We start from the raw sequence: 41,875 nt of genomic DNA, 5'->3' as shown, positions 1-41,875 counted from the left end.
GCCGCCCTATCTACAGGGCGGGTTCGACATATTCGCCGAGGAGGTGGTGCCTATCTTGCGCAGGCGCGGACTTTTCCGGCACGATTATGACGGGGCAACGCTACGGGACCATTTCGGTCTGCCGCGTCCGCAAAACACATTCAGCGGACTGCAAAGGGCGACCGCTTGATGCATCATGAAGATCGAAGACCTGCTGTTCCCTTTTTTCAGGATTCGCTGAGAAGTCTTCAGCTTAAACCCGATTATTGTGGTCCATCTGTCATATTTTCCAAGGCCACTGCACGGTAGAGTAACAGCAACGCAGGTAAGACGGCTCAGACCGTTACGCTCTTTACAAGAGGCAAATCTCCCGAGGGATCGTCAACATGATCCGGCGGTCGGAAGGATCCGCCGGCTGAAAGAGGTCGGTGCCAAATGAAGCGGTCAGGAGATGGATTGGATGATCCACGCCAGGCATCTGCACGGATTACCTCCCCAAAATGGCGAGCCGGTCACGGAATTGAGCCACCGTCGCGAGCTTTTCGAGGCAGTGGAGGCTTCGCTGTCTGCGCTCCTCAAGGCGAAGCGCGCAGCAGATGAGAACCTGCGGCGAGTGCACGGAGCGCCGAATAGCGCGTATCGAGCAGCTCGGCTCGCTCCTCATCGTCGACGATGCCATCTCGCATCTCGCAGGATTTCGTTTGTGCGCTCGTAGAGAGCCCGAATGATTGGCTGGTCGCTGATGTCGGCGTTGGTGGCAAGCCAGCTCTGCAGGAACTCAACCTCGGCTTGATTGATCAAACCGTCAGCCGCGAGGCCGCGAGCAATCCCGATCAACTCGTCGATCTGGCACGCCGCGATACGTTCGCCGCCGAGAAGATCAAAGTCTTTCCCCATGTCGCCCCCCCACAGTGTCAAGTTCTGCTCTTGGAACTTGGAACTTACGTGCACCATTCACTGCCTGTGCGGCGCCTACGGAGACGCTGCAACGGGAACAAGCAGCTTGTCGCCATTGTGGTCAACTTCTACCAGTACCGGCTTTTGGTCCATGCGCTCCGTGATCCCGCGATGAAAGATGATGGCATTCATATAGGCGAAGGTCATCACGAGCGCGGCGGTGCGCAACGGGTAGTCGACCAGAGAATGCACAAGCAAGAACGCTACAGAAAGAAACGCTGCTTTCTGAAAGGAGTCCCGGCGAATTCTGGCAAACGCAAACAGAAGAAGGAATAGGTACAAAGCGATCAAGAGGGCAGCGATGACGCCGCCCTCGAAGGCAATTTCAAGATACTCGTTATGGGCATGGTTCACATACGATCTGAATATCATCCCTTCCTTTTCGTATATCTGGTAGGCCTTCTGAAAATTCCCAAAACCGACTCCGGCAACCCAATTCTCTTCTATTCCATCGATGGTCGTGCGGGCAAACTCCGCGCGTCCGAAGGCAGAATCAAGCTCCTTTGCATCGATCGTCGTCCATGCTCCTATCGTGTAGACGGAAAGCCCAACGAAGAGGGCAAATACGCTAAAGCCCCTTATACTCGAGCGAGCCGAGAGAAAGATGACGGACACCAGGGTGATGGCCAACCCGATAAGAACGCCGGCACGAGACCCTGCCGCCAAAAGGAGCAGCAGAAGTGCGATCAGACCAATCGCCCCGGAGAGGAGATGTCCACGGAACAGGCCGTAGTAGATAACGAAGGGAATGGAGACGAAAAGCAAAGCCGAAAAATGGTTTCGGTTGGCGAAAAGTCCTGCATTGATCGTGAATGGCAACAACCCCTCGATCGCGATGTTATCTGAGAGCGAATATTGAATCGCTCCTGCCAATCCGTTGCAGATTGCACCCATGAAAAAGAAGGGGAGCAGACCGTAGACTTGGTCGGAGCGCAAACGCATGACACCCAGGAAAAAAGCTGCCGATGCTACCACGTACAGCAGACACTCGATCGTTCGCCCCACCCCGACACTGATGAACCGAGTTTCATCAGTCAGCCAGGGACCACCGAGCAGCAGTCCCGGCCGCAGACCAACAAAAAGGCTTGCCGGCAGCGGAACGATTTGAAGTATAAGCAACGCCGCCGTCAGGAAAAGCAGCCAGAGAACTGACCCGGGCGTTGTTTGGGTTGACGTTCGAGACAAGGCAACCGCCGCAGAGATAAATGCCATGATCTCGATCAGCGTATCGGTATACAGGCCGCTGGCCGTACCGCCACCTATCAGCAAGGACGTGAACAGGACCGAGCCGAGGAGATATTTGTCCCATTCCGACGGTCGCGCGCTCAAGGTGAGATTCTCTCAATGTTCAATTTGTGCATGACCAAGGTACCGATATAGCGAAACCGCCAACTGTCAGCTATTGCCGCGGTTTCCAACCGCAACAACTGCATGGGGCATACGTCCGGTCCAACAGAAAATTCCTGGCTCAGACTCTGACGATTGAACGTGCCCTCAGGAATGTTAAACCGCGCTATTTCGCCCGCCGAACCCACACATCTAATGGTCCAGAACAGTTCTTTGGGGAGCTTCAGGTCTCGTCCGGATGCGACCAAGGAAATTCTGTAGGAACCGGGCGGCAGCTCGATATATTGTTGGAGAGCAGTGTTCTTCACCGGCGTGTCCAAAAACCGAACCGTCGCCCCTCCCTCCCCTTCAACAGCATTTTGGGATGTCACGAACGTCACTTCGAGGCCTGACTGGTCGCGAACCTGCCAATCGAAAGGCTTCCCCCCGAACCCGGGTTCAAAGGTGCTGTTAAAAACATATCCACCCAGCTTTCGTTGGTCATCGGTCAGACTGAAGAGAAACAGCCGATAAGCCTGTTCATATTCCTTCTGCGCGATATACCCGGTGATTACGGAGGACAGTTCCCCCGATTTCGGTGGCGCACCGGATCCGGCCAAGTCAAGGAGCAGCTGATTTGCAAAATCGAGCCCCGGGCGTGATTTTCCAAGAGCGGAAAACAAGTTGGCCCGCCACGGTGCTCCCGCTGCAATTGATGCCAGCACGGCGTGATATCCGTCAGGGTTAGAAAGCATTGCCGGAAGGCCCTCGGCGACGGCCGGAAACTGATCCGGCCAGCGCCGCAGAAGTGTATCGAGCTCGTTTACAGCCTTCGACAGATCACCCATCTCGATCGAATGGCCTATGGATCTCTGGAGCGCATGGATCTCCGTTTTCGACAGCCTTCGTGCCTGATCGAAGAGCGCATACGCGTCATCCTTCTTGCCCTGCCGGTATTCTATCTCGCCGATTAAGCTATAGAGGCGTGCATCTCCGACATTAAAGCGAAGTGCGCCTTTTGCCCTGGCGGCAAGCGCGTCAAGATCAGGGGGATTGGCGGTATCGTTCAGGTCATCGGAAATTTCCCCTATCAACGCGTCGACATTCACCGGATCCAGCGCCATTGAAATGGCTGGCATATCTGTCTCAAGGAGTCGACTTAGCCCTATCGACGAAGCCACTAATACTAGAACGGATGCGACGAACCAAATGCCTGAACGTCGAAGATCTTGGGCGAGTGGGCTGGTCTGCGCCGTCATCAACTTTACCCTCAAGTTTCGGGGTACTCGTGCCATAGTTATAATATTGATAGTTCATGTACTTATAGGCATAATTGTAGTCAAACTTGTTCACCGCAAACTTCGACATTGCTGCTCCAACCACGTTGGCGCCGGCAGCACGCAGACGCTTCAGGGCTGTCTTCGCCGACTTGCGGGTGACCTGCTTCGTCGAAACGACCATCAACGTACCCTCGGCTAGCCGGCTGAGAATAGGGGCATCCGACAGGCCGACGATCGGTGGAGCGTCTATTATCACCAGGTCGTACCGTTTACTAAGATTGGTCACGATCAACGCCATTTTCGGCGAAGACAGAAGATCCGCAGGATTGGGTGGAATGGTACCAGATGTCAGAACCGTCACATTGGGATATTTAGTTGACCGGAAGAGGCCAGCTAGATCTTCCTTGCGGACAGTGTTAGTCAGCAGGTTGCTCAACCCGATCGTATTGTCGAGACCAAACAGTCGGTGAAGGTTCGGCTTTCGAAGATCGCCGTCGACAAGCAGCACTCTTGCTCCAAGTGCCGCAAAATCTTGACCAAGCTTGAACGCCGTCGTCGACTTGCCCTCCGCCGGCTCAGAACTCGTGACCAGAAGCGAACGCGGCGCGCCTTCAGCGCCGGAGAACTGTAAAGATGTTCGAAGCGACCGATAGGCTTCGGACAGGCCTGACTTATGGTCCGCAATGCTGGCAATGAGCTCGCGATCATCGACGTGGGGCAAGATACCGAGCATCGCCAGTCCAAGTTCCTTTTCGATCTGCTCGGGATTGGTAAACGTGTTGTTCAGCAGCTCGATCACATAAATAATCGAGCTGCTGATCGCCATGAAGAGGGCCAATGCAATTGTGAGATTGATGCTCAGGCGCGGAGAATAAGGCGCCGTCGGCTGCGTCGCGAAATCCACGATCGCGGCACTCTGTGTCTTGAGCTCGGAACTGACTCCGACTTCATTTAACTTGGCAATAAGACTGTCATACTGAGACCGGTTTGAGTCGACTTCACGCTTCAGGATCGTATATTTGATATTCTTGTCATTGAAATCGACCTGCTGCCTTTCCATATCGACAAGTTTGGTTCTAAGGTCAGCTTCCTTGTTTTGAGATTCCTGGTACTTGAGCCGCAGAGAATCAGTAATCGCCAGAACACCGTTGTTATAAACGCGCTGCAGTTCTCTGATCTGGGCCTGCAATTGCTGCATTTCCGGAAAACCGGGCTTCAATATGCCGAGCTTCTGCTGATACTGGCTGTTGAGATCAGCCAACTTATCACTAAGTACCTGCAGGCCCTTGCTTTCGAGCACCGGGCCAAGGCTCGCACCGCGTCCCTTGTCGATCTGATCCACAACCGATCCGGCATCGGACCGCTCCTGGGTTGCCGTCTGGAGCGCCACATTGAGGGCCTCGATGTTCGATCCGATAAGCGACTTGTCGCTACCGGTGATCGTAATGCCCGCATCCCTCGCGTAAGCGACGAGATCCTCCTCGGATTTCTGGAGCTTCTGCTTGACCTGTAAGACCTGCTCTTGGATGAATTGCCGCGCTAAATCAGACGTCGCGCTGGTTTGATCCAACCGCTGATCGATATAACTCTGTGCGACTTGGTTGGCCACGTCACTAGCATATTTCGGCTTCTGGTCCAAAAAGGTGATCGACAACAGACTTGTGTTGGTTACCAGATTAACCGTGAGATCGCTCAAAACGCGCTTGATCGCAATGGCTTCACGTTGTTCCGGAGTTTTCTCTTCGATTGAGGGAGCTTTTGAGATTCTGAATGCACGATAGAAAATGTTGCTTATCGAAAAATCCGGTGTCGGAAACAGGAAGTCCGGCTTTTCGCTAAGGCCCAGTTGGAAGACAACGCGTTGCGCCAATGCTCGGCTCTTCAACTTTTCACGGGCGGTCTGAAAGGCTCGGATATCGCTGCTTTCGGAAACCACCTCGATGTCCTGGAAGACCTTCGCCGAAGGGACTAAGACCTCTAGCTGCGTCGTTGCCTGATATTTGGGTGTCTGCATCATCGTCACGACGACGCCGGCAACAAGCCCGGCAGCCATCATCATGGCGATCAGCCATCGATAGTGGACAGCGTAGAAGAGCAGCTTGAGCGGATTAAAGCCCTGCTCCTGTTCAGTATCTCGACCATAGGGGCTATAGTTTTGGCCGCCGTCATAGTAAAGATCCGAAGACATGGCTTGGCCATGTCCCGGACCTGCTATCTGGTGTTGCCTGCTACGATCGAGCATAGTGCTGGCGGTCCTGGTTCATAAGGAGTTGACATGCCGCCCGCGTCACGGCGCGAGTACGCCAATTCTCACTGCAGTTGACGCAACTCCGAGGGCGTCCTTCAGGTTGTTCAAGGCGATTTTCGATTTTGAAGGAAACACGACCACCTTGTCGCCACCGTAGATGCGTGGATTGGGGCTTTTACCAGCGCGAATGTTCTCGACATTATAGTTCGTCACGAGCGTATTTTGACCAATATTGCGATAAACAAATACTTTTCCTGCGTCGCCAATAGTATTGAACCCACCGGCAAGAGCAATCGCGTCGATCAATGAAGCGTTGCTCGATACGGGGTAGATGCCGGCCTTGGTGACTTCGCCATCAACGGTTATGCGCTGTCCAATCGATTCCTTGACGAAAATTGTCACGTCCGGGGATTGCAGATATTGCGCGCCGTAAGCCGCTTCGATTTCCTTCTCCAACTGACGGACGGTTTTTCCTGCTGCCATCATTGTTCCGATCAGTGGAAGCGAAATTTGCCCGCTGGCGTCGACCTGAACCGTCCTGTTCAGATTGTCGACTTGGAACACATCGACCTCGAGCACGTCATTCGGCGACAACGGCTGCTCGCTGCCGTTCTGGCTATTTTGAGGAGCAGGAAGATCCTTCACAACCCGCAGAGCGCCACCGCCCGATAAGGGAGCCGATGCCGATGATGTGAGTTCCAGCGCGTCGATCGACGTCGGTGCCGTCGGCGAGGTGCTGGTGCAAGCCGACATGGTGAGGGAACCGAGCATCACGGCTATAGCGGTCATGGCGCAGTTCATCAAATCGCGCATCATGAGGATACGCCCTTTAGCAAACGACCTATCCCCCCGAAGCGGCCGACCTTGTCGGGGCTTGGCGTCTTTGCAAACGTAGTTTTTCCAACAGGCTCAAGCGGCCGGTTCGCCAATATGGCGCTCGGCCGCCTCACTACCATATTGTAAGCCTCATCTTCCCCACACCGCTTCGCGGCGACATCAAACGCTTGCGAAAGGCCAGGCCGACGGCGCTTGGCACCATGAGTATCGGATGCGATAATATCGACCCGGCCTTCGCCTATCAGCTTTTCCGAGTAGTAGTGGGCGGTACGCCCGAAAGCGCCAACAACCGAGTCTGCAGTAAGCTGTATAAGGCACCCGAGCCTATTCAGCCGTTCGACCACGTCATAATTCGCCTTGATCCAGGTTAAACGCTCCGGGTGAGTGAGGATGGGGACGAACCCGGCCTCTATGAGGCGCATAGCAAGTTCTTCCAACCGCGGCGGTAACACGTGGTGAGGCGGCTCGAATAGAAAATAGCGCGACCTGTTTAAAGTCGGCACCTTGCCGAGGGTCAGCTGATTAGGAAGATCTGGAGTTATGTGGACGTCGGCACCCACATAGAGAGCGAGCGGTATGTCAGCGCGCCGCAACGCTTGCTCCAACGAATGGACCGCTCGAACGATATTCTCTGTCCCGTTTTCGTACATGCCGGGTACGACATGGGGCGTGCACGCCATATGGGTCGTCCCGTCGGCCACCGCCAACCTCGCCATTTCCAGCGATTCAGCAATATTGGGCGAGCCGTCGTCGAGACCAGGCAAGATATGAGAATGCAGGTCGATCATAAGCGTTTCTGGCCACGTGAGGGCAAAACAGCGACTTCGCTAAGAAAGAACACAAACGTATCCGCCGCTTTGTGGCAATTGACACGGTTGATGACTGCAGAGTGGCGGCCGCGAAATTCCAGCTACCTGCTGACAGAATTTTCGTCACCTTGAAGGCTTAGGAAGGGTGCTGCTGCACCACCCACAGCTGCATCGCCCAGCAGAACGGGCACGAGCCGAGGGCTGGTACTAGCAGGAGTGACTGTCGCCCCTGGAGCATTGGGCGACACGCACATACCGGCCTGCATTTGATTGACGTTCACTGACGCAAGACAATGAACTCACTGCTCACAATCGCCCTAGCGGCTCACGCCATTATCATCGTCCTGAGTTGCCGTGAGAACTCCAGCAGTGAGAAGCGCGCCTGCAAACAACTGCTCAGGCAAGCCAAATGCAAACTTGCGGGACGGGTCAATGGCACCCGTGTGCTCGGGGCTTACAGTGGCTGCGGTGTGTTCGGGATTCACCACCTTGAGACAGATTTTGTTTTCGATACGCGAAATGTCGAGACTTGCATTCGCCGGCACGCTCAGCCTGCAATCACCAACCTGAACGGACGCCGAGCCCTTGGCGCCAACCACCAAGCGACTGCCGAAGTCCAAAGCGCTTCCGGCTTTGGCAGGCACATAACCGGCCGTCTGCGAAACCATCACGTTGCCAGTTACATTTCGGATCGATCCGATCGGATTTGCTGGACCCTGATAAGCCGTCGCACAACTGCACGCTGCATCCTGAGCGAAAACTGGGACTGAGCCAAAACCGACCAATGTGACCAAACCGGCCAACGCACGTTTCGAGATAACATTCATCTGCTTCGATCCTTTGTTTGCGCCGTTCGAACGCGACCAAGTCAATGCTTGCGATAAGCGCCTAACAGCTTTTGGTTCTGATTCCAACCTGTTTCGCACGTGCGAGATAAGCTTTTGATTCGACACGTGCCTGTTTGAACACAGTATTTTAGCGACTGCGTATTAACATACTCAATGTACATATATAGCGTATGAACAGTCATTATGTGATTTACGCATGAACGTTACCTATTTTCCGATCGTTTTCTCACGGTTATAGAAATAACGTCGATATCTTTATGCCCCTTATGTGCAGTAACCACCAGATAACGTTATGATATTGTGGGGCGTATGGCAAGTCTGTTTCTTATGTGGCACTATCTATGCCTTTTCGTAGAGTGTATTATTTTAAAGTTGCAAGTTTTCACTTATACATAGGCAGATCTGTCGATTTTGACAAGTATATGATGTGTCTATTACGATGTCAAAGCGTGTGTCGGGCACGGAAATTTGTTTAAACGCTCTGAACGTCGGGACCATCGAATATTTCAGGCGGAAAATCTTCGCGAGCCCGACTACAAGACAATGCCAGAACGCCTCGATGACGATTAGTCGCTGGGATTTGCATCGCGCGTCTGATCGAGACGGCCATCAACACGCGGTTCGCTTGCCTTGCTTCTTCGCGCGCTGCTGCGCTGAGACAGACTGCCCTACAGGGTCATCGTTTCGGCGCAGAGCGCCATAAGGTGAGGCGAAAATCTGGATGGATCATTGCGATTATGGGGATGAACGTTCCGTCACCGAAATCCGCTACTGAAACGTAGTCTTTCGAGGTGGCTGAAATACCATTCGAAGCGGCGCACAGCTTCCGCATGCTAGCCATATCCAGACCATCAACCCCATGCCGCCAGGGGAGAACAAAGTTGCTTCCCCGGCGTTGGTAGCGAGAGCAGCAAAGGTGATCGCGACAGCCTGCTCCGATCTCCAACTAAGAGGTCGGTAAACGACGGCGCCCACAACAAGGACGAACCCGATAAAACCCACAGCGCCGAGTTCTTCCAACACAGAAAGCACGATCACGCCCTTCTCGACTGGATTTCCCACGGGGATGCCCATAACGCGCGTTACGTCCAAGTCCCACGGTGAAGACGGAAGGCCAAATCCGATGCCAAAGATGGGATTGGCGTAAAAATTCGGCAGCGATTTGTCTATCACGACGCCGCGCGATTCCATGAGCGCGCCAGAAAAGGTATCGGCATTGTTGAGCTTGAAGGCGAGGTTCTGGACCATCGGCATGACAGCATCGTGGGCATAGCCCATCACGAAAACGCCGCCACAGAACAAAAGCAAGACAGCTATGATGGATCTGAATGCCTGACCTTCACCCGATATACGCCCAACTACAGCCGCGAAGGGCAGCGCTATCAGAACCGCTAACATGCCGGTGCGTGCTTCCGTGGCAACCAGAGAAACGAGGCAAAGAGTTGTGACAATCCACCAAAACAGACCGCGCGACCCGCCCGTGTACACCCGAACGATCATCCATGCCGTGAATGGCCCCAGGAAAACGCCGTACGCTTGCGGCTGGTTCAATAGGCCCTGGAAGCCATGATTATTTGCAATAAATCCGGAAGCGGTGAACAGCAAAGGAAAACTAACAAACACGAAGACTGAGCAAAAGGTAAGCATCCATCGGATTAGCCGCTCTTGGTCCTCTTCTTTGGCGAGCTGCACGTTCAAAATTACCGCCGTGATGCCGATGAAGAATACTATCAACTTGGATAACGACACATCCTTGGCGTAGCTCGAGATCAGGGTTTCCATTGCGACCACCGCGACGAAGGCGGCTCCAACCTTTAGAACGGGGGGCCAAAGCCAAGGTTGCGGCCGCTTTGAGAACAACGCGGTTCCAAATGCTACAAAAAGCACAAGCCAGCGTAGCAGCGCCACGGCATCCGGTGCGGGAAATAGGGCTGGGTTTGCCATACCTACGACCACCGAGAGGCAAAGCGCTTCTACCGCTCTCATAGGCCCACCCAGTGCCCAGACTGCCATCAAAACGTAAGCGCCAATGTAGCCGGCATTTCCGATGGCAGGGAGCGCTATAATAAAGAGTGCGCGCAACGCGGCCACAGAATCGAATTGTCCAACATCTTTCATAAGCTTGATCACAAAATCTTGGGTCCCATCTTCTGCGGGAGACAACTATTGAGGGATTTGGTAGTTACCTAATGCCACTGAGAGGGAGAGGCACATGGATCGACGGCAATTTCTAGGTGCAGCTCCTCTTATTGCAGCAGCTCCGGCCGTACCGAAGGCCTCCCGGCACGATGTTCTCTCATTCGATGCAGCTGGCGATGGCGTAAAAGATGATACCGCGTCCATCCAGCGCACGGTTGACGAGGTGAAGCTAGTTGGCGGAGGCGTCGTCAGAATCCCCGAAGGCACCTATAAAATAAGTGCTCCCATCCGGGTCCATGGTAACTTTCACATTCGCAGCATCAAGATATTGGGGGACAATGCAGAGATCGTCTCGACCCATGCAGGCCCGGCGTTCGAATTTGATCCGTCAAACCCGACGCCCGCACCGCAGGCCAAGCAACGAAGCGAAATGGACGGGTTATCCTTCTCGGGACCGGGCCGAGATATTTCCGGCTCCATCGGGATTTCCATTATCAATGGAGCAACTGTACGAGTTCGCAATTGCAAGGTCAGGGGCTACGAGAAAGGCATATCCGGTGTTGGCGCCCTGATCCTGCGCTTCCTTGAAGTGGAGCTTTACAGCAACGCTTACGGCTATCACTTCACCAGCACCAAAACGTTCGGTGCCAATGACATCCATTTCAACTCATGCTTTATTTTTGAAAACACTAAAGCCGGGTTTGCGGAAAACTTCCCGAATAGCGTGATGACTTTCAACCAATGTGAGATCGAAGGCAACAACTTCGATGGAAGTGCTGACGATGGCGTTGTCACTATGGAGTTCTCCAATGCGGGCAAGGTAACCATGGTCGGATGTCATGTGGAAGAGAATCACGGAAGGGCGAATATAGTTTTTGCGGGAGGCAACCAATCATCGTCATTAAATATCATTGGCAGCGAAATTCTGTCTGGCAGAAAAATATCTACGGTAGTTGAGATGGCGACGAACCTTGGTCCATTCGGACATCTGCAGGTTGTAGGATCTCGCATCACAAGCGGACGCGGAAATCAGATTGATCTTGGTCTTGGGATTTCAGCTTGCATAATTGGTGAGACCGAAGGGGGTATATCTGGCGACCTAAGCAAGGTGGTCGTGATCAAGGATGGCAAGGTCGGCACTGGCGGCATAGAGCCATAAATGGACGGTGAGCCCCTGGCGCACTCCGTATCAACGAGATCAACAAGCTCTATAAGTCGCCCCAATCTGGCTAGGCTGGCCACAGAGTAAGCCCCTTTGAGTGAGAATAGCCGCCAAGTCACCCCCGTCCTGCGTAAGGCACTGGACGACCACTGCATCCCCCAACCTGGTTCCGGTCTTCCCATCGCAGGGAGTGCCTGAGCCGACCGGCTTGCAATTCAAAACCATTCCCTGAAAATCTCGCCGCGCTGCGTCCGTAACCATTCCACGTAAGGCCATCGGTTTTGTCGACGCGGCACCGCACAGGACAATCTTGCGGCCCCCAACCCGAAGATCGTCTATCGAAGGAATGTTGAGCTGCCCGGTGAATGGCGAAAGCGTGGCGCGTGGCAGCGGACGTGGTCTGGCTCTCTGCGAAACAATGACAGCCATGAAGCCAACGGCAAACACCAGCCCGACAACAGGAATAGCGATCAATTTATTCATCGATCTTCCTACAGGCCTCGATTCTGATAGTGCCAACACCGTGGTGCTGTCGGTGTCGTGATAGCGTCGCCGGCCAGGCAGAGTCTGGGCGTCCGACGTCGGGCGAAGAAGAGTTGAGGACAGCCGCAGTACAGCGTGATCACGGATATCGGCCGTACCGGCGCTCCAGCGCGTCGGCGATGCGTTCGCAAAGCAATTCTGACGTCACGACTGTAAGGTGGAGACGGAGGCGGACTCCGTGCGGATCAACCAAGGTAGCGACAATACCACGATCAGAGTACTCGTCGAGGTCGTGAACATCGTGGATAATGAAGTCTTGTATTTCTCGAAGTCTCTTAGGGCGCTCATCCACCGTGTTCTCCCTCCAAATTGGTGGCTTTCCGGGCAGGCCGAGTCTCATTCGCTGGAGTTCGGCGTAGCTCTGGGCAAGGTCTTGAGCGTTGAATAAATGCAGAGTTACTTTGCCGTTTTCGACGACCTGAACAATCCATTGACCGTCGACATTTTTCAGTCGCACGTCATTCGGTTCTCCGTCAACCATACTGGCGATCCGTCTCAGCAATCAAAAAAGAGAAATGACAGAGGAAGCCCCAAGGTCGTTGTGAAGACGGCACCGACAAAACCTCGGCATGTCGTTGAGCGCAGGGCTCCTGGTCACGCACCGCCGAAACCCGCCGCAGAAAATCGTCGCCCGAAATCATAGTTCGCCGCAGGCCTGGCCTATAGCCGAATGGTCGTGGTCAGCTATTGCGGGAGACAGGGAGCAGTCCGACCGCGAAGGGGAAGCCAGCGCCCTCCCCTTGAGACCAAGATCGCGCGCAATAATTATGGCTTGGAAAGGGCTTCTGCGATTTGAGACACCGCCTGCTCGGCGGAAAACTGGCGATCGAACAATTGCCTGCAACGTCCGGGCAGGTCGGCATCCGTTTCAACTTGTACCAGTAGCCTTTCCGCCTTCGCCACCAGTTCATCCAGTTGATCGCTCTGGCACTCTTCGCCAACCCGCTCGTTTCGGATCAGCTCGGCCAAGTCGTTGCCTGGGTTCAAGCGCACGAGTGCAGGGAGGCCGTTTTGCATATATGTCAGGAACTTGCCCGGTATGTTGTGCGATCTATGGCGAAGATCCAACGAAACGATCCCAATCCGGCACTGTGCGTAGAGATCCGGAATTTCGTCGGGGTGGATCTCGTCGAAAAAGACCACGTTGGTGAGGCCGAGAGCTTGCGCCTTTTCCCTAAGTCTTCGGGCCTCACTGCCCCGACCGACCAGCAGGAAACCTACGTCGATCCGGGAGGCCATTCTCTGCGCCAAGTCCAGTACAATGCCGACGCTTTGAGCCACCCCCATGTTGCCCGCGTACACGAAGAGCTTACGCCCGGCCAACGGTGTCTCGCTAACGCGGATTGAACAACGCACGTTTGAAGGCTTGTCCAGCCAGTTTTGCAGCACCTCGAGGACGCGCCCCGACTTCCGCCGCCACCGGTCGAAGTAAACAAGGTTGCCCGGCGTCTGGACGCCGATTACGTCAGCAACCGAGTATTGGTAGCGCGCGATGGAATCAAAGAAACGGTAGGGAAGACCGCGGCCCATCAGGCCCATATCAACCGCCCATTCGGGAAAGATGTCGCGAATGATCAGATATCCCTTGCAGCCGCTTTCGCGCTTAAGTGCGCTCGCCATAGGCCCATGGAAGATAGAGGGAGCATACCAAACGATCCCGTCCCATCGCTGCCCCGCCAGCGGGCTTTTGCGCAGATTGCGCAACATGGCAAAAGGCATGACGAACTCATTCCAGGTACGCCTCACATAGCCAATTTCCTTGGTAGGCGGCGCTCGCAGGCGCAGCACCGTTACACCATCAAGCTCCTCAATTGCCCAGGGGCGGCCCAGATCGGCCGCCGGCAGCATGACCGTCAGCCGATGCCCTTGCCGCGCAAATTCGCGCGAAAGATCCCTCAGTTGTACCGCGCCCGACGTTCGCAGCGGCGGAAAAGTATCCGCAATCAAAGCGATCCGCATCTGGCGCCGCTCAGTACTTCTTCCACACAACTCGATTCACATAGTCAGTATAGCTGTGGATTATGCGAACCACCTTTTCGCTGACATTGGGGATGTTATAGTCGGCAACCAGGCGAAGCCCACGCTCCGCGCCACGCGGTTGGTTTTCCAAGATTGCAAGGCCCTGACATACCCGGTCGACGTCCAAGCCCACCATCATTACCGTACCTTCCTCCATCCCCTCGGGACGCTCATGCGCCTCGCGCAAGTTGAGCGCCGGAAAATTCAGGATGGAGGACTCTTCCGTGATCGTACCACTGTCGGACAGGACCGCTTTTGCATTCATCTGCAGATGAACATAGTCCAAGAAGCCGAAGGGCTTCATAAAGTGGATCCTCGAGTCCATTTGGAGGTTCAACGAGTTCAGCCGCGACCGGGTGCGCGGGTGCGTCGAACAAATCAGCGGAACGTCGTGTTCCTGCGCTATGTGATTGGCGATGTCAGCAATCCGGGTCATTTTATCCGGTAAGTCGATGTTCTCTTCGCGATGAGCACTCATGACGAAGTACTTCCCTCGTTCAAGAGAGAGCTGACCCAAGACATCCGATTTGTTGATTTCATCCATATAGTAATTTAGGACTTCAAGCATCGGGCTACCCGTCTTTATAATTTGATCGGGGGCAATCCCTTCTCGTAGCAGATAGTTTCGCGCGATGTCACTGTACGTGAGATGAATGTCGGCTACATGATCAACTATTCGGCGGTTTATCTCCTCCGGAACCCGTGAATCGAAACAACGATTGCCGGCTTCCATATGAAAAACAGGAATCCTCAATCGTTTGGCCGCAATTGCCGCGAGACAGCTATTTGTGTCCCCAAGCAACAAAACCGCCTCTGGCCGGCGCTCTCGGAGCACTTTGTCGGTCGCCTCGATTACGCGACCAATCGTTTCGGCGGCAGTGTTTCCTGATGCTTCAAGAAACACATCGGGGCGGCGAATCTTAAGCTGCTCGAAAAAAATTCCATTCAACTCATAGTCATAGTTCTGGCCCGTATGCACGAGACATTGGTCGCACGATTGATCCAGCCGGTCGATGACACGCGACAATCGGATGATTTCGGGGCGCGTCCCGACGATCGTCATAACCTTCAGCTTGTTCACCAATCCACTCCCCACTTGAACTCTCCGGGCCCAGCGATGTTTTAGACCACCAGCCGAGGAAGCGAGCTACGTCGCAAATCCCCAAAGAGAAACCGCTGTAATTCGCTTCCTAGGAGCGATCCTGACCTGTCAAAGCGTCAAGCTCTTTACTGCCGACGACCTGCTGGTTGTACTTGAGATAGCTCTTATGCATGGTCGACACGAGGTCCGACCACGGATCGGGTAGAAAGCCCGTCGTCCTCCTAAATAGGTCAGAATTCAGGGAGCGATCGACCGTGACGGATGTGTCGGCAATAATATCTATTTCCTTGCTGTAGACCCTCGAGACCAACGACAGAAGATCGAATTTGTTGATGGGATCGGCTGAAACATGAAAAAGACCCCTCAATTCGGCATTTGAAACGACAAACTCTTTGATCACGCGCGCTATCTCTACCGCGGGCAAGCCAGAAAAAACAGCATTCTTGTAGCCCTTCACCTGGCCTTTCTGACTCAAAAACCAGTCGACCAGACTTTTTGAGCTCTCCAGTTCGTGACCGATGATTGACGTGCGGAGTGTCACCGCATTCGGGTAATCGACCTCACCCAGAAACTTCGTTCTCCCGTACAAATCGTTGGCATCGGCAAAATCGGATTCCAGATAATTACCCTTGCTACCTGAGAAAACACAATCCGTGCTCACATGTACCAAACGGGCCCCGGCCACGCGGGAAAGCTGCGCCAAGCGATGAGGGAGAGAAGCGTTGATTGACAGCGACGTGAGATGGTTTCGCGAAGCCTCAAGCTGCTTGATGACTCCGACGCAGTTTACCACGACATCCGGTTGGATTTCGGCGAACACGGCTGTCAGATCTCCGTCGTTCCGAACATCGAGATTGGATATGAGGCTACCATGCTCGTGAGGCAGAAAATGGCGTTTTTTGGTCGATGATCGGAGGGTTCCAACGGTTGCGTATCGATGATCGGCCGAGAAGAACCGGAAGACCGCGTTTCCCAGCATACCTCCAGCGCCCAAGACAAGGATTCTGTTCGTTTTCACGTTACGCATCGCCTTTCTGGTGCGAACCTAAAACCATACCGATAAGAGATCTTTGTCTTAGACGCAGGCGGTTTGGTCCTCGCGAGCAAACAGCCAGCTTTCAACGACCATTTCAAACGGGACCAAGGGCATGTCATCTGGCTCACTCTTCGGGTTCGACATGCTCGCCACGGACAATAGCTTGCACAAACCGAAGTTTCATCAATAAGGCCTGCATCTCCGCGACGTCCAATCTTGTGGTGTTGTGCGAGTTGTAATCTGTCGATTGCGAAATCTCGATCTCGCCTTGCTCGAAGAATTTTCCATAGTTCAGATCGCGCAAATCTGGTGGAACACGGAAGTAGTTGCCCAAGTCCTGCGCTGCCACTCTTTCCTCTCGGCTGAGCAGAGCCTCGAACAATTTCTCGCCGTGTCGCGTACCTATAATCCTGATCGGATGCTCAGGGGCCCCCAGCAGGCCGGTCAGGGCCCTGGCCAAGGTCTCAATCGTAGCTGCCGGGGCCTTCTGCACGAAGATCTCACCGGGATTGCCATGCTCGAAAGCGTAAAGCACCAGGTCGACCGCGTCGTCCAATGTCATCATGAAACGGGTCATGGCCGCGTCAGTGATTGTGATGGGCTGGCCGGCGCGAATTTGGTTTGTGAACAATGGAATTACCGAGCCGCGCGAAGCCATCACATTGCCGTAGCGGGTAGCGCATATGGCGGTTTTGTTGCTCGATCGCGACTTCGCGACGATGACCTTCTCCATCATCGCCTTGCTGATACCCATGGCATTGATTGGATACACCGCCTTATCCGTGCTCAGGCAGATCACACGCTCCACACCGCAGTTTATGGCGGCTTCCAGGGTGTTCTCCGTACCCAGCACGTTGGTCTTGACGGCCTCAAGCGGGTAGAATTCGCAGGACGGCACCTGCTTGAGTGCGGCGGCGTGATAAATGAAATTCACCCCTCGAACGGCGTTGAGGACGGACTGATAGTCGCGCACGTCCCCAATATAGAATTTGACCTTGGGGTTGTTGTATTTCTTGCGCATGTCGTCCTGCTTCTTCTCATCCCGGCTGAAGATGCGGATTTCAGCTAAATCGGAATCGAGAAATCGGCGCAAAACGGCATTTCCGAATGAACCAGTGCCGCCGGTTATGAGGAGGGTCTTGCCGGTAAACATCGAGCATCCTTTTCTACTTCAACTGGCTGCTACAGAACGGAACATTGCCAGAGTGTCAGATCGCGCCGCGTCTGATGCGGCGTAGCGTTTGGCGAATTCAATCGCGGCCATTTGGAGCAATCGTTGCTCTTGGGAATCTCTGTCCGCCGCGACCGACAGTTGCTGTCGCCATATGTCGATAGAACCGAGCGGGACTACTGTGATTGCGCCAGATGAAACGGCCCGCCAAGGGGTCCGATCACTAACCAAAACGGGCGTACCGGCGCGCAGAGCCTCAAAGATCACATGCCCGAAATTCTCCCCCAGCGTGGGAAAGGCGAACAGATCAAATGCCGCAAACGTTGCGGAAACCTCATCGGGCTCCAGCATTCCCCGATATTCGACCGCTATGTGGGACGGGAGGCGTTCAATCATGGCCTGGCAATTCTGCCAGTAGGCAGCGTCCTCTATAGGGCCAAAAATGGTGAGTTTGATTTTGCGGTCGACTCGGGAAAGGATCTCGAGCAGGCCAGCCAGATTCTTCATTGGTGATATGCGCGATATGAAGGCGATCGCCAGTTGGCCCGCTGTTTTTCGCGAATGTTCAGGGGGCATGGAGTATTTACCTGCGGCGGACACCGGATCGGCGGCAAGATGGATTTTCCCCCTTGAATAAGGAAACTGACGCTGAATATCTTCAGCCTCCAATGGGGTGGAAGCGTGCCAATGCACACTACGATACAGTCCCACCAGCTTGGCGCAGCTTAGATACATCCGTTTTTTGAGGCGCTTGATCGAGAGGGCACCGCCAGAAAATTCGCCTCGTGGCGCAATGCAGACATTCGGGCCATTTCCCTGGACCAAACGTTGTTTGAGATAAATCGAAATAGACGATCGGTATCCAAAGAAGCTGTTCAGATACAGAACATCGAAGCTATGCAACTCCGTTGCCTTGACCATATGGCTGGCGTTAAATTTTCTTGGGTCGGCATAATAAATAAAACCATTTGGTGAGCGCAGCCACTTATTGGCACGGACCCCCGGATATGGCTCATCGGAGCCCAAATCACGATCCCGTGTAAAAATGAAAAACTCAACGTTACTGCACAGAGCTTCACACATATTGGCAAGCGTGCGAATCGGCCCGCCGCCCCTGAAACCCGGAAGATAAAAGTCGACGACACAAAGAACTTTGATCTTTTTCATTTCCGCACACGCAACAATATGCCTGCCTCCGCACCTTAAGGCGGGAGCCGTAGCTACTTAGGCGCGCCCTTTAAGCTGCGCTCTTTACCGGTGGGTATCCGTGCAATCGCCCAGACTTTAGCAACTCACGATAGATGTGCTCGGCAGCTTGAGCGGCTGGCTCACGATCGAGCATAAGATTAAGTGCTCCTGGCAAGGTTGACAGCCAATAGGCGCAGACGAAGTCATGATTATACTGGTCGTCCCAGCTCGTCGTAGAGGCCAAGCTGTCTGATATAGTGCGACGGAGATTGGCAGGATTTACTACCGGGACGACGCCCTTGTGAAATCCGTAAAATACACGCCCATAGAGAAACACCTGCTTTTTAAGCAGAAGCGCCTCGTAACCGACAGTGCTTGTGAGAGTAATGACTCCGACAGACGATTTGATCAGTTGCTTTGTCGGTTCGTCCGGCCCCAGCAACCTTACATTGGGAAGAGACCGAATACGTTGGTAAAATTTGAGCGAGGGGTATCCCCAAGCGCTCATATGATCCTTGACATACAAGCGGACGCCCTCGGGCAGACTGAAGGCAATGTTGCGGATTACTTCATATTCGTCGAGGTAGGCCCCAGCGAGGATGGATGTCGAGGCTTCAGGGTGGAAGTGGATCGGGTATAAAAGAAATCGTTCACCAGCGACCGCTTTTTGATACATGCCGCGAACCCTGCCGACTTTGAGACGACGACGCACATTGCGCAGAAAGAGGCTTACATGTGTGCGCAGGGGATTGCCGATCTGGAACGAATTGGTACGGCTGTCGGACGCGTGGCGTATGAGTGCCTTGATCCTACTGAGGCGGCCACGCCGAAAGTACCGCTTAATCAAGGCGATACGTTCCAGCCCATTGATTTTCATGTAATCGGGAACGATCGTTTCTATGTTGGTGATGTAGTTCTCTACCCACTGGTGAACATCCGGCGCCACTGTCTTTTGACCATTTCGAATTCCAGCAAAAGCTTTCTCGACAGAGTCATCCGCCAAAGGATCTGCAGAAACGGAAAAGCGACCGGGTAGGCGAGAGCCGCCTAAACCAAAATAAACGGCGTGCCGTTCCTGGGCTACGAAAAGCGCGAAATGCGCAAACGTGTTGGAGACATTTTCATACAAGACGAGCTCTGTGCCATGCTTGTCGAATATCTCCTCGAAATACGTTAGCAGGGCGCTTTTTAGGTGATCGAAGAAATCGAGGTCGGCACCCTCTCCCCAGATCCCGTAGACCTGCGCACGCTCGAAGTCGGATAGTAGGGCAGAGTTCAAATCATATCCGGCATAGCGGGCTAGAATATCGAAATCGACATGATGGTTCGCAAAGAAGGACGAGAAGTCATAGATCGCAGCAAAGCCCGCGGAATCCAAGCCGTTCTCTTCGCGAGAAAACGCGCTGTCTACCGCAACAGCTACGGTGGCGCCATCGTTGCTGAACCGCGCCGCGAGTGCGTTGAAGAAATGAAAGTAGTTCGGCGCGCTATTTGACAGAAGGAGAACGTTCATCGTGGCGGCCAGCTATCGATCAGTTCAGGGAGTACGGCCGTCGACGAACGAATGTCCCGGGTCACTGTACGGCCCAACACTGCTTCGAGATTCTTAGGCGCAAGCCCAAACCCGGGTCGGACGCTGCGTACGCTGTCTCGCGTAATGACATCCCCTGCCTTTAGGTCCCGTACAAAATACAGCGACCGGCGGAACTTGACGTTCCCCTGCTCGCTCGATTTGCGCCCGTAGTCCACCTTGCCGAGCGCCTGCCAGGCCGTTTTCACGCCGGCGCACAAGGCCGCCATTTCGGTAGGTTCCAGCGAGAAGCTATCGTCTGGCCCACCGCCGGCGCGGTCGAGAGTGAAGTGCTTTTCGATGATCGAGGCACCCAAGGCCACACTGGTAATGGCGGTAGTATTGTCCAGCGTATGATCAGAAAGGCCCGTGACCAGTCCGAACCGCTCAATCATGTCGCGCATCGTGTGCAGATTGTAGTCATCGGCCGGAGCCGGATAACCGCTGACGCAGTGCAGAATGGCCAATTCCCTGCAGCCGCCTTCCCGCGCAGCGTCGATGGCTTCCCGAATCTCCTCCGCATCCGCCATGCCGGTCGAGATGATCATCGGCTTGCCTGTGCTGGCGGCGTATTTGATCAACGGCAGATCGACAGCTTCGAACGAGGCGATCTTGTAAGCTGGCGCATTCAGGTCTTCCAGGAGATCAATCGCCGTACTGTCGAAGGGCGAACTGAAGATGGTAATGGCCACCTTGCGGGCATGATCGAAGAGGAGCTTGTGCCAATCCCAGGGCAAATGCGCTTCCTGATAGAGATCATAGAGCGTGCGCCCATCCCACAAACCGCCCTTGATGCGGAACTCCTCGCCGTCGCTATCGAGCGTGATCGTGTCGGGTTTGTAGGTCTGCAGCTTGACGGCATCTGCTCCGGCCCTCTTGGCCTCCTCGACGATGCGTAACGCCGTTTCGATTCTGCCGTTGTGGTTGGCTGACAGTTCGGCAATGACATAGGGGGGCTGATCCGAGCCGATCCGGCGCCCGGCGATCTGGATATAGCTCAACTGGGTTCTCCAAGAGGTATCATTCGAATATTCCAGTCGCTTTTCAGCAACCCAAAGCAAACGATGGCGCGATACAACCCCTGGATCCGTTGTTGCTCCCGCAACAGGCCCTCCTGAGCAAAACCTAAACGTTCGTGCAGCGCGATAGAGGCCGTGTTGAAATCAACGGCTTGGCCGCAAACCTTATGCAGGTTCAATTCGCCAAAGGCATAATTCAGCGCCGTGAAGCCGAGTATTTTCCCGGTTCCTTTTGCTGCCTTGGGATCGGCATAAAAACCCCAATTCGACACCCCGCCGTCAGCGACATTATCGAACTGGACGTAGCCGATAGGGACTTCTCCAATCACAACTATCAGCAACCGGCGGGTTTGATCATTGCACAGCCGGGAGAACCAATTCCGGTGCTCGTCCACGCCAATTTCGTGCTGGGTAAACATGAAACGACGTACGTCCCAATGATTTCGCCATGCCAAGACCAAAGGCAGATCGTCAACAATCATCGCCCGAACTCGATACAGCTCAGCCATATTCACAGACCATCCGATCGGCGACCCGGGTAACACCTTCTCCGTCAGTGACCCTTGCGGCGGCGTTGCTTAGGTCAAGGAGAAGCTGACCAACCGTCCCTGACACCAGGCGCTCCTCCAAGTGCGTTACAACTTGTGAGGGCTTCTGCAGGGCTACGACGGCGCCCGACAATTGTAGCGCCGAGGCCACGGTATATTGGTTGTCTGCTAGCACCAACACAAAGCTGGGCAGGCCCATGCAGCAGCGCTCCCAGGAAGTGCTTCCGGCCGCGCCGATAGAAAGGTCGCTTTCGGCCATCAAGCGGGCCATGTCGCTCACACCGACCAGGACCCGAGTCGGGTAGCGCATCGCGGCCGCGCGGATACGCACCTGATCTATCCAGGGCGCGTGGGGCCCCATGACAACCGTGATCCGAAAATTCGGGGGCAAGGTGCCCTCATCGAGCGCGTCCAACACAGAGCCCGTGACGTTCTCCCTGTCTACACCGCCCATGGTTACGAGCACGTGCTCGAGTTTCGGTTGAACCCGACGAGCAAGACTTTCTGCGCGCAGCTCTGCGAACTCGGGCCGCAGTAGCGCATAGTCCGGTCCGAGCAATGTTATGGCGTGGGCGCTCAGCAGGCCATTGTAGTCCTGTTCGGTGCGACCGAGGCTCTGGTCGAGCAACAGATCGCAATTGTGCGGGCGGTCAGCCAAGTCGTCAATGATCATCAGGAGCCGACAGGCAGAACGAAGCTCTTCCTCCCAGCGGCGGTCTAGCCCGTAATGATCTACGATCAGACAATCCACAGCCGCGATGGCCTGGCACGTCTCTTGCGCATCTCGAGCCCAGTCCGTCCCCAGCCAGTAGGCATGGGGTGGAACCGCACACGCCTTAAAGGCCTCCTTAGGCGGCTTGGGCAGCGCGACGGCCATGTATCCGCGCTCTGCTATGAGATCCATAAGGTGGCCATTGTGTAGACGGCAAATGAACTGGCATTCCGCCCCGCGCTCGCGAAGCGCGTCAGCCAGCGTAAGACAGCGCATGACATGACCAGTGCCAATCTCGATCGAGGCATCAGTTCGAAAGGCGATCTGCAAGCGTTTCAATCGCCGCGGGGACATTTTTGGATCATTCCGGTCCCGTGTCCTGGTTTAGGATCTGGAACATAAGTTCCGCCCGCTTCCAATCCTCGGGTGTGTCGATGTCTTGCACACGATGGCGTGGCAAGAACACAGGGACGCTGCCCTGCCCCAACACAGGCTTGTTCTCGAGCCAAGCCTCGGCGCGACCCCAGTAGAATTGACCCGCATCGTGCCAGGCCTCCTCAAGGTCTTGCGAGCGGCTCCCAAGATGCTCCGGCTGGAACATCGCCACGCGTTGACCTGACGTGACACGCAACGCCCTGTGAATGGGAAAGGCGTAACTCGTCACCGAGAAGGCGAAGTCGGCCTCGGTCGCCCAAAGGATCTCTAGACCCTGTCGCAGGTCGCTCGCCTGCACAAATGGCGCAGTGGCATAGATGCAACAAACCTGTCTGGCAGGAGCACCCTCCGTCGCATGCCATTGGATGGCATGTGCCACAACGGGAACAGTTCCAGTGTGGTCGTCAGACAGTTCGCTCGGGCGCAAAAAAGGCACTTCTGCGCCGTATTCTTTTGCGACCTCGGCGATCTCAATATCGTCCGTGCTGACAATGATACGATCGAAACAGGCGCTCTGTACGGCTGCGCGAATTGACCACGCAACTATCGGCAGCCCGCAAAAGGTGCGGATGTTCTTGCGTGGGATGCGCTTCGAACCGCCCCGCGCAGGAATCACGGCGAGCCTCATAGCCCCATAGCCTCGCGTAGCACCTTAACCACGAACTCCTGGTCCGCGTCGGTCAATGCCGGATGCATTGGGATACTGATAGCCTCCCGGTAATAGCGCTCAGCCTCCGGGTAGTCGCCGTTCCGGAAACCCATCATCTGATAATAAGGTTGGGTATGCACCGGGATGTAATGCAGGTTGACCATGATGTCCCTGGCGCGCATTGCCTCGAAAACCTCTAGATGCGACACGCCTATCTCCTCCAGCTGCAGCCGGATCACATACAAATGATAGGCAGAGTAGCTATCTGGATGTTGCCACGGCAGCGTCAGCGGCAGGTTGGCCAAGAGCTTGTTGTAACGGTCCGCGATCTCGTGTCGCCGCTTTACGTACTGGGTCAGGCGAGCAACTTGGCTCACGCCTAGGGCAGCCTGCATGTCCGTCATACGGTAATTGTAGCCGAGAGCCACCTGTTGATAGTACCAAGGGCCATCCATTTCCTGCGTCATGAGCGCTGGCTCTCGCGTGATGCCATGACTTCGCAGTAGGCTCAAGCGCGTTGCCAGCTCATCATTGTTCGTTAAGGCCATCCCGCCTTCAGCGGTCGTGATGATCTTTACTGGATGAAAACTAAACACGGTGATGTCGCTGTATCGGCCACTTCCGACCGGCTCTCCCTTGTAGCGGGCGCCGATGGCGTGCGAGGCATCTTCGAGGATCTTGAACCCGTACTTTTCACCAAGGGCGTGAATGGCCTCCATGTCGCAGGGCTGGCCGGTGTGGTGAACAGGGGCCACAATTTTCGGCAGGCGGCCGACCTTTTCAGCTTCAACGAGCTTTTCCTCCAAGGCCCGAGGACAGAGGTTATAAGTACGCGGGTCGACATCCACGAAGCTCACTTGAGCGCCGCAATAGAGCGCGCAATTCGCCGTGGCCACAAAAGTGTTCGGCGAGGTCCAGAGGAAGTCTCCAGGCCCGAGGTCCAGCGCAAGACAGGCGATGTGAAGTGCCGAGGTTGCGCTGTTGACGGCCACCCCATGCCTGGCACCAGTACGCACTATTACACTCCGCTCAAACTTCGGGATGTTGGGGCCTTGAGTAAGGTTGGCGGACGTCAGAACGCCCACAACGGCATCGATGTCAGCCTGCGTAATATCTTGCTGTCCGTAGCGGATCATAGGTTCGCCTGTATTTAGCAAAAGTTTGAATTATGCCGACGACTTTGGCGGTAAGTGATTTGTGTCGAGGCGGTGGTAGGCGACAGCTTTCCAAATCATGATCAGAGTGAACGAGATCGTCATGCTGATGGGAACAGCCAGTTCGGCGTGGCTTTTGCTGAGGCACCAGGTGGATATGACAAATACCGGCAATGCGGCGATATGACTGTAGATGATAGGTTTGTCGAACCCACGCGCATAGAGAGCATAGTGAGGAACCATACCGACAGCATTGGTGATCGCGGCAAGTAGCACCCATGGGTATAGGCCGACGGCATCTTGATAGACAGCCTTTCCTACCCAATGTAGCAGGTAAGGCAGCAACGCCCAGCTTACGAAGCCAAACGCGACCGACATGGCCACGGTCTGAAAAAACATCTGCTGAACCGTCTTACGGGCAAGATTGTATTCCTGCTTGTGGCTGTGACTGATCAGTGCAGGGTAACTGAACGAGAACACACCCGCATCCAGAAATACCATAAGCGTTCCTGCAACTCCGAGGAACAACACATAAGCGCCGACTGCTTCAATGCCGCCCAGGCTCTCCATCCAATATCGATCGGCTGTCTGGATACCGCGCAAAGCGAGGGTCGAAACCAAAAAGGCCGCGCTGACCGAGATCCCTTTTCCGACCCAGCGCCAATCGATCGGTTTCGACCAACCACCAATCGGGAGTTGCTTTAGTCTCCAAATACCCAGCGCTCCTGCAGCAAGCCCCGCACATGCCCAGAGCGCCATAATGACGTTGAGGTTCCGGCTTTCTGGAAATCCGATCATCAGGGTTACAACGGCGATCGCCCAGCTGCCCTGGCGCACAAATAACGTTATGCTCGCCGCAACCTGGTCCGACAACACGACGAGCAGACGGGACACTTCCTGGTTGAAATGCTCCAGTGCCAGAATTGGAACGAACCAGCATAGAAGGGACGTTGACCAGCCCTCGAGCATTAAGATCAGGACAAAGGCTGGCAGTACAATCACGTAAAGAAGGCCGCATAACGTCAATTGGCCCTTCAGCATGGCCCCTCGCTGGTCGTCAGAGACTTGCAGTATCTCCCGCGACAGGAAGACATAAAAATCCAAGCCGACCATATATAGACCGTAACTGACGGTGGCTGTGAAAAGCCCGTAGTATCCGACCGACGTCGGATCGATGTACCTGGCCAGGAAGAATACGAACAGAAACCGGGTCAACAGAGTGCCGAAACGCAAAACAATATTCAGCAGACGGGCTGCTCCGGCAACCAAGCGCTCATTTCCCTGCGGCAGGGACGCCGTTACGATGTTCAACGCCCAGCCTCGACTTGACCTTGCACTCCCAGCCATTCAACGAGCGCCAAAGCCGGTGAGGACTGTTCTAATTGTCCGGAACACAATTAGCAGGTCCAGCCACGGCGAGAAGTTCTTGATATAGTAGAAATCGTAGTGAAGTTTCTCTAAGACCTCTCCAACGGCCGCAACATGGCCCTGATTAACTTGCGCCCACCCTGTAATTCCCGGCCGAACGATATGCCGATACCTATAAAAAGGTAATTCCGCCTCGTACCATATCGAAAGAACGAGGGCCTCGGGTCGAGGTCCTATCCAGCTCATTTCTCCGCGCAGGATATTGATAACTTGTGGCAGTTCGTCGATCCTCGACTTTCTCAACAACCGCCCTAATCGAGTAATGCGCGCGTCACCGTCTTTGGTAATTGCCTGTTCCTTCTCATCAGTACCGCGAGCGCCAACTCTCATCGTCCTAAATTTGTAGACCCTATACACGTTGCCTCTGTAGCCCATCCGCTCCTGTTTAAACAACGCAGATCCATTTGACTCAAGTCTGACCAACACGGCGACCAATAAAAGGGCCGGAGAAAGAAGAATCAGAGCAGCCAATGCAGTAACCCAATCGATCACCTGCTTTATCTTCAAATAGGCCTGATTCGGATTTAGAGAGCCCAGAGTGTTTTCCGAAAGGTGTTCGATCTCGACACGACCTGTCAGGGACTCGCTGATCTGCTTGATATGATAGACCGGCGTGCCGGAAAGCGCTCGATCGGCAATATAGCGCTCCCACTCGTCTGAGAGATCAGCCCGAAGGTCTGCGACCACTCCGCTTGCATGTTTTACAATTTCGTCAGACGAACGTATCCAATGCCAGGCCACGCCGGGTATATTTCCGAGCCGATCGACGTTTCCCCCAGGGACTACAGCCAATCGGTACGGATCGAGCCGCCGCGTCACCACGCTTATCGCAAAGTACCAAAATGTTGACTGAAAGAAGCTGGCGGCCGCCTGGAACCGGCTGTAGTCAATTCGCAAAAAGAAAATCGTCAAAAACACGAGGCCGTAGGCTAACGCAAAGGTAGGCAGAATGTATCCAGTTGCTGCTACCCCGGGAAAATTCGCGATCCGGCGGTATAACGTGTAGCCAATGATATGTGCGATAACCGCAGCGACGATCGTGATCTGCATGTTAGATGAATAAATAACGCCGTACCCTATCGAAAGACGGATCAGAGCAGGCACAACGATGGCAAACATCAAACCGCCCACCAATTGAAAGCGCATCCGCAACAGAAGATGTCTTTGGTTGGGCAAATTGACGGCGCGAACATTCATGTTCATAGGCTATCTGTCCGGTTATTTGGTAGGGAGATATTTGTCGTCATGGCGGCATGAAATGGCACAAGCCGTGATCCGCTCGCCGACTTCTTCCCAGCGAAGAAGTGTCACTAGGGTGTTTTGCCACGAGCGTGGGAACGATTGACGTCTTTTGTCACCCTGATCTGTCTCGGTTTGCAAGTCGACCAGATACGACGTTCCATCTACTGCCTTAGACGACCAGCACAACATGCTCCGCCTGAAGGCTCATCCATGATGCACCATTCGGCCATCTTGAAATGAAATCCAACCAGTGTGTAGTCCGTCCAGCCCGGACTAACGGTCTTGTTCTGCCCGCGCCGAGCAAAGTTCTTTGACGAATGTGCAAGACCACGGCTACCGCACTCCCGGGTGAAGCGGGGAGTTTTCACATGCAACGAGGGGGATCAAGCAAGCGAGCAATAAAGCGCTTTGATCACGCAATTACGACAAGACCGCTCGATTCCAGATCAATAGGAATTTCGCCATTCATGATGGCGACAAGAACGCGGGCCCGCCCTGTGGAATCAAGCCGATCAAGGCGACCTATCAACTCCGCGAAAGGCCCCGATAGAATTCGAACAGAAGATCCCGGTTTGAGGCCACCGCTGAAATCAAGCAGGCCATCTTTGCCGGTTAATGCAATGAAGCGCTCGACCAACCCAATAGGGACCGGCGATGGCCTATCCCCTCGCATGATCAAAGAACGAATGCCGATAGTTCCGTTGATCGAGCGCCAACGTTGAAGAGTAACGTCTATGGCGACAAACATATACCCAGGAAAATATGCTGCCGTCCGCGTCGAGAGCTGTCGAGCGTGACGAACTGTTTTCTTGCCGCGCGGCACGAATGAAAGAAATCCCTGTCTGTGGAGATGTTGTTCAGCTATGGTCTCTTTGCCCATAGATACACCGGCAACATACCACCTAACGCCATTATCTGCGGCTGGCGAATTCTGAAATGCACTCCGCTCGGTGCTATACAGTCCTGAGAGCGTCACAATACTTATTCCACATTTCTTCGACCGCTATGGGGAGATCATTTATGCTACATCTTTCAGACTCGCAAGGAACTATTTTTCTAAAAATCGGCATTGACTGAAAGATTATGAAATACTTTTGTTATCTATAACTGTAAATTAGCTGTCGCTAATATTTCATCTATTGGCTGTAGCGATTGTTATGTAAGATATTTCATACTTGTGTGATGGCCGCCTTTGTCATATTTCTTTCTCGCACGGCAGGTACGCAAAAGCTTTGTGTAACGAAAAGTTGGACCGTGCCGATATTGCGGAGCCATATGATGCTTGTGTGTTAAACGCAAGTCTTGACTGGCGCGGTTTTTCGCTACAATCGATTAAATAATAATCGCGTCAAGGAAGGTCTGTAGCGGGCTTGACAGGGTTTCCTCGCGTTGTTAAGCGCCGCCTCGCGCTCCTCTGCCTTAGAACTAGATCTCCAATCTCTGACTTTGTTTTACATCCGTTCTTGTCGATTGTAAAATGATGCGCTACGGCCCTGGGCTCCTGATAGAGCGCTAAAAGTGAGTGGCTCATTTCAGCGCGTGAGACAGCATCGTTTATAGCGCTGTGTTGTGTCGCCCGGTGGTTTATTCTTTAATATCGCAAGGCGAGGCGACTTGTCACGTTTCTGTTAACGTAATGAACTATCGGTTGATTTAAGAGTGGCGTTTTGGCAGGATTTCCTAAGGCTTTTGTGTAGTCCTGTTGTTACTATTGCTAACATTTGTTGGCTATTTGTAGCGACATATTGTGCAACGGTACGGTCGGGCACAATTTTCCACGTGGCCAGAGACTGACAACGCTGTGAACTAGGTCGGCTTTCTGTAGTGGATTGAAGGAACTGTCTGCATGTGCGGTATCATTGGAATTGTCGGCCAAATGCAGGTTGCGTCGCTCATTGTCGATGCCCTGAAACGGCTCGAATACCGCGGCTATGACTCGGCCGGCGTCGCTACCATCGAGAATGGCGAGCTCGGCCGCCGCCGGGCTGAAGGCAAGCTGATCAACCTCGAGCGCCGGTTGAAGGAAGAGCCGCTCGACGGCACGATCGGCATCGGCCACACGCGCTGGGCGACGCATGGCGTGCCCAACGAAACCAACGCGCATCCGCATTTTTCCGACGGGGTCGCCATCGTCCACAACGGCATCATCGAGAATTTCGCAGAATTGCGCGATGAGCTGATGCGCGACGGCTATACTTTCTCCTCGCAGACCGACACCGAGGTCGTCGCGCATCTGGTGGCGCGTGAACTGGCCAAGGGACTGAAGCCGGTCGCGGCGGCGCATCAGGCACTGAAGCGGCTGCACGGCGCCTTCGCGCTGGCGGTCATGTTCAAGGGCGACGAGGATCTGATCGTCGGCGCCCGCAACGGTCCGCCGCTCGCCGTTGGCCACGGCGACGGTGAGATGTTCCTGGGCTCGGATGCCATCGCGCTCGCGCCCTTCACCAACTCGATCACCTATCTGGAAGATGGTGACTGGGCGGTGGTGCGCCGCAACAGCGTCGTGATCTACGACATCGACGGCAACAAGGTAGACCGCAAACGTCAACAGTCGCTCTCGACCAGCTTCATGGTCGACAAGGGTAACCGCCGGCACTTCATGGAAAAGGAAATCCATGAGCAGCCGGAGGTGATCTCGCACACGCTGGCGCATTATGTCGATTTCGTCTCCGGCGTCTCGAAGCCGCTCGATCTGCCGTTCGATTTTGGCAAAATCGACCGGTTGGCGATCTCGGCCTGTGGGACCGCCTATCTCGCCGGCCTGATCAGCAAATACTGGTTCGAGCGCTATGCGCGGCTGCCGGTCGACATCGATGTCGCCTCGGAGTTCCGCTACCGCGAGATGCCTTTATCCTCGAACGACGCGGCCTTGTTCATCTCCCAGTCGGGCGAAACCGCCGACACGCTGGCCTCGCTGCGCTATTGCCGCAAGGCCGGGATGAAGATCGGCGCGGTGGTCAATGTGCGGGAATCGACCATGGCGCGCGAATCCGACGTCGTGCTGCCGACACTCGCCGGGCCCGAGATCGGCGTCGCCTCGACCAAGGGCTTCACCTGCCAGCTTTCGGTTCTGGCTTCGCTGGCCGTGCGGGCCGGCGTCGCCCGCGGCACCATCTCGCCCGAGCAGGAGCGGATGCTGGTGCGCGAACTCTCCGAAGCGCCGCGCTTCGCCAGCGAGGTGCTGAAGCTCGACGGGCAGATCGAACGGATCTCGCGCGATCTCTCCCGCCACAAGGATGTGCTCTATCTCGGCCGCGACACCAACTTCCCGCTCGCCATGGAAGGGGCGCTGAAGCTCAAGGAAATTTCGTACATCCATGCCGAGGGCTATGCCGCGGGAGAGCTGAAGCATGGACCGATCGCGCTGATCGACGAGAACATGCCGGTCATCGTGATTGCGCCGCATGACCGCATTTTCGAGAAGACGGTGTCCAACATGCAGGAAGTGGCGGCGCGCGGCGGCAAGATCATCCTGATCACCGACAGCAAGGGTGCGGCACAAGTGAGCGTCAAGACGATGGAGACGATCGTGCTGCCGGACGTGCCGGAAATCATCTCGCCGATCATCTACGCGCTGCCGATCCAGATGCTGGCCTATTTCACCGCCGTGTTCATGGGCACGGATGTCGACCAGCCGCGCAATCTGGCGAAATCGGTGACCGTCGAATGACTCTTTCAACCCAGCGTTCACCGCAGTCGACCTTCCAACCCGTCGCGAACGGTGGTCAGGGTTCAGACTTGGTCGGAGCAGAATGAAATATTATAAAGTCGCCGAACGGGTCGCTTTTGGGGTTATGCTGGTTGTCGTCCTTGCACTCGCGTTGTTGCCGTTGCCTCGCCTAAAGGATTTTGGGATCGACATCGGCTTTCACTACGACAAGTTGAACCACATCACGGCGTTCGCCGTCCTGATGTTCCTTGGAAGCCTCGGCTGGCCGGAGCGAAAGATAAGGCTGATTATCTTCCTTGCGTTGGTTGGCGCCGGCATCGAGGTTCTCCAGGGGTTGCCGTTGATAGCTCGCGATGTCGATATACTCGACTGGGTTGCTGATTGCGTCGGCGTGGCATGTGGCCTCGCCGCCGCGATCTGGGGGGAAAGGACTGCCTGATGATCGACGGTATTATGCCCCGAGCGTCAGAAAACGCGCTATTGTCCGGCTTGTTGCCCTCGACATTGGGAAGGCAGCCTCGTTCGCGGCGGATGCAGTGGTTGCCTCGAACATTCTCGCCAAAACGGTTCCGAAGGTCATACGCCTTCAACGGCATCAGAAAGATATGCCGTCCCGCCTGATCGGAAGCGACCCAGTTTCGTCGCCTGTGCTCGAATCAATTGTCTCGGCGGGTTTGGACACGTCGAGATAGATCAATAACACTACAGCGGCAAAATACCCTATCTGGAGAATGGCAGCGACGAGCATCGCCCAGCCTACCGTTCGCCAGATCGAATCGGTTGTATGGTAAACCCAGATCACGACGACCAGCAGAGTGATCGTCGCACCGACAAGAAACCTTGGAAAATACATATCCCCAACCCCAACGCCGCGCTCTCGCGAAGCCCTGCCCGCCGGCCGCACAAGCGAACTAAGATATTCATGTTTCGCGCGAGCTTGCAAGCAAGCAGTCTACGTTTAGTTACTTTTGCCCCAAGCATTGGAGGCATGCCATGATCATTGATCAAGATGTCTTATTGTTTCCGTATAACGATCGCTTGGTTGAATGATTCTACGACTGAACCAATGGACTGCGTAACGTGACCGCCATAGAAACTAAATTTGCTACCGATACCATTGCAGCGTTGCCTATCACCACGTTGGACTCTTTCACTCCTCGCGTCTGGATTATCGCGCCGCGTATTGTTTGGTTCATATCACGTATCATGTACACCTGCTTCCGATAACGCAAAAGTTGACACCAAAAATCCGCGTCAAAACATACTTCGCGGCTCATAGGTTTTTAAATACGTGTCTGTGCAATGATTTCCGCCGGAAGCTCGATCTGCCTACACGTCTTAAGATCTGTCTGGCTTTACCTCATCCAAGCTTATTTTTTTGGTGATCGCCTGTATAACATTACTGCGCGGCACGCGCCATTCGCACGAAAGTGCCATGCCCTTCGCGTTGTTGGTAGAGGATCGTGGCATTCACCGTTGGCGATGATGTACTTCCCCAATCACAACGCATGGCTTACCTCTTCGAAGCGATCACAGATGCCTCCGTCAGCCTAGCGGTTAATCGTCGATTGGCTTTTGCCTATTGGACCACCAAATAAGGTAGATTGGACCGAGCTTGACTACGGGCATCCGCCTCTGACGTTCTCGAGCGCGCAGTTCACGATAATTCTTGACCTTCAACGTGCCGCCGGGAAGCCTTATTCGAACAGTCACTGAAGAACCCCTAGCCTGGGCGCAAGAGACGGCTAGACAGCGCTTCCCGATCCGAAAGTCAAGACATACCTTTCAAAGTAAGTTATGTGCGTGAGCAATGTTTTGTGAGCCGGCGCTCTTATAGTTTTGGCGCGCTTGTTTGATCACTTCGGCTTTTGCGGAAGTTTCGCGAGCCTTGCACAAATAATAAAGCGATGTAGCCTCGCTGCTTACCCTTTGCGGTAGTAGGCATCCCAAGCCAGCTTGATGTCGGCGAAGGACCATTCCCTGCGTCGACCGTAGGCGGGGCTTGGGCGGGTGAAGCACTCGTTCAGTCCCGTCTCTCTCTGGAATCGCATAAACCACGCCGTGGATTTTGGCTTGCCGCGCGCCGTCGGCTGAATCCGGCGGATGAGCTCGCTATGCGCCCAATGGTCTTGCGGATTGGCAAGGCAGGCCGGGTCCGCCAGGTAGGCCCGGAGTTTCTTGAGGGTGGCGTCGTCGGGCGCCTGATGAAGTTCCGCACGCAATGACGCGACGGCCAAACTCGCTCCCTCTCGAGCAGCTTCCGTCAGCATGTCGCGCAGCTGGGTGCTGGTCAACACAAGCGCCTGCATGACTTCCATGGGCATAGCTTTCGTTGTGGATTGTCGCGGCTGAACATCGCCGCAGGCCCATTGCCTCACAAACGAAAAATGACGTCAAGCACTAGACGCCGAGCAGGACGCCAAGCCGTTCAGTCACCGGGCGCATCGGGTCTACAAGGCCGAGGTCGTAGATCATGGTCGTTTCAAGATTTCCTTTGTGGTCGACGTAGTGTGACACGGCCTCGTGCGATACGCCTTGGGCTGTCAACATCAGGGAGATGGCAATCCGCTTGAGGTCGTAAAGCTGGAAATACTCCGGAACGCCCGGCATCGCTTTGAACCTGTCCAGCCCCTTGCGGAAATTGTCGCGGGGCTGGGTCATATCGGTGTGCGAGGGGAACAGTAACTTGCTTTCAGGCCAGCGGAGGCGTTGGGCCTGCACCATCCCGGCCACCCTAGGATGGATCGGCACCGAACGGTAGGCGTATTCATAGAGCGAACGCGACAGTTTGATGCCCTTGGTGTTGTGCTTGTGCCAGACAAGCTTCTCCAGATCAAAATGGTCGAATTCCGCCTTGGTCAGATCGCTGGGGCGGGCCATGGTCAGGAACAGGATGCCCATAAAATTGGAGAGCTCCTCCATCTGGTCGTTGGCGGTTGCCACCTGCCCCTTGACCAGAGCCATGTTCCGTTTGGCGAACCCTTCCAGGTGATCAATTTCAGGCGGTGCCTCGAACACCGGATAGAAGATGTGAGCTGCGATTTGGCGGATCTGCTCTGTTGAGTAATCCCGGCGTCGGCGTATAACCTTCCGGGCTCGGATAGGAGTGCAGGGGTTGCGCATGTCCACCAACTGCATACGGATGGCCCAGTTATAGAGCGCCAGTACGTGCCGTAGCGCGCTGTTGAACACGTATCCCGACGAAAATTGCTTCTGGAATTCCTCGATATTCAGCGGCTTGATCGAGGAAAGCGGCCGGTCGGCGAACATCGTCCCGAAATCTTTGTAACGACGCCGACTGTTGTGGCCGCGCTTGCTTGCCACCGTCGGCGTGGGCCGCAGCCAATGGGCCACAAAGATCGCGAAATTGTAGCGGTAGCCGGCGGAGAGGCCGCTCACATGGCTTTCCCAATAGCGGTCGATCGCCTCACGGACCGTTAGAAGATGAGCACGGCGAGGGTCGGTTCGGTCGAAATCTGGATTATCCCCGACCTCCAGGCGGCGTTGCCGTTTGCCGACCGCCAGCCGGGCAGAGGATACGTTGAGGACGACGGTAGACCCGAGCACTGTTCGATAACGCCTGCCATTGAACCTGTAAGCATGGACAAAGGCCTTGTGCCCCAACTCAGTAACACGGAGCCCCAGGCCCGAAACGGAGTCACTTCGTATACGACCGTCCACTCCAACTGGATAATCCCAGTATATTTCCTGACCTTTCCCAAGTGGGCAACTCGAAGTAAAAACAAGATCGTCAGTCAAAAACAATTTAGGCATTTCATGTAACTTCCATGTAACCGATTTATAGCAAATGTTACATAGAAAGTGAAGTAATGATGTTGAGTACATCAACAAAAATGACCAGAAAACAAATGATTACGAATTTCAATAATCTCGTATTGTCGTACGGTTGGCGCTCCGAAGGAAGGGGTCGTGCGTTCGAATCGCGCCGGGTGCGCCATATTATTCAAATAGTTACATGAAAACCGATCCAGTCGATTCTTCCCATGTATCTTTCATGTAACCGATCTTTGGTCGGGACGTTCATCCGGCACTAATAGTCACTGGAATGGGGCGGATCGGGTTCTCCGTCCGCGACAGTGTCACCAACTGACCCCTCGCCCGATCTGTTTTGCGCGGCACTTCCCCACGACCGAGCATCGCCCTTTTGGAGGAGAAGTGAAAAAAGCAGGAGGAAAGCCTTGAGCTCCGCCTCCTTCGTTTTCCTACCTGACTGCACCCCACTGGGCCAGTGCACAAATCACACACCGGCCTGTCAGAAATTTCCCCACCGCCTGTCAGAACATCTGGAGCGAGGTACCATAGGTCTCAAGACCCAACAATCAGCAAGGAACCTCATGACTATGCAACTCACTTTCAACAGCCTTTTCAGCCGTCTTACCTCCAACAAGGGCTATACGATCGACCAGACCATTCTGATCGTCGCCATCATCGCCATCCTTATCACCCTCGTGATCATCACCGTGGGTTGGCAGCTCATCAACCGCTCCAGCGGTACCAAGGCCGGTGCCCAGCTCAAGCAGGTTGAAGACGCTAACGGCCAGTTCTATTCCGGCCAGCACGTGTGGCCGCACGTGGCTCTTACTACCGCCGGCACCCCTACCAGCAACATCGCCGTTTTGGTTAATAACACCATCCCCGCTGCCAGCTGGGCCAGCAACATCGACAAAACCGACCTGCGCAACATCCTGCCCGGCTTCCGCATAACCGGCACCGGCACCTCCGCCGTGGTTTACCATGGTTTCGGCGGTGGCAACTCCACGACCGGTATCATCACCGAACAGGCCAACACCATGGCCACCGTCGGTAGCGACCAGCGCATGGTTGTCCAGTTTGCTGACATGCCCCTGGCCGACGCGAAGGAAGCCGACAAGGCCATCGATGGCGCGATCGACGCCACCAAGGGCCGCGTGGTTTACGGCACCACTGCCTGCCTGAACAGCACGCTCGGCGGTGCGACCACCATCCCGACCGCTCAGCCAACCGCCAGCCTTGTAACCGTCTGCTACGCGGCCAACACCGTCAACTAAGCCTGAGCCTACCCAAAAAGCCGCCCCACCGGGCGGCTTGTTGCGCTTTTACTCCGCTTCACCGTTCATTTTCGGCTCGCCCCATCATCACGCGCCGGCGCCTGACCTAGGCGAAGTCGGCCGAGGTGAAACAGCCCGGCGTGGCGTAGCCGCAACGGCGGTTGCCCCATTTGGCGTCACTGGCGACGCCAAGCGGTTGAGGTTGCGGTAGAGTGGCCTATGCATCTCCTATGCCGCCTGTCGCTGCTCGCCGCCTTGCTGGTGGTGGCGCCAGCGTGGGCGCAAGATTGGGGCGCTGTCGCCAATATCTCCGCCACCATGGGCGTCACAGGTGGCCGGCTTTGCTATGGCGAGGCTAGCCGCGGCGATATCGGTTGCCCTTCAGATGCGCCAATAATTAGCGGCTCGACCATTTCGGGCACGTTTGTGGGGGATGGATCCGGCCTCACCGGCGTCACGGTAGCCACCGATCGCATTGTGAGCGGCACGAGCGCCGCGATTATCAGCCCCGACGGAACCGTTACCATGCTCGGGCGACTGGAAATCGTGACTGGCACCAATGTGGTCTCCCTCGGCAAGGGTGCCGGGTATAGCAATACCGGGAGTAATGTTACGGTTGTCGGCAAGTCGGCCGGAAATTTCAACTCAGGCTCCAACGTCGCAGCGTTGGGCGATTTTGCCGGTCAGAACAATCCCGGGAGTGCCCTCACGGCGGTCGGGCATGCCGCCGCGCAGAACAACACCGGAAACAACGTCACCGCCCTGGGGGCTTGGGCTGGCACCTCCAACACCTTCAGCAACGTCACCCTGCTGGGCTACAACGTCTATACCGCCGACAAGTCCAACCAGGTGGTGCTGGGCAACGGCAACGTGGTGGAAGTAAGCACCAGCGGCGTTTATGTCGGCAAGGGCGTTAGTATCACAGGCACCATCTCCGCCACCAATTTCGTCGGTAACGGCTCCGGCCTCACTGGCATCAGCACGGTTACCGACCGGATCATCTCCGGTACAGCCAGCGCCATCATTAGCCCCAGCGGCAACCTTAACCTCCGGGGCTTGCTGGATATCGTCACCACCTCCAACGTCGTCGGCATCGGTTCTAGCGCAGCCAAAAACAATACGGGCGTCCAGGTCACCGCCTTGGGCTATGCCGCAGCCCAGAACAACACCGCCAACTACCTCACCGCCGTTGGTTATGCTGCGGCCTTGTCCAACAGCATGCCGAATGTCACCGCCGTGGGCACCAACGCGGGATATAGCAACTCCGGCACCAACCTCACTGCGGTCGGTATGAGCGCTGGCCAAAACAACACTGGCAGCAACCTCACCGCCTTGGGCTATGCTGCGGGTCAGAATAACAGCGGGGATTATTCCACCTTGGTCGGTGGCCTTGCCGGGCAGAACAACACTATGACCCACCTTACGGGCATCGGCTATTTCGCAGGAAAGGACAACACGTCCCCCTTCGTGACGGCAGTGGGTGAAGAGGCCGGCCAGCTCAACTCCGGCTACGCCCTTGTGGCGGTAGGCGTTGCAGCCGGCAAGTACAATACTGGCTCCAACTCCACCGTCATCGGCTCCTATGCAGGCCAGTACAATACGGGCCTCAACGCTGCCACCTTGGGTTATCTTGCGGGACGGAACAACATCGGCAGCAACGTCACCGCCCTAGGTGCCTATGCTGTCTACAGTAGCGTCGTGTCCAATACGTTCAGCAACGTCACCGGCGTTGGCTTCAACGCCCAGCCCAGCAAGTCCAATCAGGTGGTTCTGGGCGATGGCAACATCGTCGAAGTCTCCACCACCGGCGTCTATCTCGGCAAGGGTGTCAGCACCACCGGCGTCGTCACCGCCACGGCCATCTATCTGGCCGACAACCCCGCCATCACTTGCGGCCCATCCACCTACGGCACCACCAAATTCATCAACGGTCGCCCTTATTACTGCCGCCAGTAGGAAGTTTCATCAGGACTTGCCGCTTATTTCTGGGAATGGGCGGTCCCGGCTTGCCGGCCACGCTGCGGGCAAGTAAAGAAGCGCTCGTGGCAATCCGACATTACTCGTCCATGGGTGTTTTATGCACGGCGGTGAGGAATTGAGAAAACAGCGGCGTCGGCGCGTTCTCAAAGGAGCGACGATACTGACAGGTATATCAAATTCTGAGGTCAAGTGCACTGTCCGAAACATGCATTCCAAAGGTGCGGAGTTGCAGGTGTCAATTGAAGCGCGCGTTCCGGATGAATTCCTTCTCTACATCCCGATTGACGGCATAGGCTATAAGTCTGTTGTTAAGTGGCGACGAGCAGACAAGATCGGGGTTATGTTTTTGAGAACAGAACCAAAGCCACATTGGCACTACGGTTAAGTATAGGTTTTCGAAACGGCCTTAGCTCCATTTTTGAGACAGCAGTACACTAGGACTCCTTTGCCCGCTCTTAGCCTTGCAATCGCTTACGAAGGTCGGTCCATGGCAGTTCCATTCGTTTCGGATTTTGGTAATTGTCGGTTGCGAGAAAGCAGGTCGATGGAACGTTTCAAAGTCGAAGAGATGGACGGCTCAAAGATCGTCCGTAGCGTGTCAGTCGCGGCACAAAGCCATGTTCACGCAGTGGTGAAGGCGATACCGCGACCCCTCAAGCCTGGTCGCGTACCTGGTGAGCCGTGGATACGCGTTACCGACCCCAGTGGTTCGTCCAGAGAGTTTTCTGGCGGATGCTAGCCCAACCCATGTCACTCCCCTCGCTCGCGAGCAGCTCGATAGTGTTCCTGTTGTGGTATGGAATGCTTACCGTTGGAGGAATGGGAGGTTACGACGTGTTCGAAGATGGCGAATCTGGCCGAAACGGAGACCAGACGTGTATGTTCTGGATCGTGGTAACCGTTTTCGCGATAGCATTCGCCACTTGGTGGACGGTGTAAGGAAAGAAGCAACGTAGGTGGACTGAGCGCACCTTTCCCTACTGTGTTCTCTGATGTTCTGACCAATGCGGCGCTGGCGAGTGGGGTTCTATGTACCGACCAATCGAGCCCAGGTAGGCAATGATCTCCGGTAGCAAAAAGTCACGATCGCCAAACTCTTTGCCTATGCGCTCGAGATTCCCCGGCGGCTGCCACCATCATCGACCATTGGGACACCACCAATCAATTCCCGCAGATGTCTTCCAGTGGCCAAGCTCCGCGGCCGCGCCCGAAGCAAAGCAGCAAGAGTGCAATAGTAAAGGTGCGTCACTCTATAAGGGCATCAAACAACGCGGTCTGTCGTGCATCTGTCACACACCACCCCTACACGCACACTGAGGCGTCCCGCGACTGACATTTCGGGGCAGCCAGTTGGGGTATGAAAAAATGCAAGACAGCTGCCTGTCAGGTCGCTGTGTCTATGGTCGTTACCTTTCCGTCTTCCTGCTGTAGCCTTTCAACCGGCCGCAATTGGGGACGAGCGCGCGTGGCCGGCAAGTCAGATACATGACCAGATTTCCAAATCCGATGGTTGGGATATCCCACGAAGCCTTGGCGGGTCTGGTGGGCGAGGCGGTGCAACAGGCATTGACGCAGCATGGTGTCCTGCTGGACGCCGAGGCGCTCGTTTCCGTCAGCGCGATTGCGGGCAGTGTGGCCGCCGCCCTGCCCTTCCTGCCGCAGGCACAGTCGCTCGCGATCGGCTCTCTCAAGGGCGACTTGACTGCGCTCGCCTCCGAGTTCTTCCGCACGATGGCAAACAAGATCGCGCACAGCCACCCCGCCGGAGCGGACTACGCTTCGGGGAGGCCAGCGCCGGCGGCCGGACCCGGCCAGCCTGCGTTCCAACACGTTGCCGAGGGAGCCGCAGAGCTCCAATCGATGGTGATCGAGGACTGGGCGGGCGAAGTTGCCGGATCGACCTATTTGGAAGAGAAGCTCCGCATACCGCGCTCGACGCTTCATCGCTGGCAAAGGCGCAACGAAGTCATTGCCTTGCGTAAGGGCGGCCGCAAGCATGTCTTCCCGCTAGCCCAGTTCATCGACGGCAGGCCGGCGCTAGGGATCAGTGAGGTGCTGTCCCTGATTCCCAATCCAAGGCTGGCCTGGTTTTGGTTGGCTCGCCCTTCACCAGATCTCGACAGCCGCATTCCCATTGAAATGCTCAAGCACGACATGGTGCACGAGGTCATACTGGCCGCACGCGACTTTTCATCGACCGGCAGTATCAACTCTTGGGTTTGACGTTCTGATTTTCAAATCGATTAGTTTGCAATTGTAATGCCGCTCACTAGATGAGTAACGTCCCTTTACAAAGACAGTCATAAATAGACTCAACTCAGGCTATCCCACGTTTCCTTTGTGCCGCTTGTGCAATCTGTGCCAAATTTAGACGCATCTTCGTGATATTTCCGCAACAATACTTCTTAAATAGCCAAAGAGCCGCTTTCCAGTTTCAATCTCCGTTTGTGCACTGCAGCGAAGTCGGCCATGTCGAGCGCGAAGAAGCCGCACGGTGCGCGACTTTTTCAACGATGAGGACGGGGTGGCAGGAAAGCCCAAGTGACCTGCCGAAGCCTGTCTTGAACCTTTGACTGGAGATTCAAGAAAATGAACATCAAGAGCCTTCTTCTCGGCTCCGCTGCGACCCTGATCGCAGTTTCCGGCGCCCGCGCCGCCGATGCGGTCGTCGTCGCCGAGCCGGAACCGGCCGAATACGTTAAGATCTGCGACGTCTATGGCGCAGGTTACTTCTACATTCCCGGCACCGAGACCTGCCTGCGCATCGGCGGTTACGTCCGCTATGACGCCGGCGTGGGCGACATCGGCACGTTCGATGGCGCTAAGACCACCGACGTACAAAACGGCAGCGAGAACAGCACTTGGTTTAAGAACACCCGCTTCACGCTGAAGACTTGGACCGGCCAGGAAACCGAGCTCGGCACGTTGAAGACCTACACCGAAACGCGCTTTAATTTCGGTGACAAAAACCTTGTCACTGATGGGCGCGGTAACGTCGACAGCAATCCCGCCGCCAACAAGCCGGTCGACCTGCATTTCGCGTGGATCCAGCTCGGCGGCCTGCGCGTCGGTAAGGATGAGACGCCCTACGACGCGTTCATCGGCTATGCCGGCAATGTCATCCAGGACACGATCATCCCGTACGGGATCAAGGACACCAACGTCGTCAGCTACTACTTCGACGCTGGCAGTGGCTTCTCGGGCGTTGTCTCGCTGGAAGAAGGCTCAGGCGCCAACACGATCGACAGCTATGTTCCGCATGTCGTCGGCGGCTTGAAGTACAAGGCCGACTGGGGTGCGATCACCGGCGTTGTCGCCTATGACAGCAACTACGAGGAAGTGGCCGGCAAGGTTCGTTTGGACGTCAACGTCAGCAAGGAACTGTCGCTGTTCGTCATGGGCGGCTACGGCACCGACAACAACCTCACCGACCCCACCAACGCCGTCAACGCTCATGGCCGCGGCTTCTACAAGCCGTGGGGCGGCAAGTGGGCTGTCTGGGGCGGTGGCACCTACAAGTTCAATGCCAAGGCAGCGTTCAACGTCCAGGCTTCGGCTGATGACGACAAGAACATCGCTCTGGCTGCGAACGTCGCTTACACCATCGTTCCGGGCTTCACGATCACGACCGAAGTCGACTGGGACCATTTCGGTCACTTCGATGATGGCACTCCGTTCGGCAACTTCACCAAGGCCGACAAGAAGGATAGCGTTGGCGGCATCGTCCGTTTCCAGCGCAACTTCTGATCGAACCCCAGCCGATCAGAAGGGAAAGG

General features: G+C 55.3%; 34 protein-coding genes and 1 pseudogene. 10 read left to right on the top strand and 25 right to left on the bottom strand.

What is annotated here, in order from left to right; all coding sequences use genetic code 11:
- Positions 1 to 169: pseudogene (locus AC07FD_RS00180) on the top strand (LLM class flavin-dependent oxidoreductase); the annotation flags it as partial.
- A gap of 470 nt (positions 170 to 639) precedes the next feature.
- Here AC07FD_RS00180 and AC07FD_RS00175 read toward each other — a convergent pair.
- The 8 genes from AC07FD_RS00175 to AC07FD_RS00140 form a co-directional block, all read right to left on the bottom strand.
- The gene (locus AC07FD_RS00175; protein ID WP_478348199.1) at positions 640 to 876 is read right to left on the bottom strand and encodes a hypothetical protein; all 237 of its coding nucleotides are present in this window, start codon (positions 874 to 876) and stop codon (positions 640 to 642) included.
- A gap of 75 nt (positions 877 to 951) precedes the next feature.
- Positions 952 to 2,265: an O-antigen ligase family protein gene (locus AC07FD_RS00170; protein ID WP_478348198.1), complete on the bottom strand. Its 1,314-nt coding sequence runs from the start codon at positions 2,263 to 2,265 to the stop codon at positions 952 to 954.
- The gene (locus AC07FD_RS00165) at positions 2,262 to 3,401 is read right to left on the bottom strand and encodes a tetratricopeptide repeat protein (protein ID WP_478348197.1); all 1,140 of its coding nucleotides are present in this window, start codon (positions 3,399 to 3,401) and stop codon (positions 2,262 to 2,264) included. Before AC07FD_RS00165 ends, AC07FD_RS00170 begins: the two co-directional genes overlap by 4 nt.
- Positions 3,402 to 3,408: 7 nt before the next feature.
- Complete coding sequence (locus AC07FD_RS00160; protein ID WP_478348196.1) at positions 3,409 to 5,730, bottom strand: GumC family protein; 2,322 nt, start codon at positions 5,728 to 5,730, stop codon at positions 3,409 to 3,411.
- A gap of 99 nt (positions 5,731 to 5,829) precedes the next feature.
- Positions 5,830 to 6,606 (bottom strand): polysaccharide biosynthesis/export family protein, encoded by a 777-nt coding sequence (locus tag AC07FD_RS00155; protein WP_478348195.1) that lies wholly within the window; start codon positions 6,604 to 6,606, stop codon positions 5,830 to 5,832.
- The gene (locus AC07FD_RS00150; RefSeq protein ID WP_478348194.1) at positions 6,603 to 7,415 is read right to left on the bottom strand and encodes a tyrosine-protein phosphatase; all 813 of its coding nucleotides are present in this window, start codon (positions 7,413 to 7,415) and stop codon (positions 6,603 to 6,605) included. Before AC07FD_RS00150 ends, AC07FD_RS00155 begins: the two co-directional genes overlap by 4 nt.
- A gap of 338 nt (positions 7,416 to 7,753) precedes the next feature.
- Positions 7,754 to 8,263, bottom strand: a complete 510-nt coding sequence (locus AC07FD_RS00145; protein ID WP_478348193.1) for a hypothetical protein — start codon at positions 8,261 to 8,263, stop codon at positions 7,754 to 7,756.
- A gap of 789 nt (positions 8,264 to 9,052) precedes the next feature.
- Complete coding sequence (locus tag AC07FD_RS00140) at positions 9,053 to 10,414, bottom strand: O-antigen ligase family protein (RefSeq protein WP_478348192.1); 1,362 nt, start codon at positions 10,412 to 10,414, stop codon at positions 9,053 to 9,055.
- An 82-nt stretch (positions 10,415 to 10,496) separates the two neighbouring features.
- On the opposite strand from AC07FD_RS00140, the gene AC07FD_RS00135 reads away from it, so the two are divergent.
- Together AC07FD_RS00135 and AC07FD_RS00130 are read left to right on the top strand one after the other, a co-directional pair.
- Entirely contained in the window at positions 10,497 to 11,582 is a 1,086-nt protein-coding gene (locus AC07FD_RS00135; protein WP_478348191.1) for a glycosyl hydrolase family 28-related protein, read from the top strand.
- A 364-nt stretch (positions 11,583 to 11,946) separates the two neighbouring features.
- Positions 11,947 to 12,129 (top strand): hypothetical protein, encoded by a 183-nt coding sequence (locus AC07FD_RS00130; protein WP_478348190.1) that lies wholly within the window; start codon positions 11,947 to 11,949, stop codon positions 12,127 to 12,129.
- Between the two features lie 78 nt (positions 12,130 to 12,207).
- On the opposite strand, the gene AC07FD_RS00125 is transcribed toward AC07FD_RS00130, so the two are convergent.
- The 15 genes from AC07FD_RS00125 to nusG all read right to left on the bottom strand — a co-directional run bounded on the left by AC07FD_RS00125 (position 12,208) and on the right by nusG (position 28,377).
- Entirely contained in the window at positions 12,208 to 12,609 is a 402-nt protein-coding gene (locus AC07FD_RS00125; RefSeq protein WP_478348189.1) for a hypothetical protein, read from the bottom strand.
- 284 nt (positions 12,610 to 12,893) lie between these two features.
- Positions 12,894 to 14,087, bottom strand: coding sequence for a glycosyltransferase family 4 protein (locus AC07FD_RS00120; RefSeq protein ID WP_379097609.1), 1,194 nt, complete (start codon positions 14,085 to 14,087; stop codon positions 12,894 to 12,896).
- Positions 14,088 to 14,097: 10 nt separating this feature from the next.
- Positions 14,098 to 15,228 carry a non-hydrolyzing UDP-N-acetylglucosamine 2-epimerase gene (gene wecB, locus AC07FD_RS00115; RefSeq protein WP_478348188.1) on the bottom strand — a complete coding sequence of 377 codons (1,131 nt, stop codon included), beginning with the start codon at positions 15,226 to 15,228 and terminating at the stop codon, positions 14,098 to 14,100.
- Between the two features lie 109 nt (positions 15,229 to 15,337).
- A complete protein-coding gene (locus tag AC07FD_RS00110; protein ID WP_478348187.1) occupies positions 15,338 to 16,276 on the bottom strand; it encodes a dTDP-4-dehydrorhamnose reductase family protein in 939 nt (312 codons plus the stop codon).
- A gap of 133 nt (positions 16,277 to 16,409) precedes the next feature.
- Positions 16,410 to 17,438: a polysaccharide biosynthesis protein gene (locus AC07FD_RS00105; RefSeq protein ID WP_095204565.1), complete on the bottom strand. Its 1,029-nt coding sequence runs from the start codon at positions 17,436 to 17,438 to the stop codon at positions 16,410 to 16,412.
- 18 nt (positions 17,439 to 17,456) lie between these two features.
- Complete coding sequence (locus tag AC07FD_RS00100; protein ID WP_478348186.1) at positions 17,457 to 18,623, bottom strand: glycosyltransferase; 1,167 nt, start codon at positions 18,621 to 18,623, stop codon at positions 17,457 to 17,459.
- A 70-nt stretch (positions 18,624 to 18,693) separates the two neighbouring features.
- Positions 18,694 to 20,157, bottom strand: coding sequence for a capsular polysaccharide export protein, LipB/KpsS family (locus tag AC07FD_RS00095; RefSeq protein WP_478348185.1), 1,464 nt, complete (start codon positions 20,155 to 20,157; stop codon positions 18,694 to 18,696).
- Complete coding sequence (gene pseI / locus AC07FD_RS00090) at positions 20,154 to 21,215, bottom strand: pseudaminic acid synthase (RefSeq protein WP_478348184.1); 1,062 nt, start codon at positions 21,213 to 21,215, stop codon at positions 20,154 to 20,156. Before pseI ends, AC07FD_RS00095 begins: the two co-directional genes overlap by 4 nt.
- Complete coding sequence (gene pseH, locus AC07FD_RS00085) at positions 21,212 to 21,742, bottom strand: UDP-4-amino-4,6-dideoxy-N-acetyl-beta-L-altrosamine N-acetyltransferase (protein ID WP_478348183.1); 531 nt, start codon at positions 21,740 to 21,742, stop codon at positions 21,212 to 21,214. The genes pseI and pseH overlap by 4 nt, the downstream gene beginning before the upstream one ends.
- On the bottom strand, positions 21,735 to 22,823 hold the full coding sequence (gene pseG, locus AC07FD_RS00080; protein ID WP_478348182.1) for a UDP-2,4-diacetamido-2,4,6-trideoxy-beta-L-altropyranose hydrolase: 1,089 nt from the start codon (positions 22,821 to 22,823) through the stop codon (positions 21,735 to 21,737). Before pseG ends, pseH begins: the two co-directional genes overlap by 8 nt.
- Before the next feature lie 31 nt (positions 22,824 to 22,854).
- Positions 22,855 to 23,556: a pseudaminic acid cytidylyltransferase gene (gene pseF / locus AC07FD_RS00075; RefSeq protein ID WP_478348181.1), complete on the bottom strand. Its 702-nt coding sequence runs from the start codon at positions 23,554 to 23,556 to the stop codon at positions 22,855 to 22,857.
- A complete protein-coding gene (gene pseC, locus AC07FD_RS00070) occupies positions 23,553 to 24,713 on the bottom strand; it encodes a UDP-4-amino-4,6-dideoxy-N-acetyl-beta-L-altrosamine transaminase (protein WP_478348180.1) in 1,161 nt (386 codons plus the stop codon). The genes pseF and pseC overlap by 4 nt, the downstream gene beginning before the upstream one ends.
- Before the next feature lie 30 nt (positions 24,714 to 24,743).
- A complete protein-coding gene (locus tag AC07FD_RS00065) occupies positions 24,744 to 26,042 on the bottom strand; it encodes a lipopolysaccharide biosynthesis protein (protein ID WP_478348179.1) in 1,299 nt (432 codons plus the stop codon).
- 36 nt (positions 26,043 to 26,078) lie between these two features.
- The gene (locus AC07FD_RS00060; protein ID WP_478348178.1) at positions 26,079 to 27,362 is read right to left on the bottom strand and encodes a sugar transferase; all 1,284 of its coding nucleotides are present in this window, start codon (positions 27,360 to 27,362) and stop codon (positions 26,079 to 26,081) included.
- A 451-nt stretch (positions 27,363 to 27,813) separates the two neighbouring features.
- Positions 27,814 to 28,377, bottom strand: coding sequence for a transcription termination/antitermination protein NusG (nusG, locus tag AC07FD_RS00055; RefSeq protein WP_478348177.1), 564 nt, complete (start codon positions 28,375 to 28,377; stop codon positions 27,814 to 27,816).
- Between the two features lie 870 nt (positions 28,378 to 29,247).
- Here nusG and glmS point away from each other — a divergent pair.
- Together glmS and AC07FD_RS00045 are read left to right on the top strand one after the other, a co-directional pair.
- Positions 29,248 to 31,071: a glutamine--fructose-6-phosphate transaminase (isomerizing) gene (gene glmS, locus AC07FD_RS00050; protein WP_478348176.1), complete on the top strand. Its 1,824-nt coding sequence runs from the start codon at positions 29,248 to 29,250 to the stop codon at positions 31,069 to 31,071.
- An 82-nt stretch (positions 31,072 to 31,153) separates the two neighbouring features.
- Entirely contained in the window at positions 31,154 to 31,510 is a 357-nt protein-coding gene (locus AC07FD_RS00045; protein ID WP_478348175.1) for a VanZ family protein, read from the top strand.
- Between the two features lie 1,483 nt (positions 31,511 to 32,993).
- Here the strand turns inward: AC07FD_RS00045 and AC07FD_RS00040 are convergent.
- Together AC07FD_RS00040 and AC07FD_RS00035 are read right to left on the bottom strand one after the other, a co-directional pair.
- A complete protein-coding gene (locus AC07FD_RS00040) occupies positions 32,994 to 33,389 on the bottom strand; it encodes a hypothetical protein (protein ID WP_478348174.1) in 396 nt (131 codons plus the stop codon).
- 82 nt (positions 33,390 to 33,471) lie between these two features.
- Complete coding sequence (locus AC07FD_RS00035) at positions 33,472 to 34,638, bottom strand: tyrosine-type recombinase/integrase (protein WP_478348173.1); 1,167 nt, start codon at positions 34,636 to 34,638, stop codon at positions 33,472 to 33,474.
- A gap of 794 nt (positions 34,639 to 35,432) precedes the next feature.
- Between AC07FD_RS00035 and AC07FD_RS00030 the strand changes: the two genes are divergently transcribed.
- The 5 genes from AC07FD_RS00030 to AC07FD_RS00010 all read left to right on the top strand — a co-directional run bounded on the left by AC07FD_RS00030 (position 35,433) and on the right by AC07FD_RS00010 (position 41,846).
- Complete coding sequence (locus tag AC07FD_RS00030) at positions 35,433 to 36,119, top strand: hypothetical protein (RefSeq protein ID WP_478348172.1); 687 nt, start codon at positions 35,433 to 35,435, stop codon at positions 36,117 to 36,119.
- Positions 36,120 to 36,338: 219 nt separating this feature from the next.
- The gene (locus tag AC07FD_RS00025) at positions 36,339 to 38,075 is read left to right on the top strand and encodes a beta strand repeat-containing protein (protein WP_478348171.1); all 1,737 of its coding nucleotides are present in this window, start codon (positions 36,339 to 36,341) and stop codon (positions 38,073 to 38,075) included.
- 121 nt (positions 38,076 to 38,196) lie between these two features.
- Entirely contained in the window at positions 38,197 to 38,484 is a 288-nt protein-coding gene (locus AC07FD_RS00020) for a PilZ domain-containing protein (protein WP_478348170.1), read from the top strand.
- Between the two features lie 1,100 nt (positions 38,485 to 39,584).
- Positions 39,585 to 40,322: an antitoxin Xre/MbcA/ParS-like domain-containing protein gene (locus AC07FD_RS00015; protein ID WP_478348169.1), complete on the top strand. Its 738-nt coding sequence runs from the start codon at positions 39,585 to 39,587 to the stop codon at positions 40,320 to 40,322.
- 366 nt (positions 40,323 to 40,688) lie between these two features.
- Positions 40,689 to 41,846, top strand: a complete 1,158-nt coding sequence (locus tag AC07FD_RS00010) for a porin (protein WP_095090594.1) — start codon at positions 40,689 to 40,691, stop codon at positions 41,844 to 41,846.
- The last annotated feature ends 29 nt before the right edge of the window (positions 41,847 to 41,875 follow it).

Source organism: Mesorhizobium waitakense (genome assembly GCF_056431085.1).
Note: the sequence above shows the minus strand (reverse complement) of the source record. Positions and strands in the feature narration are given on the sequence as shown.

What these genes read in the sequence shown, in the direction of transcription:
- AC07FD_RS00060 (WP_478348178.1), bottom strand. Translation starts at nt 27,362, where the DNA reads ATGAACATGAATGTTCGCGCCGTCAATTTGCCCAACCAAAGACATCTT.
- glmS (WP_478348176.1), top strand. Translation starts at nt 29,248, where the DNA reads ATGTGCGGTATCATTGGAATTGTCGGCCAAATGCAGGTTGCGTCGCTC.
- AC07FD_RS00095 (WP_478348185.1), bottom strand. Translation starts at nt 20,157, where the DNA reads ATGAACGTTCTCCTTCTGTCAAATAGCGCGCCGAACTACTTTCATTTC.
- AC07FD_RS00020 (WP_478348170.1), top strand. Translation starts at nt 38,197, where the DNA reads ATGCACGGCGGTGAGGAATTGAGAAAACAGCGGCGTCGGCGCGTTCTC.
- AC07FD_RS00025 (WP_478348171.1), top strand. Translation starts at nt 36,339, where the DNA reads ATGCATCTCCTATGCCGCCTGTCGCTGCTCGCCGCCTTGCTGGTGGTG.
- AC07FD_RS00040 (WP_478348174.1), bottom strand. Translation starts at nt 33,389, where the DNA reads ATGGAAGTCATGCAGGCGCTTGTGTTGACCAGCACCCAGCTGCGCGAC.
- AC07FD_RS00110 (WP_478348187.1), bottom strand. Translation starts at nt 16,276, where the DNA reads ATGCGTAACGTGAAAACGAACAGAATCCTTGTCTTGGGCGCTGGAGGT.
- AC07FD_RS00155 (WP_478348195.1), bottom strand. Translation starts at nt 6,606, where the DNA reads ATGATGCGCGATTTGATGAACTGCGCCATGACCGCTATAGCCGTGATG.
- pseC (WP_478348180.1), bottom strand. Translation starts at nt 24,713, where the DNA reads ATGATCCGCTACGGACAGCAAGATATTACGCAGGCTGACATCGATGCC.
- AC07FD_RS00120 (WP_379097609.1), bottom strand. Translation starts at nt 14,087, where the DNA reads ATGCGGATCGCTTTGATTGCGGATACTTTTCCGCCGCTGCGAACGTCG.
- AC07FD_RS00015 (WP_478348169.1), top strand. Translation starts at nt 39,585, where the DNA reads ATGACCAGATTTCCAAATCCGATGGTTGGGATATCCCACGAAGCCTTG.
- AC07FD_RS00135 (WP_478348191.1), top strand. Translation starts at nt 10,497, where the DNA reads ATGGATCGACGGCAATTTCTAGGTGCAGCTCCTCTTATTGCAGCAGCT.
- AC07FD_RS00160 (WP_478348196.1), bottom strand. Translation starts at nt 5,730, where the DNA reads ATGTCTTCGGATCTTTACTATGACGGCGGCCAAAACTATAGCCCCTAT.
- pseH (WP_478348183.1), bottom strand. Translation starts at nt 21,742, where the DNA reads ATGGCTGAGCTGTATCGAGTTCGGGCGATGATTGTTGACGATCTGCCT.
- AC07FD_RS00105 (WP_095204565.1), bottom strand. Translation starts at nt 17,438, where the DNA reads ATGTTTACCGGCAAGACCCTCCTCATAACCGGCGGCACTGGTTCATTC.
- AC07FD_RS00175 (WP_478348199.1), bottom strand. Translation starts at nt 876, where the DNA reads ATGGGGAAAGACTTTGATCTTCTCGGCGGCGAACGTATCGCGGCGTGC.
- AC07FD_RS00145 (WP_478348193.1), bottom strand. Translation starts at nt 8,263, where the DNA reads ATGAATGTTATCTCGAAACGTGCGTTGGCCGGTTTGGTCACATTGGTC.
- AC07FD_RS00045 (WP_478348175.1), top strand. Translation starts at nt 31,154, where the DNA reads ATGAAATATTATAAAGTCGCCGAACGGGTCGCTTTTGGGGTTATGCTG.
- AC07FD_RS00150 (WP_478348194.1), bottom strand. Translation starts at nt 7,415, where the DNA reads ATGATCGACCTGCATTCTCATATCTTGCCTGGTCTCGACGACGGCTCG.
- AC07FD_RS00125 (WP_478348189.1), bottom strand. Translation starts at nt 12,609, where the DNA reads ATGGTTGACGGAGAACCGAATGACGTGCGACTGAAAAATGTCGACGGT.
- AC07FD_RS00030 (WP_478348172.1), top strand. Translation starts at nt 35,433, where the DNA reads ATGCAACTCACTTTCAACAGCCTTTTCAGCCGTCTTACCTCCAACAAG.
- AC07FD_RS00100 (WP_478348186.1), bottom strand. Translation starts at nt 18,623, where the DNA reads ATGAAAAAGATCAAAGTTCTTTGTGTCGTCGACTTTTATCTTCCGGGT.
- pseF (WP_478348181.1), bottom strand. Translation starts at nt 23,556, where the DNA reads ATGAGGCTCGCCGTGATTCCTGCGCGGGGCGGTTCGAAGCGCATCCCA.
- AC07FD_RS00165 (WP_478348197.1), bottom strand. Translation starts at nt 3,401, where the DNA reads ATGCCAGCCATTTCAATGGCGCTGGATCCGGTGAATGTCGACGCGTTG.
- AC07FD_RS00010 (WP_095090594.1), top strand. Translation starts at nt 40,689, where the DNA reads ATGAACATCAAGAGCCTTCTTCTCGGCTCCGCTGCGACCCTGATCGCA.